General features: G+C 51.1%; 54 protein-coding genes (1 of these 54 running past the window's edge). 39 read left to right on the plus strand and 15 right to left on the minus strand.

Annotated elements, in window-relative coordinates:
• The 6 genes from KNP78_RS11650 to KNP78_RS11675 all read left to right on the plus strand — a co-directional run.
• Nucleotides 1-722 carry the 3' portion of a carbohydrate ABC transporter permease gene (locus tag KNP78_RS11650; protein ID WP_034781489.1) on the plus strand. Its footprint begins 166 nt before the window's first position, so 722 of the gene's 888 nt are visible here — the last part of the coding sequence; the start codon falls outside the window, past its left edge; the stop codon is at nt 720-722.
• A gap of 12 nt (nt 723-734) precedes the next feature.
• On the plus strand, nt 735-1,628 hold the full coding sequence (locus KNP78_RS11655) for a carbohydrate ABC transporter permease (RefSeq protein WP_251128540.1): 894 nt from the start codon (nt 735-737) through the stop codon (nt 1,626-1,628).
• 117 nt (nt 1,629-1,745) lie between these two features.
• Nucleotides 1,746-2,684, plus strand: a complete 939-nt coding sequence (locus tag KNP78_RS11660) for a DMT family transporter (RefSeq protein ID WP_214824461.1) — start codon at nt 1,746-1,748, stop codon at nt 2,682-2,684.
• A 15-nt stretch (nt 2,685-2,699) separates the two neighbouring features.
• Complete coding sequence (locus KNP78_RS11665) at nt 2,700-3,125, plus strand: DMT family transporter (RefSeq protein ID WP_021065339.1); 426 nt, start codon at nt 2,700-2,702, stop codon at nt 3,123-3,125.
• A 6-nt stretch (nt 3,126-3,131) separates the two neighbouring features.
• A complete protein-coding gene (locus KNP78_RS11670) occupies nt 3,132-3,800 on the plus strand; it encodes a Crp/Fnr family transcriptional regulator (RefSeq protein ID WP_214824464.1) in 669 nt (222 codons plus the stop codon).
• Nucleotides 3,801-3,812: 12 nt separating this feature from the next.
• Nucleotides 3,813-4,286: a DMT family transporter gene (locus KNP78_RS11675; RefSeq protein WP_034781495.1), complete on the plus strand. Its 474-nt coding sequence runs from the start codon at nt 3,813-3,815 to the stop codon at nt 4,284-4,286.
• Here KNP78_RS11675 and KNP78_RS11680 read toward each other — a convergent pair.
• Complete coding sequence (locus tag KNP78_RS11680; RefSeq protein WP_034781499.1) at nt 4,283-4,486, minus strand: hypothetical protein; 204 nt, start codon at nt 4,484-4,486, stop codon at nt 4,283-4,285. The two genes, KNP78_RS11675 and KNP78_RS11680, sit on opposite strands and share 4 nt — an antisense overlap.
• Nucleotides 4,487-4,564: 78 nt before the next feature.
• Here KNP78_RS11680 and KNP78_RS11685 point away from each other — a divergent pair, with 78 nt between their 5' ends.
• From KNP78_RS11685 to KNP78_RS11710, 6 genes are read left to right on the plus strand one after another with little or no spacing between them, the layout of a single operon-like run.
• Nucleotides 4,565-5,056, plus strand: a complete 492-nt coding sequence (locus tag KNP78_RS11685) for a hypothetical protein (RefSeq protein ID WP_214824465.1) — start codon at nt 4,565-4,567, stop codon at nt 5,054-5,056.
• Complete coding sequence (locus KNP78_RS11690; protein WP_131472842.1) at nt 5,056-5,538, plus strand: hypothetical protein; 483 nt, start codon at nt 5,056-5,058, stop codon at nt 5,536-5,538. Before KNP78_RS11685 ends, KNP78_RS11690 begins: the two co-directional genes overlap by 1 nt.
• Nucleotides 5,535-6,353, plus strand: coding sequence for an SMI1/KNR4 family protein (locus tag KNP78_RS11695; RefSeq protein WP_128123897.1), 819 nt, complete (start codon nt 5,535-5,537; stop codon nt 6,351-6,353). Before KNP78_RS11690 ends, KNP78_RS11695 begins: the two co-directional genes overlap by 4 nt.
• A 58-nt stretch (nt 6,354-6,411) precedes the next feature.
• Nucleotides 6,412-6,891 (plus strand): hypothetical protein, encoded by a 480-nt coding sequence (locus KNP78_RS11700; protein ID WP_034781511.1) that lies wholly within the window; start codon nt 6,412-6,414, stop codon nt 6,889-6,891.
• A gap of 15 nt (nt 6,892-6,906) precedes the next feature.
• Nucleotides 6,907-7,392 carry a hypothetical protein gene (locus KNP78_RS11705; protein WP_214754599.1) on the plus strand — a complete coding sequence of 162 codons (486 nt, stop codon included), beginning with the start codon at nt 6,907-6,909 and terminating at the stop codon, nt 7,390-7,392.
• 21 nt (nt 7,393-7,413) lie between these two features.
• Nucleotides 7,414-7,806 carry a hypothetical protein gene (locus KNP78_RS11710; protein ID WP_214754597.1) on the plus strand — a complete coding sequence of 131 codons (393 nt, stop codon included), beginning with the start codon at nt 7,414-7,416 and terminating at the stop codon, nt 7,804-7,806.
• Between the two features lie 252 nt (nt 7,807-8,058).
• Here KNP78_RS11710 and KNP78_RS11715 read toward each other — a convergent pair whose 3' ends face one another.
• The 4 genes from KNP78_RS11715 to KNP78_RS11730 all read right to left on the minus strand — a co-directional run bounded on the left by KNP78_RS11715 (nt 8,059) and on the right by KNP78_RS11730 (nt 11,888).
• Nucleotides 8,059-8,787: an ATP-binding cassette domain-containing protein gene (locus tag KNP78_RS11715; protein ID WP_214824467.1), complete on the minus strand. Its 729-nt coding sequence runs from the start codon at nt 8,785-8,787 to the stop codon at nt 8,059-8,061.
• 9 nt (nt 8,788-8,796) lie between these two features.
• Entirely contained in the window at nt 8,797-9,522 is a 726-nt protein-coding gene (locus KNP78_RS11720) for a hypothetical protein (protein WP_214824469.1), read from the minus strand.
• A gap of 137 nt (nt 9,523-9,659) precedes the next feature.
• Nucleotides 9,660-11,162: a phytoene desaturase family protein gene (locus KNP78_RS11725; protein ID WP_214824471.1), complete on the minus strand. Its 1,503-nt coding sequence runs from the start codon at nt 11,160-11,162 to the stop codon at nt 9,660-9,662.
• Nucleotides 11,163-11,285: 123 nt separating this feature from the next.
• Nucleotides 11,286-11,888, minus strand: a complete 603-nt coding sequence (locus KNP78_RS11730; RefSeq protein ID WP_214754591.1) for a TetR/AcrR family transcriptional regulator — start codon at nt 11,886-11,888, stop codon at nt 11,286-11,288.
• 171 nt (nt 11,889-12,059) lie between these two features.
• Between KNP78_RS11730 and KNP78_RS11735 the strand changes: the two genes are divergently transcribed.
• A complete protein-coding gene (locus KNP78_RS11735; RefSeq protein ID WP_214824473.1) occupies nt 12,060-12,788 on the plus strand; it encodes an ABC transporter ATP-binding protein in 729 nt (242 codons plus the stop codon).
• Complete coding sequence (locus KNP78_RS11740) at nt 12,781-13,794, plus strand: ABC transporter permease (RefSeq protein ID WP_214824475.1); 1,014 nt, start codon at nt 12,781-12,783, stop codon at nt 13,792-13,794. The genes KNP78_RS11735 and KNP78_RS11740 overlap by 8 nt, the downstream gene beginning before the upstream one ends.
• A 50-nt stretch (nt 13,795-13,844) precedes the next feature.
• Here KNP78_RS11740 and KNP78_RS11745 read toward each other — a convergent pair whose 3' ends face one another.
• On the minus strand, nt 13,845-14,450 hold the full coding sequence (locus KNP78_RS11745) for an SAM-dependent methyltransferase (RefSeq protein ID WP_214824477.1): 606 nt from the start codon (nt 14,448-14,450) through the stop codon (nt 13,845-13,847).
• Between the two features lie 288 nt (nt 14,451-14,738).
• Here KNP78_RS11745 and KNP78_RS11750 point away from each other — a divergent pair, with 288 nt between their 5' ends.
• Nucleotides 14,739-15,197 carry a hypothetical protein gene (locus tag KNP78_RS11750; RefSeq protein WP_034781530.1) on the plus strand — a complete coding sequence of 153 codons (459 nt, stop codon included), beginning with the start codon at nt 14,739-14,741 and terminating at the stop codon, nt 15,195-15,197.
• Between the two features lie 48 nt (nt 15,198-15,245).
• Here KNP78_RS11750 and KNP78_RS11755 read toward each other — a convergent pair whose 3' ends face one another.
• A complete protein-coding gene (locus KNP78_RS11755; RefSeq protein ID WP_034781533.1) occupies nt 15,246-16,739 on the minus strand; it encodes an MDR family MFS transporter in 1,494 nt (497 codons plus the stop codon).
• A 154-nt stretch (nt 16,740-16,893) separates the two neighbouring features.
• Here KNP78_RS11755 and KNP78_RS11760 point away from each other — a divergent pair, with 154 nt between their 5' ends.
• The 8 genes from KNP78_RS11760 to KNP78_RS11795 all read left to right on the plus strand — a co-directional run bounded on the left by KNP78_RS11760 (nt 16,894) and on the right by KNP78_RS11795 (nt 24,759).
• Nucleotides 16,894-17,766 carry a TetR/AcrR family transcriptional regulator gene (locus KNP78_RS11760; RefSeq protein WP_034781534.1) on the plus strand — a complete coding sequence of 291 codons (873 nt, stop codon included), beginning with the start codon at nt 16,894-16,896 and terminating at the stop codon, nt 17,764-17,766.
• A gap of 146 nt (nt 17,767-17,912) precedes the next feature.
• Nucleotides 17,913-18,926 carry a LacI family DNA-binding transcriptional regulator gene (locus KNP78_RS11765; protein WP_214754579.1) on the plus strand — a complete coding sequence of 338 codons (1,014 nt, stop codon included), beginning with the start codon at nt 17,913-17,915 and terminating at the stop codon, nt 18,924-18,926.
• A 196-nt stretch (nt 18,927-19,122) separates the two neighbouring features.
• Nucleotides 19,123-20,436 (plus strand): ABC transporter substrate-binding protein, encoded by a 1,314-nt coding sequence (locus KNP78_RS11770; RefSeq protein WP_034781540.1) that lies wholly within the window; start codon nt 19,123-19,125, stop codon nt 20,434-20,436.
• Nucleotides 20,437-20,498: 62 nt separating this feature from the next.
• Nucleotides 20,499-21,398: a carbohydrate ABC transporter permease gene (locus tag KNP78_RS11775; RefSeq protein ID WP_034781543.1), complete on the plus strand. Its 900-nt coding sequence runs from the start codon at nt 20,499-20,501 to the stop codon at nt 21,396-21,398.
• A 3-nt stretch (nt 21,399-21,401) separates the two neighbouring features.
• Nucleotides 21,402-22,328 carry a carbohydrate ABC transporter permease gene (locus KNP78_RS11780; RefSeq protein ID WP_214754577.1) on the plus strand — a complete coding sequence of 309 codons (927 nt, stop codon included), beginning with the start codon at nt 21,402-21,404 and terminating at the stop codon, nt 22,326-22,328.
• Between the two features lie 21 nt (nt 22,329-22,349).
• The gene (locus KNP78_RS11785) at nt 22,350-23,702 is read left to right on the plus strand and encodes a GH1 family beta-glucosidase (RefSeq protein ID WP_034781545.1); all 1,353 of its coding nucleotides are present in this window, start codon (nt 22,350-22,352) and stop codon (nt 23,700-23,702) included.
• Between the two features lie 92 nt (nt 23,703-23,794).
• Nucleotides 23,795-24,295: a hypothetical protein gene (locus tag KNP78_RS11790; RefSeq protein WP_214824480.1), complete on the plus strand. Its 501-nt coding sequence runs from the start codon at nt 23,795-23,797 to the stop codon at nt 24,293-24,295.
• 2 nt (nt 24,296-24,297) lie between these two features.
• Nucleotides 24,298-24,759 carry a WapI family immunity protein gene (locus tag KNP78_RS11795; protein WP_214824483.1) on the plus strand — a complete coding sequence of 154 codons (462 nt, stop codon included), beginning with the start codon at nt 24,298-24,300 and terminating at the stop codon, nt 24,757-24,759.
• 48 nt (nt 24,760-24,807) lie between these two features.
• Here KNP78_RS11795 and KNP78_RS11800 read toward each other — a convergent pair whose 3' ends face one another.
• From KNP78_RS11800 to KNP78_RS11825, 6 genes are all read right to left on the minus strand, one after another.
• Entirely contained in the window at nt 24,808-24,990 is a 183-nt protein-coding gene (locus tag KNP78_RS11800) for a hypothetical protein (RefSeq protein WP_034781551.1), read from the minus strand.
• A 339-nt stretch (nt 24,991-25,329) separates the two neighbouring features.
• Nucleotides 25,330-26,658 (minus strand): PTS sugar transporter subunit IIC, encoded by a 1,329-nt coding sequence (locus KNP78_RS11805; protein WP_034781555.1) that lies wholly within the window; start codon nt 26,656-26,658, stop codon nt 25,330-25,332.
• 11 nt (nt 26,659-26,669) lie between these two features.
• Nucleotides 26,670-28,076 carry a GH1 family beta-glucosidase gene (locus KNP78_RS11810; protein WP_214824486.1) on the minus strand — a complete coding sequence of 469 codons (1,407 nt, stop codon included), beginning with the start codon at nt 28,074-28,076 and terminating at the stop codon, nt 26,670-26,672.
• A 15-nt stretch (nt 28,077-28,091) separates the two neighbouring features.
• On the minus strand, nt 28,092-28,400 hold the full coding sequence (locus KNP78_RS11815) for a PTS sugar transporter subunit IIB (protein WP_021065302.1): 309 nt from the start codon (nt 28,398-28,400) through the stop codon (nt 28,092-28,094).
• The gene (locus tag KNP78_RS11820) at nt 28,397-28,744 is read right to left on the minus strand and encodes a PTS lactose/cellobiose transporter subunit IIA (protein ID WP_034781561.1); all 348 of its coding nucleotides are present in this window, start codon (nt 28,742-28,744) and stop codon (nt 28,397-28,399) included. The genes KNP78_RS11815 and KNP78_RS11820 overlap by 4 nt, the downstream gene beginning before the upstream one ends.
• A gap of 153 nt (nt 28,745-28,897) precedes the next feature.
• The gene (locus KNP78_RS11825; RefSeq protein ID WP_214824489.1) at nt 28,898-29,608 is read right to left on the minus strand and encodes a GntR family transcriptional regulator; all 711 of its coding nucleotides are present in this window, start codon (nt 29,606-29,608) and stop codon (nt 28,898-28,900) included.
• Between the two features lie 638 nt (nt 29,609-30,246).
• On the opposite strand from KNP78_RS11825, the gene KNP78_RS11830 reads away from it, so the two are divergent.
• From KNP78_RS11830 to KNP78_RS11860, 7 genes are all read left to right on the plus strand, one after another.
• On the plus strand, nt 30,247-30,675 hold the full coding sequence (locus tag KNP78_RS11830; protein WP_214824492.1) for a hypothetical protein: 429 nt from the start codon (nt 30,247-30,249) through the stop codon (nt 30,673-30,675).
• A gap of 1 nt (nt 30,676) precedes the next feature.
• Nucleotides 30,677-31,126 carry a hypothetical protein gene (locus KNP78_RS11835; protein ID WP_214824495.1) on the plus strand — a complete coding sequence of 150 codons (450 nt, stop codon included), beginning with the start codon at nt 30,677-30,679 and terminating at the stop codon, nt 31,124-31,126.
• On the plus strand, nt 31,110-31,580 hold the full coding sequence (locus KNP78_RS11840; protein WP_214824497.1) for a hypothetical protein: 471 nt from the start codon (nt 31,110-31,112) through the stop codon (nt 31,578-31,580). The genes KNP78_RS11835 and KNP78_RS11840 overlap by 17 nt, the downstream gene beginning before the upstream one ends.
• 245 nt (nt 31,581-31,825) lie before the next feature.
• Nucleotides 31,826-32,335 (plus strand): hypothetical protein, encoded by a 510-nt coding sequence (locus KNP78_RS11845; RefSeq protein ID WP_214824498.1) that lies wholly within the window; start codon nt 31,826-31,828, stop codon nt 32,333-32,335.
• Nucleotides 32,328-32,798 carry a hypothetical protein gene (locus KNP78_RS11850; RefSeq protein WP_214754562.1) on the plus strand — a complete coding sequence of 157 codons (471 nt, stop codon included), beginning with the start codon at nt 32,328-32,330 and terminating at the stop codon, nt 32,796-32,798. Before KNP78_RS11845 ends, KNP78_RS11850 begins: the two co-directional genes overlap by 8 nt.
• 35 nt (nt 32,799-32,833) lie before the next feature.
• The gene (locus KNP78_RS11855) at nt 32,834-33,379 is read left to right on the plus strand and encodes a P-loop nucleotide/nucleoside kinase family protein (RefSeq protein ID WP_214824500.1); all 546 of its coding nucleotides are present in this window, start codon (nt 32,834-32,836) and stop codon (nt 33,377-33,379) included.
• Complete coding sequence (locus KNP78_RS11860; protein WP_214824502.1) at nt 33,376-34,134, plus strand: endonuclease/exonuclease/phosphatase family protein; 759 nt, start codon at nt 33,376-33,378, stop codon at nt 34,132-34,134. The genes KNP78_RS11855 and KNP78_RS11860 overlap by 4 nt, the downstream gene beginning before the upstream one ends.
• Before the next feature lie 32 nt (nt 34,135-34,166).
• On the opposite strand, the gene KNP78_RS11865 is transcribed toward KNP78_RS11860, so the two are convergent.
• Entirely contained in the window at nt 34,167-34,502 is a 336-nt protein-coding gene (locus KNP78_RS11865) for a hypothetical protein (RefSeq protein WP_214824504.1), read from the minus strand.
• Nucleotides 34,503-34,914: 412 nt separating this feature from the next.
• Between KNP78_RS11865 and glmS the strand changes: the two genes are divergently transcribed.
• The 7 genes from glmS (at nt 34,915) to KNP78_RS11900 (ending at nt 42,984) form a co-directional block, all read left to right on the plus strand.
• On the plus strand, nt 34,915-36,711 hold the full coding sequence (gene glmS / locus KNP78_RS11870) for a glutamine--fructose-6-phosphate transaminase (isomerizing) (RefSeq protein WP_214824506.1): 1,797 nt from the start codon (nt 34,915-34,917) through the stop codon (nt 36,709-36,711).
• 144 nt (nt 36,712-36,855) lie between these two features.
• Nucleotides 36,856-37,347 (plus strand): DUF2798 domain-containing protein, encoded by a 492-nt coding sequence (locus tag KNP78_RS11875; protein WP_214824509.1) that lies wholly within the window; start codon nt 36,856-36,858, stop codon nt 37,345-37,347.
• 141 nt (nt 37,348-37,488) lie between these two features.
• On the plus strand, nt 37,489-37,758 hold the full coding sequence (locus KNP78_RS11880) for a PTS sugar transporter subunit IIB (protein WP_214824512.1): 270 nt from the start codon (nt 37,489-37,491) through the stop codon (nt 37,756-37,758).
• Entirely contained in the window at nt 37,742-39,775 is a 2,034-nt protein-coding gene (locus tag KNP78_RS11885; protein WP_214824514.1) for a BglG family transcription antiterminator, read from the plus strand. The genes KNP78_RS11880 and KNP78_RS11885 overlap by 17 nt, the downstream gene beginning before the upstream one ends.
• A 166-nt stretch (nt 39,776-39,941) precedes the next feature.
• A complete protein-coding gene (locus KNP78_RS11890) occupies nt 39,942-41,363 on the plus strand; it encodes a PTS mannitol transporter subunit IIBC (protein WP_034781590.1) in 1,422 nt (473 codons plus the stop codon).
• Between the two features lie 44 nt (nt 41,364-41,407).
• Entirely contained in the window at nt 41,408-41,839 is a 432-nt protein-coding gene (locus KNP78_RS11895; protein WP_052090290.1) for a PTS mannitol transporter subunit IIA, read from the plus strand.
• Nucleotides 41,839-42,984 carry a mannitol-1-phosphate 5-dehydrogenase gene (locus KNP78_RS11900; RefSeq protein ID WP_214824517.1) on the plus strand — a complete coding sequence of 382 codons (1,146 nt, stop codon included), beginning with the start codon at nt 41,839-41,841 and terminating at the stop codon, nt 42,982-42,984. The genes KNP78_RS11895 and KNP78_RS11900 overlap by 1 nt, the downstream gene beginning before the upstream one ends.
• Before the next feature lie 76 nt (nt 42,985-43,060).
• On the opposite strand, the gene KNP78_RS11905 is transcribed toward KNP78_RS11900, so the two are convergent.
• Nucleotides 43,061-45,418, minus strand: coding sequence for a bifunctional diguanylate cyclase/phosphodiesterase (locus KNP78_RS11905; RefSeq protein WP_251128541.1), 2,358 nt, complete (start codon nt 45,416-45,418; stop codon nt 43,061-43,063).
• Between the two features lie 163 nt (nt 45,419-45,581).
• Between KNP78_RS11905 and KNP78_RS11910 the strand changes: the two genes are divergently transcribed.
• Nucleotides 45,582-46,424: a CPBP family intramembrane glutamic endopeptidase gene (locus KNP78_RS11910; protein WP_214824520.1), complete on the plus strand. Its 843-nt coding sequence runs from the start codon at nt 45,582-45,584 to the stop codon at nt 46,422-46,424.
• A gap of 35 nt (nt 46,425-46,459) precedes the next feature.
• Nucleotides 46,460-46,984: a GNAT family N-acetyltransferase gene (locus KNP78_RS11915; RefSeq protein WP_214824529.1), complete on the plus strand. Its 525-nt coding sequence runs from the start codon at nt 46,460-46,462 to the stop codon at nt 46,982-46,984.
• The last annotated feature ends 97 nt before the right edge of the window (nt 46,985-47,081 follow it).

A 47,081-nucleotide genomic window follows, 5' to 3' on the forward strand; every position in this document is an offset into this window, starting at 1 on the left:
TCACCAACTACATTGAAATCTTCAAAGATGAAGTGTTCATCCAAGCGTTATTGAACACAATCGTTTATGTCGTTATTGGGGTACCGATTGTGATCGGTCTTTCGCTCGCGATTGCGATGGCAATCAATTTCGGGACTGGCAAAGTCTTCGAATGGTTCCGTGTCGTCTTTTATATGCCGTCAATCACGAACGTTGTAGCGGTCGCGGTCGTTTGGGGATTCTTGTTTAATCCGCAGTATGGTCTCTTCAATTTCCTGTTAAATACAATCGGACTTCCAGACGTCCCGTGGCTACAAGATCCGTTTATCGCTAAGTTATCGTTGATCATGCTTGCCGTATGGCGTGCGGTCGGGATCAATATGATTATTTTCTTGGCAGCTCTTCAAGGGATTCCACGCACGTACTATGAAGCGGCAGCGTTAGATGGGGCAAGTACGTTCCAGCAAATGTTCAAGATTACAATTCCGTTGCTCCGATATGCGATTTTCTTCGTAACGGTGACAACTTTGATTGGATGGATTCAGTTCTTCGAAGAACCGCTCATCATGACCGAGGGGGGACCACTCAATTCGACGACGTCACTCGCGTTGTTTATATACAACAACGGTTTCCAGCTTAGTAACTTCGGTTATGCGGCTGCCGGGTCGGTCGTGTTGTTCATTCTGATCATTACGGTGACACTCATTCAGTTCCGTCTTCAAAAGAACGAAAACAACTATTAAGGAGGGGCATTCATGATTCCAAATGAAAAACCGGTAGCCGTGAATGTGAAGCGGGAGAAATTCTCGCCACTTCCCGACTTAAACCATAAACGAAAAGCCAAACTCTCGCAGTTGCTGGTCGCGCTTGTTTTGACCGTCCTCGGTATCGCTTTTATGTTGCCGTTCTTCTGGATGGTGATCTCGTCCTTTAAGACGGATGCGGAAATCTTGTCGCTACCGCTGACGATCCTACCGGAAAATGTGACGTTCGAACATTACATCGATTTATTCGTGAATTTAAACTTTTTAACGTATTTGAAGAACACGTTGTTGATTGTACTCGCATCATTTTTCGGTTTATTGCTCACAGCAATGACCGGTTATGCGTTTGCGAAGCATAAGTTTAAGGGGAGTAACATCTTGTTCGTCGGTGTCTTGGCGACAATGATGATTCCAGGACAGGTTACGATGATTCCCGTTTATTTGATGCTCAATCAAATGGGTCTGACGAACACCATGATGGGGATTGTCCTCCCCGGTCTCGTTGGTGCGTTCGGGGTATTCTTGTTCCGTCAGTTCATGACGACGATTCCAGAGGAAATGCTGGAAGCGGCTCGCTTGGATGGAGCGAGTGAGTTTCGAATTTTCTTCTCAATCGTCTTGCCGATGTCAAAACCGATTTTGGCGGTACAAGGGATTTTGACTTTCATCGGTGCTTGGAACAGCTTCTTATGGCCGCTTATTATTGCCAATGATGAAGCTCTTTACACACTGTCAGTTGGATTAGCGCTTCTACAGGGGCAACATGGTGGAAACTACGCCTTACAGATGGCTGGGGCCACATTCATGGTTGTGCCGATTATCATTATCTTTATGATTTTCCAAAAGCATATCATCGAAGGATACAATATATCTGGAATGAAGTGAACCTTACGCCATGTAAGGTTCTTTTTTTATACTCAGGACATCGGTCCTTTATGCTAAAGTGTGTGAGGAGTAAGCTTAACACGTACACAGCATATAGAGAGAATCGAGGAAGAGAATATGTTAGCCATTTTTATTGGACTCGTCATCGGGATTTTGTTACCGATGCAGACGAGCGTGAACTCACGTCTGCGCACCATCGTCGGGTCACCGTTCGTCGCGTCGTTCCTGTCGTTCGCAATCGGGACGACCTTTTTAACACTTACGTTACTGCTCACCGGGCAGTCGTTCGGGATTGAATCATCCATTTTCCAAGGAGAACCGATTTGGATGTGGTCGGGTGGTTTGTTGGGGGTCATCTTTTTAACGGGGAACATCCTCTTGTTCCCGAGACTTGGGAGTGTCCAGACCGTCATCATGCCGATTTTCGGACAGATTTTGATGGGACTGTTGATTGACCACTTCGGTTGGTTCAATTCAACCGTCAACGTCCTCACACCGTGGCGCGTATTCGGCGCTTTGCTCGTGTTACTCGGCGTCGTCGGGACGGTCGCACTCACGGACTGGATCAATCGTCGTCGTGGCAAACTGGTCGCCTCGTCGCAGACCGGAACCGGCAATTTGAACGTCTGGCGCCTCGTCGGAATCGGGACCGGTATGATGAGTGCGACACAGACGGCCATCAACGGTTATTTGGGAACGGTGCTCGAATCGGCCTTGAAAGGGGCCCTCGTCTCGTTCGTCGTCGGGACGGTCACGTTACTGCTCATCTTGCTCGTCTTGCGGCCGAGCGTCGAATGGCGCGGGCTACGTGGTCAGCCGTGGTGGATTTGGCTCGGCGGTATCATCGGGGCACTGTTCATCGGCGGGAACGTCTTAATCGTGCCGATGGTCGGGACCGGCATCGCCGTCGTCATCGTCATTGTCGGCTTGCTGTGTGGGAGCCTGCTCATCGACCGCTTCGGTTGGTTTGGTGCTGCGAAGAACCCGGTCACTGGGATACAACTCGTTAGTTTACTCGTCATGGTCATCGGGATCATGCTAATCCGTTTGTCATAAGGGAGGAGAGACATCATGCGCGGAGTACTGTTCGCCATCAGTGGCGGCTTCTTTTTGACGCTACAGAGCGTCGCCAACGCTCGCATCAGTTCGAGTATCGGGACGTGGCAAGCTGCGACGTTGACGCAATTGACAGGTTTCCTTGTCGCGCTCGTCATCATGCTTCTCGTCCGCGACCGGACGTACGTCCACATGCGCCGCGTCGAGCCGCTTTATTTGTCAGGGGGCGCGTTCGCTGCGTTCATCTTGTTCAGCAATATGACGGCCGTGCATGAGCTCGGCGTCACGTTGACGATTTCATTGTTTCTCATCGCCCAGCTTGCCCTCGCGCTCGTCATCGACTGGCGCGGCTGGTTCGGGATGTTGCGCCGTGACTTGAATCGGACGCAACTGCTCGGGGTCGTCATGATGATTGTCGGGATTCTCGTATTGAAAGGATGACGCGTGATGGAACAGATTGACCGTTACATGAAGCGGTATGGGTTGGATGGGGTGCTCCCATCAGCGGTCCGACCTCAACTTAAGCTCGTCCGTTACGCGACGGGGGAGGCGATTTGCACCCAAGGCGCTAAGGCCGAGCAGCTCCACTTTCTCGTCAGTGGAAAGATTCGGGTGGCCCACACGTCGGCGGCTGGGAAACGGCTCGTCTTGTCGTTCAAATATCCGCTCGACTTGATTGGCGACATCGAATACGTCCGACGTACACCGTTCTTGAACACGGTCGAGGCAGTCACGCCGGTAGAGATGATTGTCGTCCGCTTCGAGGATCTCGCGCGTCACGCCCAAGACGATGTCACGTGGCTGCATTATTTGCTGGAAGGGATCACGAAGAAGTTCGAGATGAAGTCGCAGTCGATGAGTTTCAACTTGTTTTATCCGGTCGATGTACGGCTCGCGAGCTATCTGTTGTCGATGACACCGGAAGAGACGACGCTCGGGTCGACCGTCGATGAGTTGACCGATATTGCCGATTTGATTGGGACGAGCTATCGCCACGTCAACCGGACACTCAAACGTTTCGTCGAACAGGGATTGATTGAACGGGATCGTCGATCGATTGCCATCATTGATCGCGCCGGGCTGATTGCCGTTGCTGGGGAGAGTATTTATGAATGAGGAGGACACGTCATGGCACTTGGGATGATGCTCGCGGTCATGGGCGGCATGCTCGTCTGTGTGCAGAATACGTTTAACGCCAAAGTAAAAGAACGGGTCGGGGCGTGGGCGACGACGACGCTCGTGCTCGCCCTCGGCTTCCTGGCGTCACTGCTCGTCGGATTGATCAGTGAAGGAGCGGGTCTGTTCGCCGTCACGGGTATGGAGACGTGGTATTGGTTCAGCGGCATCATCGGGGTCGGTGTCGTCATGAGTGTGACGCAAGGCGTCCAACAGCTCGGGCCGAGTCATGCCATCTCGATTGTCATGGTGTCACAAATTCTATTCGCACTCCTCTGGGACACGCTCGGCTGGTTCGGGCTAGAAGCCATCCCGTTCACATGGAAGACGTTTGTCGGCATCGTGTTGATTGTCGGCGGGGTGCTGTTGTTCCAGTTGAGTGGGAAAAAAGAGATGGTTCACCAAAAAGCAAAGCAAGTCGTCTAAAACGATTTCCGACAAGTTGAACAAGTCTGCCCGTGTTCCTGCCGTTTGACGACGGTTTGGCAATGCGGGCATTTTGTCGTGATCGAGGCGCGTGGTTGGACGGGTGAACGGTCTCCGAACGATGACGGATAGATGGTATAGGAACGAGTCACAATGAAGCCGACGATGCCGAGTAGGATGGCTAAAATAAGAATATCCATCGAAATACCTCCTAATTATTGGTATGCTATTCGTATATACGGTGAACTGTCCGAATTGGTTTCAAGGAGGAACAGATTATGGTGACACGAGAAGAACGAATCGAGCAGTTATATATGCTTCCCAAAAAAGGTGCATTTAAATTGTTGTGGGCCGCCGCGGCAGGGTTAGGACTGGGGTGGTGGATCTATACTAATGCATCGTTGCCAGTGCTTGCGATGTTCGTCTTTTTGATGATGACGGCTGTCCCACTCAGTCGCGTAGCGTGGCAGAAGACGCGTGTATCCGTGACGTTCAATGAAAATCGCTCCTACCAACGATTGATTCGGGCGAAAGGCGTCATCGCGATTGCGATGTTATGGGTCATGCTCGGTTTGATGGGCGGGTATGTATCAGGATACTTCGCATTGCCGGTATTCAGTGGACTGTCAGCGATGTTGATTGCAGGCATGTTGGTGGTTGAGACATGGCTCGATACCCGCTTGCTTCGTATCGATCACGAGCATGTCACGGATAGCTTGATTGGCTTTACGAAACGGGAACGGATGAAACGGAAATGGGAGAAGGAATGATGGTCGAGCATAAAGATCGCTTGCTTCAATTGATGCGGTTTGAACAAGTCTCGATTCGTTTATTTGGTCTACTGGTCGCCATCATCATCTTGACCTTCTACTATCTGCATAGTCGTTACACCTTAACGAACATGCAGGTGTTCGCAGCCTTTTTAGTCATTTACGCATCACTGATTTTATGGGGTTGGTTGCGGATGAAGCTATTGCTCCGTTTTAGTTCGGATGAGCTGTATCGCCGATATGTTCGAATCAACTTTTTATTCATCTTTATGACGGTCATCGGGCTCGCTATATTTATTTGGGGTACAGTCATTCAAAATTTTCAACACGTCACGTATTCATTGCTTGGTACGCTCATCGTTGTACCTTTCCTATATTTCGAATGGTGGGTGAATGAGCGACTCAAAAAGATTGACCCAGAGCATGTGACGAATCAAGACATTCGCCAATACAGACGATTGAAGGAAGCAGGGGAACAATGATCATTTGGAATGACATACCGGACGATCCGAATCGGTTGCCCGCATTAACGGACGACGTATTAACTGAAGTGGAAGGGCGCCTCGGGGTGAAACTGCCGGACGATTATCTCGAGGCACTTCGTATCCAAAACGGGGGATATGTCGAACAGCGCGACTTACCGATTACATGGAATGGGCAAGATGACATTGCTCTCGTCGATTCAATTGCTGGAGTTGGTTTAAATAAAGGGCTGATTGAATCGAAGGCATTGTTGACGGAGTGGGGTGTCGAGGATGAACAATTGATTGCGTTCGCCGGTGACGGGCACTTTTTCCTCGCATTCGACTACCGTGCAGGCGCGACGCCGAAGATTGCCTATATCGATACGGATACGGAAGAGATTGATGTCTTGTTCGACTCATTCCGTCAATTCACGGAAGCGCTCACAACGGTGGATATGGGAGTATATGAAGAAATGACTCCAGAATCAGGTACTGAAATGAAACAAGGGGAGACGCTCCTGAAAGATGCGCGACGCCTACTCTATAGCGATCATCTAGAAGACAAAAGGATTGGTGCGGTTATTTGGTTCAATAGCTTGGATTCACTTGAAGCGGACGAACTCGTTCGTGAGCTATTGACATGGATGGATGACGAGACGTTGCGAGAGACGGCAACAAGCGTCATTCAAGAAGTCATTATTCGACGGAAGCCTTTAGATCAACAACTGTTCGAAGCATTTTTTGAGACGCTCCACAGGCAAGACGACGCCTATAGTAAACAACGCTACGAAGAGACGATGTACATTCTCGATAACGATATTCGAGTCGAGTGAAACGATTTGCCGTTTCCTCTCGTAAAAGAAGGTAACGAGATTTGATTAGGGGGATTGGATGGTTGACCATAACATAAGACTTGAACGCATGATGGAGAACGATCGAAAGCGACAAAAACAAATGTTGTACCCGACGATAGGAATCATCGCACTGTTCATCATCTATTTTTGGGCGACGGACGTCCTCTTACTGTTGCCGATCATCTTGGTTGGACAGCTGCCCGTGCTGTATAAAGGGTGGCATCGGATGAAGTTGCTGCTCACCTTCAACGACGACGCTCGCTACCAACAGAAAGTACGGTCCGAGTTCGGCTTGGCCGTCGGGAACATCGTGTTTCTTTTATTGTTGATTGCTAGCTCGATGCTCGGGTGGATCACGCTACTCACGCTCGTCATCGTCGTTATCGTCGGTCTGATCACGTTCTTGGCGCTTGGGATTCGCATCGACCGTGAGTTGAAAACGATTGACCCGGAGCATGTGACCGCGACGGAGCTCGGCAAGGCGCAACTCGAGCGCGAAAAACGAAAGTCATCATGATGGGAGTACCTAACTATGGTTAATAAAAATGAACGGCTGAAACAAATGGTCGAGAACGACCGAAAGGTGAACCGGACGGCGCTCTTGCTCACGTTCGCAATTTTAGGAATCGCCTTTTATTTCATCTTCACCCAAGACATCACCCTCGCGACGTTCGCCATCATCATCATGGCGACGCAGCTGCCAAGTCTCTATCGGGCATGGCATCGGATGAAGTTGCTGCTCACATTCAATGACGACGCGCGTTATCAAAAATTCGTGCGACTCGAGTTCGGGATTGTGCTCGCGAACGTCATCTTGCTTGGCGTTTTTATCGCCATCGCTTGGGCGATTGAAGGGTCACTCGTCCTCTTCGCAATCATGTTGCTCGCTTTATTCATCCCATTCATCTTCTTATCGGTGTGGGTGAACCGGAAAATCGAGCTGATTGACCCGGAGCACGTGACGAATCATGAGCTGCGGATGGCGCATCGCGACGCATCTAAAGATCGGTTCAAGTAAACCAAAGGGAAGTGCGGATGGATGAGACGAAGACTAGTCTTCTTTTTAATTGTCGGGCTACTATTTTTAAATGCATGTAATGAAAACGGTCGTGAACTTGTCGTCGGGACGTATGCAGATGAAAGCACAATCGTTTATTCTGGCGATACGCTCACGGACGAGGCGGAAATTGGGCGATTTCTCGAGTTGATTGAGACGAGTCCTTTGTCTGAAGCGAAAGTTACAGGTTTGCCCGACTACGTTATCACAGTGAACAATCGGTCTGAGTCGACGATGGAGGCAATGGTGAACGTTTGGGTTCTAGATGATGACAAGATACTCTTCACTCGTGGGATGGAAGGGACCGACGTATTTGAAATCGATTCGATATACACCGAAGATGTGAATGAAATCTTGAATCTAAATAATTTTTAAAAGGAGAGGACGAATACGATGGATCTACGAGTGTTGGACATGCTCTGGTCACTTGGTACCTTTGCTGTCATGCTAGGCGGAATCATTGTTGTATTGAAGCTGATTGTCGGAAAATCGAGTTCAGGCAACTAAAAGAAGCATCTGACGTCATGTCAGATGCTTCTTTTTATGAAAACATACCTACCAATATACCGCAGATGACCATACCAATCGTATAGAACTTGAAGCGGTGTCGTTCCCAAAATGAATCGGTCATCGTGTCACCGCCACATCATTCATCGTTCCTTCGACCATCGCGACGAACGCCTCGTCCGGGTCGGTCGTCCCTGAGGCGCGCAACCAGTCTTGGAAGTCACCTTCGTATAACACACGTCCCGCGTGGAGGAAGATGACATGTGCGTCAAATTGCGAAAGGTCGTGTAGTTGATGCGTCGAGATGAGGCACGTCCGTCCGTCTTGGACGAGACGGTGCAACCGCCGCATGATGTGGATCCGCGATGCCGGATCGACCCCGCTCGTCGGTTCGTCGAACAGATAGAGGGAGCGCTTGACCGAGGCGAGTAACGTCACGAACAACCATTTCCGCTCCCCGACAGACATTTTCCCGAGTTTCATCTTCCATAAGTGTTCGAACAGCTCTTGCTCTCGTGCGGTCGAGAGTCCGTTCACATACGACTCGAGTTTCTTAAAATCGGGACGTTTGGACAACCGTCCGATAAAGAAGGCGAGGTCTTTGCCGGTCAGTTCATTGTAGTATAAAATGTTTTGCGTCAAATAGAGCATGTCGGTCGAGGGGACGAGCGACAGCGACGTATGATCGACCGGGAGTGTCCCGGTCATGCAGTCGAATAGCGTCGTCTTCCCGGCACCGTTCAAGCCGATCAAGACGTTGATCTTATTAGGGTGAAGCGTGAACGAGACGTCGTCGAGCACAGGACGTTTCGCTTTCGGATAACGATACGACAACTGTTGAATGTGCATAAGTTCCTCCTAGCGTGTGACGAGTGAGATGAGATTGAACCGTTTCATGGCGATGAGTCCGATGACGACATAGCCGGTGAGCGAGAGCAAGGTGGCGACGAGATTGAACGAGACGTCGACTTGTGTGACGCCGTGGAGCAGAGCGAGCGACAGTTGATGGAGCGCGTAAAACGGATTGACGTACCCGAACCATTGATCCGACTGTTTGATGGCGAGCAGGAACAGCGGGTACGTGAGAATGTTCGCGAACTTCATCAGGCTCGAGACTTTCACCGGCAAGAGCGTGATGGCGATACTACCGACTGCTAACGGCAAACTGCCGAGCAGAAGGAGCAGCGGGGTCACGAGCAGGCCGAATGAAAACTGGTCGTGGACGAGCGTGACGATGACCGTGAAGATGACGAGACTGATGGCCGCGAACAGAAGCTGTGCCAAAATGATAGCCGTGACATATGTATATTTGTTCCCGGAAATCATGACGTACGTCTTCATGAGACGGTGCTCGCGCATGCGAGCGAGTTCGAGTGCGACGCCATTCAAATACGTCGCCAAGATGATGTACACCCAAAAGTATGACAAGTACGTGGAAAACTCAGCGGGCGTCATCGTGTCGATGTTAGAGGGACTGTACAAGAGCACGATCGCGAGCGGGATCCCCATCGTGAAGATGAACGGGACACGGTCGCTGACGACGACTTTCGCATACATAAAGAAAAAACTCGTGATTTGATGCATTGGCTTCCTCCCGATATGTTGTCAGTGTTTTATACCTTTATGCAGTATACGGAAAGGAATTGTAAAAAGTTTCAAGTTTGAAGCGAATGCAAAAAAGAGCTCCCATTCAATCGCTTGAATGAGAGCTCTTCCCTTATTCAGCTCGTGACGACGCCGTCACGTTTCGCAATCTTATCACTCACTTGCTGGCCGCTCAGTGTCACCATCGGCATGCCGCCGCCAGGATTGACCGTGCCGCCGACGAAGTAGAGGTTGTCGTACAATTCGCTCTGCTTCTTATGCTTGAAGCCGCCGTTCTGCTTCTTATCGGCGACGGTCCCATAAATCGCGCCTCGATCCGAGCCGTACGTCCGCTCGATATCATGCGGCGTCCAGACGTCGCGCGTCACTGTGTGTTCGCGCAACCCGTCCAAGCCCATCCGCTCGAGCTTATCGAGGACACGCTCTTCAAAGGCGGCGTAATCCTCTGGCGTGAACGGGTTGTCTTGGATGTACGGGATGTGCGGCAAAATTTTGATGTTCTCGTGCCCGGCCGGTGCCTGGGTCGGATCGGTCTTATTGACGTTCACCAAGTAAATCGTCGGGTCGTCCGGCAACTCGTGCTGCTCGAAGATTTTGTCCATCTGTTCATGCAAGTTCTCTGAGAAGAAGAAGTTGTGGTGACCGAGCGCCGGATACTCTTTGTTCACCCCGAGGTGGAGCACGAAACCGGAACTGGCCGGTTCATACTTTTCGACGAGCTTGTCGACGTACTGTTCATCCGCCTCAACCATCTTTTGATAGAACGGGATGACTTCCATGTTGGAGACGAAATAGTCGGCCGAGCGTAGCCCTCCGTCCTCGAGCTCGATGGCCGTCAGTTGACCGTTCAACGTATGGGCCCGGACGACGCCTTGACCGGTATGGAGCTTCACACCAATCTCTTCAGCGAGTTTCGTCAATCCTTCCGCTAGTTTATGCGTCCCGCCTTCGACGTACCAGCAGCCTTGCGCGTGCTGCATATAAATCATCATGTTGAGGACGGCCGGCGCGCTGTACGGGGATGAGCCGACATATTTCACGTAATACGACAGCATCGTCCGCAAATGCGGGTTGCTGATTCGTTTGGCAATCCCGTCGTACATCGTCGACGTCAAATCGAAGCCGAACAACGTCGAGAAGAGTCCGGTCTGTGCCACCGCTTCGCGCGGAGACTCGAACCCTTCCTTCAAATAACTCTTCTCCGTCGTCTTGTAGATGCGCTCGGCATATTTCAACAGTTCGCGATACTCACGCATGTCTTTCCGCGACAGCGTCGGGTTGGCGCGCTCCATCATATCCAAGTCGTGATACAAATCGAGCACCGTTCCGTCCGGGAAGAACGAGCGCCACTCGAGGTCGAGCCGTTTAGTTGGCACATAGTCTTCCATCCGCTTACCGCTGCCTGCGAACAGTTTCTCGAAAATCTGCGGCATTGTTAAAATTGAGGGGCCGAGATCGAAGCCGAACCCGTCCTGTTCAAGCCGATTCACTTTTCCACCGATGTGGTCGTTCTTTTCGTACAAGGAGACGTCATACCCTTTTTGAGCGAGCGAGATGGCCGCTGATATCCCTCCGAGACCTCCACCGATCACAATCACAGACTTGTTCACGTTTTGCATAGACGAGCCGCCCTTCTTTCGCCAGTTAATTTTTATGAACCAAAGACATTCTTCTCCGTATACATACCCATTTGAGAAGTATTTTATCCAAATATTAACGTACAGGAGGGAACGGTAAAAGTTTCAATGTGCACGGAGACCACCCGCGACGAGCGGCCCTTCGAACGTGATCGTATAGATGATACGGGCAATGTCCTCGGCCGTGTCGGGACGGTCGCTATAGAGCCATTCGTAAATGACACCCATATGGGCCGATGAGATGTAAGACACTAAATAATCGGCCGGCACGAGCGCCTTCGTCTCGTCGAACAAGACCGTCGGGGAACGATGGAACAGCGCCGCATGCATGTACGACCGGAGCCGGGCCTGGAACTGCGGGTCCCCGTTCGGTCTGAGGAGCGGTTTCATCAAGATTTTATTGTCTTCGATGAAACGGATGAACGGGACGAGCAGTTGATAGGATGATTCGCCGCGCTCTTCACCGAAGACGTGAGGGAGGTTTTTGACGAGTTTAAGTTCGGCCTCATGGAAAATCGCTTCAATCGACTTCTCCATCAAGTCGAACTTATCCACATAGTGACTGTAGAACGTCCCGCGATTGATGCCCGCCCGTTCGGTGATCGCTTTCACGGTGACCGCCTCGAACCCATGCTCGTCAATCAATTCGAGGAAGGCGCTTTTAATCAATTGTTTCGTTCGTGTGATGCGTAAATCTTCATGTCCCATCTGAATATTCTCCTTTATCCAACACTTGAGTGAAAACTGTCTGATAACCGACACGATGGCCGATATTGCCGATTGTTGGGCTGTCGACTGAGGTCTATACTGAACCTATAAACCAACACGGTGTCTATTAATTCAGTGTACTCGAACAAGGCATCGAAAAGGAGAATGAATATGGATATTCAACTGAACGACATCAGTAAATCGTTCGGTGACCAATTGGCCATCGACCATGTCGGCTTTACCATCAACTCAGGCGACATTTGTTGCTTGCTCGGCCCGTCCGGTTCGGGGAAGACGACGCTCATTCGGCTGATGATCGGTGCCTTGGCCGCGGACAAAGGTTCGATTCGCATCGGCGAAACAAAGATGCCGAACATGGGCATGCTCCACAATATCGGTTTCATGCCCCAGAACGACGGATTGTATGACGACTTGTCGGCCGAGGCGAACTTGGAGTTTTTTGGCTCGATCTATAAACTCGGTAAAACGAAGCTCCAACAACGCATCACGGAAGTGCTCACGCTCGTCGATTTGACGGACGACCGCAAAAAGCTCGTCCGTAACTTCTCGGGCGGGATGAAAAAACGGCTCTCGCTTGCGATTGCCATCCTCCATCAACCCGACGTCTTATTTTTAGACGAGCCGACGGTCGGGATTGACCCGATCTTGCGCCGGCAGATTTGGGATCAGTTTCAAGCGATTCGGGCGAACGGGACGACGATTATCGTCTCGACGCACGTCATGGATGAGGTACTCGAGTGTGACCGGGCCGCGCTCATCTATAACGGCCGTTTGATCGCTTACGATACCGTCCCGCATCTGTTGGATCAGACGGAGAACGGTCGTGTCGAGGAATTGTTCCTCATCGCCGGTCGAGAAGGAGGGATGGATCATGCGTAACTTGGCGAAACGCGTCATTTTTCAGACGCTCAACGATAAACGGAGTGTCGCCTTGATTTTGATCGCACCACTCTTGATTTTGACGCTCGTTTACTTCCTCCTCGGTGACTCGGATTACGTGCCGGTCGTCGTGCTTGATGAGAACGCACAAACGCAACTCGTCGAGGCGTTCGAAGCCGAGACACTCGACGTCCGGTTGGACACGGTCGACGACCCGTTCGGATACTTGGAAGACAATAAGGGCGTCGATGCGATCTTTGAAGCGACGCAGGAAGGGACGACAATCACGCTCCGAGAACCGTCGACGAAGTCGTCGAAGGCGGTGCGAGAGATTCAAACGGCGCTGTCGGCGTTGAATCCGGCGGCTGATATCGAGATGAACTATGTATACGGGGAAGAAGGCCAATCGACGTTCGACTCGTTCGGCTACGTGTTCTTGTCACTGTTCTCGTTCTTCTTCGTCTTCATTCTATCGGCGATGGCGCTCGTCAAAGAACGGAGCGGCGGCACGCTCGAACGGCTCCTGATGACACCAATCAAACGTGGCCAGGTCATTCTAGGGTATACGCTCGGCTATGGCGTGTTCGCGGTCGTCCAGTCCGTCTTCATCGTCCTCTATACGATTTACGTGCTCGGGCTGACATCGCTCGGCAATATCGGCTGGGTGTTTCTCGTGATGATTCTAATGGCCGGAACGGCCGTCTTGTTCGGCGCGACGATCTCGGTGTTCGCCCGCTCAGAACTCCAGGTCGTCCAGATGATCCCGTTCACGATCATCCCGCAAGTATTTTTCTCAGGGTTAATCCCGCTCGACTTGATTCCATACGGCCTCGGCAACTTGAGCTATGTCATGCCGATCTTTTACGGGGCGACGGCGATTAAAGAAGTGATGGTGTACGGTAGTGGATTTGCCGGCATTTGGGGCTACGTGCTCGGTTTGATCGTTTACGCCGGTGTGCTCTACTTGTTGAATATGCGTGCACTTGGAAAGTATCGGGGGCATTGATGTCACAACGACAAAACCGACTCGTGGTTAGCGAGTCGGTTTTCGTTTGTTTATAGGGTGCTTGCTTTTTGACCGATGTATTGCAAGACCGCCGATTCGCCATTATGGAGCGCGCCTTCATATCGTTCCACGGTCCCGTCGAAAAAGTGAATCGTCTTGAATGAGTTCATTAGTGTGGAGAAGTCAGCGGGCGTATAAAGCAGTTCTTTTTGTTTCGGACCGCCCGTCCCGTAATCGAGTTGCGCCTCACTGTAGACTTCCGTCACAAAATAACCACCTGGTTTTAAGGCCCGCTTGACGCCGTCCAAGACGGACTTTTTCACGTTGTCGGGGAAATGTCCGTAAATACAGAGAATCGCGTCATAGGTGTCTATCGGCCAATCCGCAACGGCCAAATCGACGAGACGAGTATGAAGGGTGACCCCGCGACGTTCCGCTAACCGGTTTGCTTTGTCGAGACCGACTTGCGAATAGTCCCACATGTCCACATTGACTCCTTGTTCCGCGAGCCAAACCGCGTTTCGACCTTCCCCTTCGGCAATCGCGAGCACGCGCATCCCTCGTTTGAGCAGATGTGCCTGTTGCTTCACAAAGGCATTCGGGGCTTCCCCATATACATACTCATCCGTATTGAACCGTTTGTCCCAAGTTGACATGCTCTGTTCCTCCTTAACGGACGTAGAGCTTATACGTCCTCAAGTTTGTTCTTTCAGTTTACATGAAAAAAGCATCCGGGCAGATGCCCCGAATGCTTGTTAACGTTTAAGTAGTAAAGCGACGCCCGTCACGAGAAGTGCGAGTCCGCTAAACAATCGTATTTGGTTGCAAGTCACTATCCTTCACCCCTACATTCAATATCTTCCTCTAATCAGAATAATCTAAATCCTTAAAAAAGGGAACAAAAACCAGTTTCCTTACGTAAGATAGAAGTGAGGTGATTACGAATGGAGAAACAAGCACGGATCCGGACGATTCAACTGTATCAAAAAAGATGGATGCCCTTGCACGTATCGGTCGTCATCGCGGTCGGTCTCTCATTTGCGCTATTGGTCATGAATGAGTTTCAAACAGGTTATGGAATCGCCTTCTTAGCGGCGCTCGTTGTGTTGATCTATCTGGAATGGCGCGAGAGCCGATTTATGCAACGGTTGACGGACGAACGGACCGTTCAGAAGTTCATTCGCCGCACGTATGTCGGTCGCAACGCCGTCTCGTTGTTCGGGGCGATTGGATTCTACTTCTTATTTAAGAACGACATGCAGTCAAACTTGCTCTTATGGCTCGTCATTTTCTTTGGTGCGATTGCTGCCCAGGCAGCCACGACGATACACTACGAGCGGAAGATTCGACAGATTGACCCGGAGCATCCGAGTCGGAATGATTTGAGTTTTACAAAAGGATAACCGAGAAAATAAGCCGCCCTGTTCGCACAGGACGGCTTGTTGTATTCATTAATTCGCTTTTTTGAGTTCTGATTTTTCTTCCTTGAAGTCGAGCTTGCGTACATCGACCCGTTTCACGAAGAAGGCGAGAACGAGCGCGAGTAGGTTCATTCCGAGTGCCACATAGAACGAATACTGGATGCCTGACAGAAGCGCTTGTTGTGTCAACGCGCCCATCGCACTCTCGGTGAGTGTCGCTGGGTCGACGCCGGTCATGAGCGACTCGGCTTCTGTTTTCGTCACCGAGTTCATGATTGTGACGAGGACTGCTGTCCCAATCGCACCGGATACTTGTTGGGCCGTGTTGTTGATGGCCGTTCCGTGCGGGTTGAGGCTTGTCGGCAACTGGTTGAGACCGTTAGTCATGATCGGCATCATGACCATTGACATCCCGAACATGCGAAGCGTGTACGTCGTCACGATGTACGTGTACGTCGAATCGAGTTGGACGTTGGCGAGCATGTACGTTGAGATCGCTGTAATCGTGAGACCCGTGATCGAGAGCAACTTCGGTCCGAACTTATCGAACAGTTTCCCTGTGATTGGGGACATGATCCCCATGATGATCGCACCCGGTAACAACATGAGCCCAGAGTCGAGCGGCGAGATGCCACGGACACTCTGTACGTAGGCCGGTGTCAAAATCATTCCGGAGAACATGGCGACGGCGTTGACAATCGCGATGATTGAAGCGAGCGCGAACATCGGGTATTTGTATGCTCGTAAGTCGAGGAGCGGCTTCTCCATGTTGAGCTGACGGATGACGAAGGCAATCAAAGCGACGAACCCGACAATCATCGTCGTCAAGACGATTGGGTTATCCCAGCCATCTGAACTCGCTGAGCTGACACCGTACAAGACGCCACCGAACCCGAGCGTCGATAAGACGAGTGACAAGTAATCGAGCGATTGCTCTTTATTTTGGACCATGACGTTCTCGGCTTTCCAGACGGCGAGACCGAGACCGATGATGGCGAGCGGGAGAATCATCTCGAACAAGACGCGCCAGTCGTAGTATTCGACGATGTAGCCCGAGAGTGTCGGACCGATCGCTGGTGCTGAAATCATGACGAGACCGAAAATTCCCATCGCCGTTCCGCGTTTTTCACGCGGGAAACTGACGAGCATGACGTTCATCAAGAGCGGTCCCATCGTCGACGCCCCGACCGCTTGAATCATCCGACCGGCGAGTAAGACACCGAAGTTCGGAGAGAAAGCGGCGATGGCCGTCCCGAGAGCGAAAATCGCCATCGACGTGATGAAGAGACCACGGTTCGAGAACCGGGTGATCAAGTAGGCCGATGCCGGGACGAGCACGCCTGTGACGAGCATAAATCCTGTCGCGAGCCATTGGACGGTCGAGTAGTCAGCAATCTCCAAATCGACCATGATCGATGGGAGCGCGACGTTAAGTAAAGAGTTGTTGAGGAAGGCGATGAACGCCCCGACAAAGAGGACCGCGAGCATGAGATACGGCGGTTTCTTTTGGAATTCTGGTTTCATACGAGTTGCTCCTTTATGTTCTGAATAGTTATATACTAGTAAGTGTTGATGTAGTGATTTTATACCCGCCGTACAAATAAATCAACCATTTTGTACTGTCGGTTCAAAATGGTATACTTAAGCCAGAAACCACACAGAACGGAGCAATCAATATATGAAGGATAAGAAACGAAAAGTTGCTGACGTCGCAATGGCTTTGTTCATTGAGAACGGAGTGCAGCAGACGTCGGTCCAAGAAATCATCGAACGGGCCAACATCTCAAAAGGCACGTTCTATAACTACTTCGCCTCGAAGACGGACTGTGTCGCCAACATTCTCGAGAACTTGCGCTATGACGCTGGACAACGCCGGATTGAGATGCAGATGGGACGTGACATGCGCGACAAGGACGTCTTTATCGAGCAGATTTCGATTCTCATTCAATTGAACGAGGAGCGGAACCTCCACGCCTTGTTCGAGTCGATTATGTCAGCGAATGAGCCTGAATTGAAAAAGCTCGTCCTACAACACCGCGTCTATGAGATCGAGTGGCTCGCCATGCGCCTGACGGAAATTATCGGGGAAGAGATTCGCCCGTATTCGGTCGAGTTAACAGTGCTCTTCAACGGGATGTTGCAACATATCCTGTTCACACTCCGCATCACGAACACAGCCTACTCGATTCAGCGATTGATTCGTAATTTGTACGCCTACGTCGAGTTGATGGCGGCGCGTATGGTCGACACCGGAGAACATATCTTGAACCCGGTCACTGTCGATCAAATGCGGGGGACGACGGATAAGAACCTCGTCACGAAAGATGAGTTGATTGGGATGGCAGCGCGCATCCATGAGCACGTGAAGATGACCGAGGAACAAGCCGATTTGTTCGAAGCAATCACGTACGAGCTCCATCAAGACCGGCTCCGGAAAATCGTCCTTGAACAGTTGCTGAAACCGTTCCAACGTTTGTTCAAAGGTGAGACGGGAGAGACGGAAGTTCAAAAGTTCACGAACCTCGTTTGGTTATACACGCGGACACACTAACGACAAAAAGTGATTTTATCCGTTAATATAGAAGAAACACGGTACGAAAATAAATCTCAAAATATTCCACGAAAAAGAATTGATTCCTACAAATTCATGCGCTACAATCAAATTACCGAAAGCGCTTTCGGGAAGAGGAGAATGACATGGGCACGATTTATGATTTAGCTAAAAAAACCGGCTTTTCGATTACGACGGTCTCCAAAGCGTTGAACAACTATAAGGACGTCAGCGAAAAGACGAGAGCCAAAATATTACAAGCAGCGGCTGAGATGGACTATCTGCCGAACGCACACGCCCAGTCGTTATCGACGAAAAAATCGTGGGCGATCGGGGTCATGTTCTCAGAAGCGAACGAAGTCGGAATGAAACATCCATTTTTTAACGGCATCATTGAAAGTTTCCGTCACGCGACCGAGGAACACGGCTACGATTTAATCTTCGCCTCTCGAAACCTCCGCAACCGTGACATGAGTTATCTCGAACATTTCAAACATCGAGCAGTCGACGGTATCGTCGTTATTTGTTCGGACCGGATGGACGAGCAAGTGCAAGAGCTCATGCAAAGCGATATCCCAATCGTCGTGGTCGATATGGACAGCGCCAACTGTAGCGTCGTCTATTCGGACAACACGGAAGGTGCCCGCATGGCTGTGAACTACTTGTACGAGTTAGGACATCGCCATATCGCGCATATCGCCGGAGATTCGTCGATTGACGCTGGTGCGGCCCGGGTGAAAGGGTATGAGCTTGCGATGCACGCACTCGACTTACCGATTCAACCAGGTTACTTGGTCAACGCCGGGTTCTTCTCGGTCGAAGAAGGCAAGCAGGCGATGGAGAAGTTATTACAACTGCCGGCACCGCCGACAGCAGTCTTCGTCGCAGGCGATCAAATGGCCATCGGAGCAATCGAAGCCGTCCATGAACACGGTCTCCGGGTCCCGGAAGACATCTCGATTATCGGCTATGACGACATCGAGATGATCAAATACATCACACCGAAGCTGACGACGATTCGTCAAGATACGGACGAAATCGGAGAAGCGGCGGCCGAGCTGCTCATCGAGCAGATGACAGCCAAAGAACGACGGACTGAACGTCGTGTCATCCCAGTTCGGTTGATTGAACGTGCGTCTTGCGCACCGGTCAAAAAGTAAACAAGTCACGATGATCTTTCGAAGTCGCTCTGTTCGCTTCAGCGGAATGGAGAGAAGAGAGCGATTTCGAAAATCATTCACCCTAAATCGAAACCGCTTTCGATATTTTATTTCAATATTTTCGAAAGCGCTTTCGACAAATTATTACCTCTTCATGTAAACGCTTTCTAAAACACTTAAAAGGATGGGTTCACACATGCGTAAAAAATTAGTCAGCTTACTCTCAATCGGAGCACTATCAGTCGGCGTCTTGGGCGCTTGCTCAAACGATGAAGGAACTTCAGGTTCTGAGTCTGGTTCAAAAGATGACGTCCTCAAAGTTTGGTCGTTCACGGACGAATTGAAAGAGCCAATCAAAACATACGAAGAGAAGAACGGCGTCAAAGTTGAATTGACAATCGTTCCAATCGCCGACTATCCGACAAAACTCAAGCCAGCACTCGAAAGCGGTGTTGGGGCACCGGATGTCTTCACAGGCGAGATCGCGTTCCTCAAGCAATGGGTTGACGCAGGCTACTGGGAAAACCTTTCTGATGAGCCGTACAACGTCAATGAAATCTCAGACGACTACATCCCATACGTCTTCGACCTCGGGAAAGACCAAGACGGCAACGTGCGCGCCCTCTCGTGGCAAACGACACCAGGTGGCGTCTACTACAAACGTAGCTTAGCGAAAGAAGTCCTCGGCACAGACGATCCGACTGAAATCGGCAACATGATGAGCTCGATGGACGGCGTCTTCGAAGTCGCTGAGAAAATGAAGCAAAAAGGTTACAAGATGTTCCCAGACGAAGGCGCGATTCGTTGGTTCTCACAAGGCGCGAACCCAGAAGCATGGGTAAACGACAAGAACGAACTCGTGTTGACAGAAGACAAGATCAACTACATGGACTACGCGAAAGAACTTCGTGAGAAACAATACACGGCACTCGCTCCAGAATGGTCACCATCTTGGTTCGAAGGCATGTCGAAGCCGATCAAAGTTAAAGAAGGCGGCAAAGAAACGGAAACAGAAGTGTTCTCTTACGTCCTTCCAACATGGGGTCTTCACAGCGTCTTGAAAGACAGCGCGAAAGACACAGCCGGTGACTGGGCAGTCACGAACGGTCCAAGCCCGTACTTCTGGGGCGGCACATGGCTCGGTGTTTACGAAGGATCGAAAAACAAAGAAGCTGCTTACGATTTCGTGAAGCTCATGACACAAGACGAAGAGTTCTTGACTGGCTGGGCTGAAGAGACAGGCGACGTCCTCGCTTACAAACCAGTTACCGACAAAATCAAAGACGACTTCAGCGATGAGTTCCTCGGCGGACAGAACAACTACGAGTTCTTCCTTGACCAAGCGGATGAAATCACACCAGGAATCGTCACGAAATATGACCAACAGCTCGACACGCTCTACGGCGCTTCAGTCCTTCAATATGTAGAAGGTAAGAAGTCGAAAGAAGAAGCGATTGAAGAGTTCAAGAAACAAGCGAAAAACGCTTACCCAGACATTACAGTTGACTGAGGCCAGCTAACCCGTGGGGGGACTTCCCCCCTTAAGGGTTGCTAGGGAAGGAGTAACACGACGTGAAAAAACTAGACCGCTATGGCTATGCCTTTATTGCCCCGTTTTGGGTCGTCTTTTTGACATTCAGTATTTATCCGGTCTTCTTGACCCTGTACTACAGTTTCACCAACTATACCGGCAGCCAAGGAGAAGAGGTCGTCGGCTTTGCGAACTACGCGCGCCTGTTGACTGACACGTACTTCATCGAGGCGTTCGTCAATACGATCAAGATTTGGGGAGTAAACTTTGCCTTACAGATCGGTCTTGCACTGCTTTTGGCACTCCTGTTCTCAGATCTTCGTCTAAAACTGAAGGGCCTCGCGTTCTTCCGTTCGTTCTTCTATCTGCCTAACTTGATCACGATCAGTTCGGTCGCGCTCTTGTTCGGAATCTTGCTCGACTGGCAGCACGGTTCACTCAACATGATCCTCTTGAAACTTGGGATCATCTCTGACCCGATCAACTGGTTATCGCAACCGGTGACGGCACAACTGTCCGTCTCACTCATTTTGACATGGATGTGGTTCGGTCACTCGTTCATCATCGTCATGGCCGGTGTGTCGGGAATTTCAAAAGACTTTTTCGAAGCAGCCCATATCGATGGCGCGAACCGTTGGCAAATGTTCACGTATGTCACACTGCCACTACTCAAACCGATTCTCTTGTACATCATGATCACGTCACTCATCGGTGGACTCCAATTGTTCGATCTTCCGCTCCTCTTGACGGACGGAATTGGTGCACCGGATGGATCACTGAACACGATGGTCCTTTACTTGTACAACCAAGCATTCAAGTATAACAACTACGGCTATGCGTCAGCGGTCGCTTACGGCTTGTTCTTGATCACGCTCGTCTTCTCGGCGGTCGTCTTCAAAGGCATGTTCCGCAAAGAACGCGCTGCGCAGAAGGGAGCATAAGCAATGGAACAAAATGCAGAATCACGGCGTATGCTCGCCGACAGCGAAGTGCAGCCGCCACGCGAGGAAACACCCCGCCAAGTGGATCCACCGAAGCAAAAGCAAAAGAAAAAATGGCTCAGCCGTGGTGTCATCTACACGGGTTTGATCGTCTTGACGATCGTCTGTTTCATCCCGTTCCTCATGATGCTCGTCAACGCGACACGGACGAACGGAGAAATCATGTCTGGTTTCTCCCTTCTCCCGGGGACGGCACTCGTCGAGAACTATGCGATTTTGAGTGACTACATCAACATCTGGAACGGCTTCAAGAACAGCTTGATCATCGCTGTGCTCGTCACATTGCTCTCTGGTTACTTCTCGGCGATGACAGCGTTCGGTTTCGCTTTCTACGATTTCAAAGGGAAAAATGTGATGTTCATCTTCATGCTTGTCATGATGATGGTACCGGGACAACTCGGACTCATCGGTTTCTACGAGATTTCGAAAACGCTCGGCATTCTCGACTCGTTCATCCCGCTCATCATCCCGTCGATTGCGAGTCCGTTCGTCGTCTTCTTCATCCGGCAGTACACCCAGGCCACGCTTCACGTCAGTATGATTGAAGCGGCCCGGATCGATGGCGCGAGCGAGCTTCGCATCTTCCATACGATTGCACTCCCGATGATGATGCCGGCCGTCGCCACGATGTCGATCTTCACGTTCATCGGCTCATGGAACAACTACTTGATGCCGCTCGTGCTCTTGTTCTCACCAGAGAAGTACACGTTGCCGGTCCTCATGGGCTTCTTGAAGGGTTCGCAAGTCGCCGAGAACCTCGGTGCCCTTTACCTCGGTATCGCCATCTCGGTCGTGCCGATTATGATCGCCTTCTTGTTCATGTCGAAATACATCGTCAGCAGTATCTCGGCTGGTGCGGTCAAAGAATAATAGAGAAAAGAGGAACACACTATGCAATTCAATAAAGACTTCGTCTTCGGGACCGCGACTTCGTCGTATCAGATTGAAGGCGCGCATAACGAAGACGGGCGCACCCCGTCGATTTGGGACATGTTCTGCGACATCGACGGACGCGTGTTCGAGAAGCATAACGGTGACGTCGCGTGCGATCACTACCACCGCTTCGAGGAAGACATCCAGCACATCAAACGGCTCGGTGTCGACACGTACCGCTTCTCAATCGCATGGCCGCGTATCTTCCCGGCGAAAGGTGAGTTCAATCCAGCTGGGATGGCGTTCTACAAGACGCTCGCGACACGCCTCCGTGAGGAAGGCATCAAGCCGGCCGTCACGCTCTACCACTGGGATCTCCCGATGTGGGCACATGAAGAAGGTGGCTGGGTGAACCGCGACTCGGTCGACTGGTTCCTCGACTACGCCAAAGTATGTTTCGATGAGCTCGACGGCATCGTCGACTCATGGATCACGCACAACGAGCCATGGTGTGCCGGCTTCCTCGGCTATCACGTCGGTGTCCACGCTCCAGGACATCGCGACATGAACGAAGCGGTTCGCGCCGTGCACCATATGCTCCTCTCGCACGGAAAAGCGGTCGAACTGTTGAAACAAGAGTTGAAGTCGACGACACCAATCGGCATCACGCTCAACTTGTCACCGGTTTACGCCAAGACGGACTCGGTGAACGACCGACTCGCACAAAACAACTCGGACGGTTACTCGAATCGCTGGTTCCTCGATCCAGTGTTCAAAGGTCAGTATCCGGTCGACATGATGAACTTGTTCGCGAAATATGTTCATACGTACGACTTCATCAAACCAGGTGACATGGAGACGATCTCGACAGAGTGCGACTTCTTCGGCATCAACTTCTACAGCCGCGGACTCGTTGAGTTCAGCGCGGCGAACGACTTCATGACGGTGGCTGCGTACTCCGATTACGACAAGACGGGCATGGGCTGGGATATCGCCCCGAACGAATTCAAAGACCTGATCCGTCGCTTACGTAACGAGTACACAGACCTTCCAATCATCATCACAGAGAACGGCGCGGCTTACGACGACGTGCTTGAGAACGGCGAAGTCCATGACGATAAACGCATCGACTACGTCAAAAAGCACCTCACAGCCGTATCCGACTTGAACGACGAAGGCATGAACATCGCCGGATATTATCTCTGGTCGCTCATGGACAACTTCGAATGGAGCTTCGGTTATGAGAAACGCTTCGGCATCCTCTACATCGACTTCGACACGCAAGAGCGCGTCTGGAAAGACAGCGCGAAATGGTACGCCGGCGTCATCGGTGACCATAAAGCCAAACACGCGGATAGCGTCGAGGCGTAAGATGGATCCATCCCTGCCGCTACAGGGATGGATTTTTTGTGTGGAACCGATTCAAGCGGGGAACGTATGAAGTAGGGAGAGGAGGACGGACGATGGCGTCACACCATAGAACGAATCAAGAGCGGGAACAGGGTAAGACGACCACGCTTATGATGATGTCGTTGCTGTGCTGGTTTATGTACGGGTTGCTCTATGGGTTGGTCTATTCAAATGTCCTCGTGATCTTTTTTGTGTTGTTCTCTTCTTTTTTAGGCGTGAGAGGACTGATGGAACGGAATAAACGGATTGAACGGGAACGGGAAATTCGTGATCTCGGTGTGGAGATTGATTCGGAAGAAGGGGAGATGTTGATGAAACGCGAGTATGCAACGTATGAAGTGACAGGTTATGACGACAAAGGAAAGATCAAGTTCATCCACTTGAAGGAAGGCGAATTCGTCTTGCCGGTCGAGATCAAAGGCGACGATTTGACGAAAATCAAGAAGATGATGGAGCTCAACCCAGGCGTGACGGTCATCGTTCATGCAGCTGTCGATCAGAAACGGATGCGGTTGCAGGAGATTGACGGCTATTCGCTCAGGAAGGACGGTTGACGATGGCGCTCACGAAGTTGGCGTCGCGTGACGAAACGATTGATGTGACGATCGAGAGCTATGCGTATGCCTATCCTGACGCCGACAACATCCATGATGCGGCGTGGCATCGGAATTGGGTCGGGTTTCATGCACCGGACCATCGGATCACGTTCGATGACATTATGCTCGACAGTCTGCTTGTCGCTCACTACATACCGGTATTCGAGTCGTTCGTAGCGGGTGACATGCAAGAAGTCGAGTTCGAACCGACAGAACCGTATATCCGCTTGACGGTGACGAGGAGAGACGGCGATGGGGAGGAGGTGGACGTGCGAGGCCATCTGGAGCACCCGCTCGGGGACGAGACGGAAGAACTTGATATTAACTTTGAAACCTCTGTAGCGAACGTGGAACGCTTCCTAAAAGGCTTGCGAGACATCGCTGCTGAATTTCCAATCCGGGAACGTGAGAGTGATTTGTAATAAGACGAAACAGATGAAAAAAACGCCGTGACAGTAAGTGTCATGGCGTTACGAATCGAGTTGTGATTTATTGGCCCGATACTTGCCTAACGAGTAGGCGGCACATAGAAGAAAAATCATATGTAGCCCGATGCCAATCAACATCGCGTACGGGACGATGGATTTGAACCCAAGCCCGAAGGCGAGCGCTGCGCTCGATAAGATCATGAAGCTAGGGGTGTAGTTTTTCATATCCAGTTACTCCTTATCTATTTGTTAGTAACTATCTTAGGTAGAAGAAGAGAAATCAAGAGTAGGGCCACCGATAGCCCGTAAGCTATAGACAAGATAGTTCTCGTGTCTTCTCTTGATAACTGAAATCCGACAATCATAGCCATCGCTAGAGCGAACGTAGGCAAAATAGCGATAGCAAACGCGATCCAGTGCAGGTTCTTTCTCGTCATAGAAATTCTTCCTCATTCCTAAGTCGTGTCGACTGAGTAGACAATGTCTGATAACCACCTAAATTATTACTTGTTTCCCCAAATATAACAGCCCTTCTCATCGCTGAGAAGGGCTGTCGTTTTTTGCTTAGGCTGACGCTTTGTCTGCGTCTTCTTGTGCTTTCAACTCTTCACCATACGACACGCGGTCTTGCATACGGACGAACGGGAGGTAGACGGCTACGGCCATAGCGATGGTTACAATCTGTAAGAGCGCTGCACGCCATCCGCCGATCAAGAAACCAGAGATGACCGGTGGTGTCGTCCAAGGCACTTGAAGCGCGTTGAACGGGTCGACCCAGCCCCAAAGGATTGAGAAGTACACCATGAACGAAGCAATCGCTGGAACGATGACGAATGGTACGAACATGATCGGGTTGAACACGATCGGCATCCCGAAGATGACCGGCTCGTTGATGTTGAAGAGACTTGGTGCGAGTGAGAGCTTACCGAGTTGCTTCAAGTGAGCCGAACGGGCGACGATGAGTGTCGCGATGATGAATCCGATTGTGATTCCTGATCCACCGAGCTTCGTGAACACGTCGAGGAACTGGATTGTAACGATTTTCGCGTTCTCACCGGCAACGAGTGTTTCACCTGAATCAAGGATTGCTTGGTTTTGAAGCGCGTTCGCTGTAAGGAGTGGTCCCATGATACCCATGATGATGGCAGCTCCGTGAATTCCACACCACCACATGACTGACATGAGCACCATGATGATAACGGCTCCGGCAAGTGTGTCGGTCAAGTTTTGAAGTGGTGCTTGAAGCACGTCATAGACGACTTCAGTGAACGTACGATCTGCAACCGCTTGGAAAGTCGCAAACGTCGCGACCGCAAGTGTGATAATCGCAAGACCAGGGACAAGTGCTGAGAATGAGTTCGATACGCCCGGTGGAACACCGTCAGGCATTTTGATGCTGATGCCGCGTTTGATGAACTGCGAATAAATAAATCCAACGACCAATCCGACGACGATGGCAGCGAGGACACCTTGTCCGCCTGTCCATACTTTCGGGATGACTCCGCCGACTGTTTCTCCACCTTCAGAGAGGACAGACGCTTGCGTGATGATCAAGAACGAGATGATTCCGAGAATACCAGCTGGTACGCCTTCGATCTTTTCATTTTTCACGTACGAGTAAGCGATTCCGAATACACCGATCAAGGCGAGAATGTCAAACGTCGCACCGACGACTTGCGTGAGCGGGAGCGTCCAATCGGCTCCGAACAGACCTGACATGAATTCGGCCCAGCCTGGAATCGGGAGCGCGAGGATGAGCAAGAACAATGACCCGATGATCGTCATCGGCATCGTCAGGATGAACCCGTCCTTAATTGCAAGGACGGGCTTGGCGTTCGCGAAACGAACGAACCCTGGCGTGAATTTTTCAAATACGGTTTCTAAGCGGCTCATGGGGAACCTCCTTATAGGTTTTCAGCGCGAGTAGCGATAATGTCTTTGTACCAGTAGAACGATTTTTTCTTCTTACGAGCAAGTCCGTTGGCGTGGTCCACGTAGATGAAGCCATATTGCTTCTTATATCCGTTGAGCCAGCTGAGGAGATCGATGGCCGACCAAGCGTAGTAACCTGCAACGTTGACACCTTGTTCGACAGCGTGTTTCACGGCGCGGATATGACCTTCGATGTATTCGATTCGAGCGTCGTCGACGATTTCTCCGTCCACGATCGGGTCGACATCACCGAGACCGTTCTCTGTGATGTAGATTTTCACATCGCCGTAACGATCTTTGAGCATGTGCATGCCGTCAAGGAACGCTTCCGGTGAGATTTCCCAAGCCCATTTCGTGTAGACCTTGTCATCCATCATGACCGTCTTATAGACGCCATCGAATGAAGGGTTACCCGGACGGCCTGTCGAGTTCTCGCGGCCACCGGCCATGACGAGCACCGAGTCATTTTTCATGACGCGTTGCGGGCTGTAGTAGTTGAGGCCGATGAAGTCGTTCATCGAAGCCGTGCGCTTCAAGAGGTCGAGCTCTTCGTCTGTCATTTCAGGGAGAAGGCCTTGCTCCTCGAGTCCTTTCACGACGTATGCTGGATATTCACCTTTCAAGATCGGGTCATAGAACCAGTGCGTCGAGTAGGCATTCGCGTGCATTTCAGCGAATTTGTTCTCTTCGGCGTCATCGATGCTGAAGGCCGGGTTGAACACGTGTGTGATTCCGATTTCGCCTTCATATCCGTTTTGTTTGAACAACTCGACGGCACGAGCGTGAGCGACGAAGACGTGGTGTGTCGTTTGGAAGTATCCTTTGACGTCGCCTTCGATACCGGGCGGGTGTGCCCCAGTCAAGTAGCCGAGCGAGCAGAAGATGACCGCTTCGTTGAATGTGATCCAGTGACGGACACGGTCGCCGAACGATTGGAAGCAAGTATCGGCAAAACGGACGAATGCGTCAACCGTCTCTGGGTTTTTCCAGCCGCCTTTTTCTTCAAGCGCTTGCGGGAGGTCCCAATGGTAGAGTGTCACGAACGGGACGATGTTGTGCTTCAAGCACTCATCGATCAAGTTGTTGTAAAACTCGAGTCCTTTTTCGTTCACTTCACCTGTGCCGTTCGGGAAGACGCGCGGCCATGAGATTGAGAAGCGATATGATTCGAGTCCCATCTCCGCCATGAGCGCGATGTCTTCTTTATAACGGTGGTAATGGTCGACTGCGACGTCGCCGTTTGTATCTTCAAATGTTTTCCCAGGAATTTTCGAGAAGACGTCCCAGTTCGAGAGTCCTTTCCCGTCCTCGTTCCATGCGCCCTCGACTTGGTAAGAAGCCGAGGCAGCGCCGAACAAGAAATTGTTTGGCATTTTCAAAGTGGTCACCTCAGTTTATTTATTCGCGAGTTTCAATGCGTGGTCTAATACTTTCGTTCCGTTCATCATGCCGTAGTCGACAGTGTTGATGACGTCGATTGGAACGCCCTTCGGCTCACAGATTTGTTTGCCTTTCGCGAGCAAGTATTTGACTTGTGGTCCGAGAAGCGCGACGTCGAGGTTATCCACGTACGTTTCCATTTCTGATTCTGGGTAAGCAGCGATTTCAGCCTCAAGGCCTCGTTCAGCGGCAACCGCTTTCATTTTTTCTACTAACATACTTGTTGACATACCTGCTGCACAGAAGAGTCCGATTTTCATCATTTTTGATCCATTCCTTTCAATTGGTTGATTTCGTTTTGCATGTTCATCATATAGCCGAGCATCTCTTTAACGAGGATCGTGTTCATCAAGTGATCTTGTGCGTGCACCATGAGAACGCCGACCGTAGCCGTTTTCCCTTGTGCCTCGAGTGTGACGAATTTCGTCTGGATAGCGTGTGCTTCTTTCAATGTCGCGTCACCAGCTTTTACTGCCTCAGCCGCTTCATCTGCTTTGCCTTCTTGCATCAACAGCATCGCGTGATGGTAGCTCGCTTTGGCGTCGCCTGAGAGAGCGATTAAACCGAAGATGTCTTCGGGAGTAATTTCGATTGTTTCAGAAACCATAGTATCTCTCCTTTTTTGTATGGATAACCAAAATTCATAGGTACAAATTCTACAAGTTGATAGTAGCACGATACCGCTTACATGTAAACCCTTTCTTTTCGTCCGAAATGTGAACATGAAAAAACGCACACGAGAACAATCTCTCGAATGCGTTTAGGACTTGATGTTAGAGACTTTGAGCATCTTAACATGGCGGAAATGATGTGTCGAGCGCGATACGTCGAAGATTTGACCGTTCGTCAAATAGACGGTGTTGTCGACGAGAAGGGCCGGATCGTTCTCTTTCAGCCCGAGCAGTGCCGCGTCTTCCGCGTTCAAAAAGTCGGCGTAAATGACACGGTCGGCAAAACCGATGGCGAGCTTCTGGTCGTTGCGGAAGTAGTTGTAGATCGACTTCTCGGTGATGTTCCGGTCGAGATAGACGACGAGGTCTTTTCGGAAATACGAGTCCTCGACCGAGAACGGATGGTCATCGACGAGCCGGAGACGTTTGACGTAGTAGACGGGCGTCCCGACGTTGCACTTCATCCGTTCGGCCACTTCATCGTTCGCTGTCGTCAATTCGAAATCAAGGACTTGCGTCTCGACTTTCCGTCCACTGAAGTCGCTCGTGAGACCTTGCAACTTCTCGAGGTTCACGTAATCGCTCATATAATGGTCACGGACGAAGACGCCGCTCCCTTGGACTTGATAGACGTACCCTTTGTTGACGAGAATCTCGATCGCTTTTCGAACCGTGTTGCGGCTGACGCCATACTTGTTGGCGTACTCGTCCTCGGTGAGGAGCTTGTTCGTATGTTGATAGACGTGATTCATAATGTCCGTCTCAATCTGTTCGGCGACTTGTTTATACTTTGGAGCCATCAGGGTCTGCACCTTTCACATGAAAATTTGTAGGTATGAATACGCTATCAGTATATCAGAAATTGAATCAGGGTGGCGGACAATCCTTCGGCAATTGTTGAAAAACGTCGAACGATTCATTGCGAGAATATTTGGAAAATATGAAACAATTAGAGGATAGGGCACGTATCAGTAAGGTAAGGATTGTAATGAAAGGGTGTGCCTTAAGTGAAAGAGACACGTTGGTATATGGAGGAGGACACATGGGGGAAGTCACCTCTTCGCATAAGCTATGCTTCCCTTGCGTTCGCATTTATGGCGCTCGCTATATCCTTCTTCGGAAGTTATTTATGGTTGACCATTCCGCTTGTCGTGATTGGAATCGCCATGATTGTGTTGGATGTGAAAAAGTATCGAATGCGGCGTGCGCATATAAGCGAACAAGATTTAGTGCGCTTACTTAAGTGGGATTTCGCATATGATTTGGTGAACTCGACGATTCTCATTTCAATAACCGTAGCGCTCCTCTTCTTGCAATATGACAGTTTGACGATATTCATTGTACTGCTCCTATGGGTAGTGTTCGGTCGATCATTCCAGAAGCAGTTAAGTGAACGTCTCCCATTGTTAGAGCAATCAGAGAAGGAACGACACAAGCGATGAATGAGCGGATGACACAAGAGAGGGCATGGAACCGACTTTTTGATCAATGGATTTTTGGTCTTTTTGGAACATTTTTCGTCCTGATGCTACCGATTGATTTGTGGATGGATGACCTCAAGTGGGGCGCCCTGTACATCGCGTTTACACTCATTCCACTCAATATTTTATATATGAAACGTTATCGTATGCGCCTAACATTCCACCCAGAATTGAAGGGATTGTATAGACGCCAACTTGCGCGAGACGGCGTGAACAGTGTCGCTTTTTTTCTCGCGTTAAATCATCAACTTTTGTTCACGGCAAACGTGACTTATGTGTGGGTCACGGCCTTCATCGGAGGGGCCGTACTATGGACGTGGAACGTTGAAATGCAAACGAAACGTCATGATATAGAGTATAAACATTTAGACAAGGAGGCGATCTAAGATGGAACGAGATGTGAAATGGATTCAACAGATGCGGCGATATAGTGTTCCGGTGTTGATACTATATGTCACAGCCGTCATCGTCGCCCTCTTGCTGGAGAAAATGTGGCTCATTCCCATCATGGGTTCGGTCTCTTTCATAATCATCGCGACAGGCTATAAAGAAATGCGCATCATGTGGAGGATGACGGAGCATCCTAAGGCTCATCGAATCCTTATTCTCCAATACGTGTTTGAACTGATGGACGCGTTTTTGTTGACGACACTCATGGTGACGCTGCTGACAGCGGAAGATCTCGGTCTCTTGATCGGTCTCTTTTTTGGGATATGGGGAGCCTTGAGTCCGATTCGGCAGAAGTGGTTTGTCAAAAAACTCAAACAGGTCGAACCAGAAATGCCGACGTATGAGGAAGTGATTGAAGGGAAGGTCCCAAATGGATCGTCAATTTGATATCTCGTTAGAACGTGCCAAACAATTCGAACGGCTCTTTGGCTGGCCGATACTATTCATTTTCTTGATCTCGTTAGTCGTTATGTTATGGACACAGGCGACGTGGGTCATCCCAGTCATGTTAGTCGTATCTATGGGAATGGCCTATAAAGGATACATGGAATATCGAGTCGTACGTCATTTTGCCGAACATCAAGCTGTCGTGCAGGTGTTACGTTACCGACTCATTGACTGCTGGATTAGAGCCGCTTCATTATTTGCGCTGTTCATTCCGCTGTACGTAAACGAGGGTGCCTTTATTTTAACTGGCGGCGTAGTCGCCCTTTGGAATTTAACAGGATCTTATCGGGAGAAAAAATGGAAACAACGAATCGAGCTGCATCAACCGCAGTTGCTAACCTATTCAGATATATTGGAAAAAGAGAAAGACTCATGGGATTATCGCCAAAAATAAAATTACAAATCAATACGATTTTAAAAAAGTAGAAGTGTGGTGACGAAAGGTTTACGATGCTAGCCATACTTTTGACGAGTGAATCGACGGGCTCACAATCTTTCTATATGTTCCTCGCTTCTTAACTTACTTTTCCGGCGGTCAAGTATTTGATAAAACGGTTCGAGTGTGTCATTTAGCAAAAAAAAACGGCGTGTGATCCGACGATGCCGGCATATGATCAAGTAATCGAAAGGATGAGTTGAATGGAGTTATCACCACAATCAAAACAACAAATTGATACGATTCTGCGATTTGAAAAGTGGACCGGTTGGGGTTTTGGCATTCTGGCTGTTTCTGCAATCGTTGGGATGCTCGTTTACGCATCGTACTGGGAGATGCCCGATTCGTTTTTTCTAGTGTTCTTAGTAGCGATTTTCGCTATGTTGATTAGCATCGAAACGACTCGATTCCTCATGTGGCTCCGGTTCGTGAAAAACGAAAAAGCACGAAAGCTGCTTACGCTGCGGTACACGGTTTATTTGATTGGGTTTAGCGCAATCGGATACTACGGGGTCGTCGTATTTTATGAGACGACACAACCACAAACGTTCCAGACATTCTTGTTGTCGCAAGCCTTTTTCTGGGGAGCTGCCTTTTTGGGAAGATGGCTCGACCGTATCATCCAAAAGCACGACGGTCATTATTTAACGGGAGAGGATTTAAAACTGATTCGGGAAGCCCGTGAGATCGAGAAGGAACGAAAACATGGATAAGCGCAGCCAAATGCGAGAATTGACGGCGTTCGATCAGAGAAAGCATTCCACACAAGTGTTCTTGTCAGCGGTGTTGGCCGCACTTCTATTTTTCTCATTAGAGTATAATTGGCTCTCACCAATGACAGTCATATTTCTCAGTGTCGCAGCGGGTCTTCCTGATTTTCGTAAGATGTGGCAACGCGAGAACATCAAAAAGCAGTTTTTGAAGTCGGATGCAGCAAAGCGCCTCATCCATCTCAACTCCATCTTTGGACTCGTGACGCTACCATTATTCCTAGTGTGGGTTTATGCATTGCTCACGGATTTGATTACACTCCAAACGTTCGCTTTGATTGGGCTAGGAGCATACGTGCTCGCTATTCTTGAGCATCGTCTGTACGAGCGTCACATGGCTCAGCTCGACGATCACTACGTCACGGAAGCCGAATTGAGAGAAGAGCAAAAGTGGGGGAGCGCTTAGGCGCTTCCTTTTACATGTTGAAGGGGGAACAATTGATGAAGCGGAAGGTATGGATCATTTCAGGTCCGGCTGGTGTCGGAAAGTCGACGACGGCGAGACGGCTCGCTCAAGACATGGAGAAGAGTGCATATGTGTCTGGTGACGACATCAGTCATATGACGGTGTCCGGTCGTGAAAGGCCATGGGAATCGGAGCGGGCGAACGACCTGGTATGGAAGAACATCGTATCTTTAACCAATAATTTTCTTGAGGCAAGCTATGACGTCGTCGTGGATTGGGTCGCGTTTTGGAAAGATGTGAAGCGCTACACGGCGCACTGGATTGAACAAGGTATTGAAGTGCGCTACGTCATCTTATGGGCGGAGCAAGACGTTCACGTCCAACGTGATCAACACCGGCCGAGCGATGCGCAGATGGGGGAGCGGGTCATCATATTGCGGAATGAGTTTCTAAGCTCGGGTGCACCGGACCGTTACTATTTAGACAACACGGTCGGTGAGTGGAGTGAGACGATTCAACAGCTTCAAGAAAGCGAACAATTCGTGCTGACAAATTTGCAACAAAGTGGAGCCAGTACATGAGGATTGCGACGTTCAACCTCTGGAACAATCCGACATTATGGTCGGAGCGGATCGAGTCCATCTGTGCCACAGTGAAGATGATTGACGCCGATGTGCTGGCGCTTCAAGAAGTCAAAACGCATGTGGAAGGGGAGCAAGGCATCAGTGTGGCCGAGCAAATCGCCCACGAAACGGGCTATCCGTTTTGCGTATTTCTCGCCTATCCGGACTCACCCGATGAAGGGCTCGCTGTCTTAAGTAATATTCCGCTCGATACGAATGATGCGATTTGGCACCACGAGTTAGAAGAAGCGAACTACTGTGCGATGCGGGTGACGTTTCAAGCAGGAGGTCACGCGTTCGGATTGACGAACGTCCATTTGAATTGGAGGTCGCCGGTCATTCGGGAAGCACAAGTGCAGGCGGTCCGCGATTGGATTGGTGAGGGAGAACGTTACGAGCTGCTATGTGGTGACTTCAATGACAATCCGCAGTCGGAGATTTATCGTGATTTGACCGCACATCGTTGGATCGATGTCGCCACATGTGATCGTGGTGGGGATGAGCCGACGCTGGATTATGGACACAATCCGTATTTGAAGCAGGATTCTTTGCAGAAACAACCAGCACGCTATGATTGGATGTTATTGCGTCACGACGAAGGGGAGGTCCCGCTCATCTCGAGCGTGGACGTGTTTGGGAAGACGTCCGATTCGATCACCGACGTGCTGCCGAGTGATCATTATGGGGTCCTACTCGACATCGACATCTCTTAAAAAAGGGGGAACGCTTAGGCGCTCCCCTTTTTTCATTTAAACGTACGGATGACGAAGTAGAGGCAGATGAGGAACGGAATCAAGAAGAAACTCCCAATCCACTCGCCTTGTCCGAATAGAAGCCAAGCGAAGAGCTGAAACGATAAGACACCGCCGGCAGCAAGTCCGGCAAAGCGATACGCTTTCGGGCGAAGCGACGGGTCATCCCACCATTCTTTAAAGAACGGGAAGCTGAACAAGAGCGCGAGCGCCAAGAAAAAGGCGGCCGGAAACACGAGAAAGTCCCCAACTTCACTCTGTCCTTCGATTTGCAGCCATTTCGATGCGGTCGATAAGATGATGCCGATGACGAGAAAGACGATGTTCATAGCCATTCCTCCACTCCATCTAATAGATACTTCCATCATGACCGAACCAGCTCGACGAGACAAGCCTGTTGAAAAAAGTAGCTTTTTAGTGAAAGTGGTGACTTTTACATGAACAGTAAAAAAGTATTGAAGCGCGTTGTGACAAAATCGCTATTCGTTTACATCTAGAACCGCTAGCATGAAAGGGTATCTGGAGAAACGGCCAGCTATGAAGGAAAAGCGCCAGAACTCTAAGGAGTTGACGAGGTGGGGGTAATCGATGTTTCGGCGGATGCCTCCTAGTCGCCTGTCACGACTAAAAGTGTTCTTTTAAAACGTTCGGGTGACCGGACGGACAATGAGGAACACGTTGACAGCACTCTAAAAAGCCCGTTTCCTTTTTCGAGAAATCGAATCGATGAGGAGAATTGTTATGTGTGGAATTGTAGGAATGATTGGTCAAGTCGGAACGAAAGAGATTTTATTAAAAGGGTTGGAGAAGCTCGAGTATCGGGGCTACGACTCAGCCGGAATCGCGCTCGTCGGTGATGATGTCCATGTATTCAAAGAAGTCGGTCGCATCGCCGCACTTCGTGACATCGTACCGGTCGAAGCGGAAGGCGCCATCGGCATCGGCCACACACGTTGGGCGACACACGGCGTGCCGAGCGTCCCGAACGCCCACCCGCACCAAAGCACGACGGGCCGCTTCACGCTCGTCCACAACGGTGTCATCGAGAACGACGAGCAGATCAAGGCGACGCTCGACGTCCCGTTCCTCTCGGAGACGGACACGGAAGTCATCGTCCAGTTGATGGAGAAGAACTTCGTCGTGCTAAATGACGTTGAGGCGGCGTTCCGCAAGACGTTGGCTGAGCTCCACGGCTCATACGCGATCGCGATGATCGACTCGGAGGATCAAGAGCGCCTCTACATCGGCAAGAACAAGTCACCACTCCTCGTCGGACTCGGCGACGGCACGTTCAACGTCGTGGCGTCTGACGCGATGGCGATGCTCCAAGTGACGGACCAGTACCTCGAGCTCCACGACGGCGAGATCGTCATCTTGACGCGCGAATCGGCGACGATCAAGACACTCGACGGCGAGGTCCTCGAACGTGCCCCGTACACGGCCGAGATCGATGCGTCAGACATCGAGAAGGGGACGTACGCGCACTACATGTTGAAAGAGATGGACGAGCAACCGGCCGTCATCCGCAACATCATCCAGCACTACCAGAACGACGCCGGTGACATCGAGCTCACGGAAGGCGTGCGCTCGCTCGTCTCGGAAGCGGACCGCATCTATATCGTCGCCTGTGGCACGAGTTATAACGCTGGGCTCGTTGGAAAAGACATCCTTGAGCGAATTGCCGGCATTCCGACCGAGGTCCACGTCTCGTCAGAGTTCGGCTACAATATGCCGCTCTTAAGTTCACGTCCGCTCTTCGTCTTCTTGTCACAGTCTGGAGAGACGGCTGACAGCCGGGCCGTCCTCGTCGAAGTGAAGAAGCGCGGCTACAAGGCGCTCACGATGACGAACGTGTCAGGGTCGACGCTCTCACGTGAAGCGAACGAGACGATGCTCCTCCACGCCGGCCCGGAGATCGCGGTCGCGTCGACGAAAGCATACACGGCCCAAATCGCCGTGCTCGCGATTCTCGCCTACGACATCGCCCGCGCGAACGGGAAAGAGTTGCCGTTCGAATTGATGCCGGAACTCGCGCGCGTCGCGACGATCATGGACTCGATCATGTCACAAAAAGAGCTGTTCGAAGATTTGTCGGACCGCTACTTGAAGACGACACCGAAGACGTTCTTCATCGGACGCGGACTCGATGCGTCGGTCTGTCTCGAAGGCGCGCTCAAAGTAAAAGAAATCTCGTATATCCAAGCAGAAGGCTACCCGGGCGGAGAGCTCAAACACGGTTCGATCGCCTTGATTGAAGATGGCACACCGGTCATCGCGCTCATCTCGCAACCGAAGACGAACTTGAACATTCGCGGCAACGTCAAAGAAGTCGTCGCCCGTGGTGCGAACGCGTGTATCATCTCGATGCAAGGCGTCGAGCATGAGAACGATGAGTTCATCTTGCCGCACGTCGAACCGATTCTCGCCCCGCTCATCACGGTGTTACCGGTTCAACTCATGGCGTATTACGCCGCGCTCGCACGTGGCTGTGACGTCGATAAACCGCGTAACTTGGCGAAATCGGTGACGGTTGAATAATTTCAAAAAATAATGCTTACGAAGCAGGCCTCCAACTTGCTACACTATGAAAATCAGTTTGTAGAGATATCGGTCATAGACCGAAAATATATGTCGCAAGATACGTCTACCCTCTGAAATCATATGTTGTATGGAGGCTTACTTATGTACCAAGAAGACCGATTACCTCAAAGTCCAAAAGAAGGCGTCTTGTTCATGCTGATCATTTCGATTTTGTCCGTGAACACGATCGCGCCGATCATCGTCGGGATGGAACGCGGCTTTAGTGTCGCCCATTATATCGACACGCTCAAAATCATCCCGTTCGCCTGGATCGCGCTCATGATCTTGATTCGCTTCATCGTCAAACCGGCAGCCGGGATGCTATTCAAACGATTTGCCGGAGAAATGGATGGCTTTAACGCCCGTATCTTATTGAACATCGTGTTGAACGTCTCGCTGATCTCATTGTTCATGACGATCATCGGACCGTGGATCGGGATGGGGGAGATCAATTTTGATACGTTGCAACACTTCTTCCCGACGTGGTTCCGCAATTTCGGTATCGCGTTCTGGGTCGAGTTGTTGTTCGCCCAACCGATTGCCCGTGCCGTCATGAAGTCGATTCATGCACGGAATCGCTTGAAGACCGCCTAACTTTAGACACAGCATCTTTCCGATTGAGGAAAGGTGCTTTTTACTGCTTGCCGATATCTTTGCCAACAAGCAAAATAGTAGGTGGAGTAAGCGGTTGCATCGTATGGTTAGATAAAGATAAGCGATGAAAGAAGGTCTGACATGAACGTATATATTGCCTGTCCATGCGGGTTCGTCACGAGCGCGATGGCGGCGAAGCTGTTTGCCGAAGCGTGTTCGGGAAAATTGTCGTGTGTGATTCAACACGGCACGTATCGGGACATCCCGGAAGACGTGGATTGGATTATCTATCAAGCCGGGACTGAGACGGTCGATCATCCGACCGCGCACGTTCGCTCGGTCAGACACATGTTATCGCTCACGGAATATCGACAACTCGTCGAGGAATGGGTGAATGGATATGAAACATGAGTGGAGCGCCCGAGAGCGCTCGATTTTACTACATCTATTGGCAACGGAGACATCAACACCGCTCGCGGAGATCGCGCAAGCGGTCAATTTGTCTGAGCGGACGATTCAACGGGAGCGTCAACTGCTCGAGGGCATCTTGCGCGAGTTCGAGTTGGAACTCGCTTGGCAGCGCGGGCACGGCCTCAGTCTCATCGGGCGTTCCGACGCGAAACAGCAACTACGGGAAGACTTGATTTTGTCGGCCGAGGCGATTCCGACGGCCGAGGACCGCATCTTCGAACTCGCCTGGCGGCTTCTATTTGAAAAAGACACGCTCAAGCTGCAGGCGGTCGCGAAACAGATGCACGTCTCTCCGAGCACGCTCACACAAGACTTGGAGAAACTCGATCGTTGGTTCGATGAGTATCACCTTGAAGTCGAGCGGAAAAAAGGGGTTGGCGCGCGGGTGCTCGGCCTCGAAGCCGAGAAGCGGAAGCTGATGATCAATGCGCTGCTCGCTCATTGGGACACGCTCGCGTTCTATCGCTTCGTGCGTGGGGAGGATGACTACATCCCGACCTTTTTGAAGACCGTCCCGTGTGACGTTATGCTCGAGGCGCTTCGTGACGGTTATGACTATCTAAAGGAACATCCGTATGAGCGGATGGACGATCGGACCATCATGCGGGTGACGTTCGCCTATGGCGTGCAACAAGCCCGTCTGGACGCCGGCTTCTTCCTCGAGATGTATACGAAAGGCCGTTCGGACGATTACTTGAAGGTCGCGTCTGATATGGAGACGGCCCTCGGGACGCCGTTCTCGATGGCGGAGCGGGTCTGGTTCGCTGAAGAAGCGAACCGGCTCCGGTCGTTGAAGGAACAGATGAAAGAAGATGAGGAAGAACGCTGGGTCATGCAGATCCGCGTCCATAAGCTCATCCATCACGTTTCACTGATTCACGGGTTCGCCTTCACGGACGATGCCGCGCTCGAAAAAGGACTGCTGGCCCATATCTTATCGAGTATGCACACCCAAGCCCTTCCGGATACGGATACGGTTCGTCCGCACATCGACCGTGACTATCCGCATTTACGTTCGGCGATTCAACAGGCGGCCGATATCGTCTTCGGGACAAACACGTTCACGGAAGAAGAGACGGTGTTTTGGGCGATGCATTTCGCCGCCGCGCTCGTCAAACCGGTTCGGCGCCGGGAATATCGAGCCCTTGTCGTCTGTTCGGCCGGTCTCGGCTCCTCGAAGATGCTCGTCAACCGGGTCAAACAAGAGTTTCCAGAGATGCAGGACGTCGTCAACTCGTCGTTGTTCGGGCTCGAACAGCATCGACTCGACGACTATGACGTTATCTTGTCGACCGTGCCGTTGCCGCCGTTATCAGTGCCGACGCTCATCGTCAACCCGCTGTTGACGAACGAAGAAGTGCAACGCGTCCGCCACTTGCTGTTATCGCTCCCACAGTCGTTCCAAACGAAAGAGAAGAGCCACTCGACGATGCTCGACTTCAATGAACTCGGTGCCCTCGTCGAGACGTTCGAACGGATGGACCGGCAGTTCGATCTCGTCACGCTCGATAATAGCGACCGACTTGAAGACATCTTGCTCGATATCGGGACGCATCTAGAAGAACGCGGACTTGTCCAAAGCGGCATCCAGTTATCGGCCCAACTGCTCCGGCGTCATGAAGTGGCGGGGCTTGGGATCCCGGGCACGAAACTGGCCTTGTTCCATGGGCGTCACGCCTCGATTGAACGAGCGAGTGTATTCGCTTTCGACTTGAATCAATCGATCCCGCTCCTCATGATGGACCAATCGACCGAACCGGTATCGCGTCTGCTCGTCCTGCTCGCACCGGAAGAGGCAGCGGACGTCGAACTCCAGTTCCTCAGTGCCGTCAGCGGATCATTGATTGAGAGCGAACAACATATGAACTTATACAGTAACGGTTCAAAGAAAGAACTGCGTCTCTTGCTTCATGAATGTATGAAGAAAATGATTCAAGACACGCTGCACGAGAAATGACCCGCCGTGGTCATTTTTTTATTTGGCACAGAATGTTGCCAAAATATGAACTGGATTGAATTGAGAAAGCGCTTACGCTGAGACTACAATACGAGTGTAGAGCACAAACCGGTTAGCTACACTACAACAATCTACCTTTCACAATAATCGACTGGAGGTTTTATACATGGCGAATGCGCAAGCTGGCTCGGGCGGGGTTCGAGTCAAAGTACAACGGTTCGGGAGTTTCCTGAGCGGAATGGTCATGCCAAACATCGGCGCCTTCATCGCCTGGGGGATCATCACCGCCCTCTTCATTCCAACGGGCTGGTGGCCGAATGAAAAATTAGCAGAACTCGTCGGTCCGACGATCACGTATCTGTTACCGCTCTTGATCGGGTTCACCGGCGGTAAGTTGATTCATGACGTACGAGGCGGAGTCGTCGGGGTACTCGCCACGATGGGGGTCATCGTCGGGACGGACATTCCGATGTTCCTCGGTGCGATGATCATGGGTCCACTCGGTGGATATGTCATTAAACAATTTGACCGCCTCATCGAAGGCAAAGTCAAAGCTGGATTTGAAATGCTCGTCAACAACTTCTCGGTCGGTATCATCGGTGGTCTTCTCATGATCGGTGGCTTCGAAGTGTTCGGTCCAATCATGAGCGGCCTTGATAAAGTCATGGCAGCCGGTGTCGACTGGATCGTCGGCGCGAAACTGTTGCCGATCGCCAGTCTATTCATCGAACCAGCGAAAATCTTGTTCTTGAACAACGCCATCAACCACGGGATCTTGAGCCCGCTTGGTGTCGATCAAGTGGCGGACGCCGGGAAATCGGTCTTGTTCTTACTTGAGGCAAACCCGGGACCAGGTCTTGGTTTACTGCTCGCTTACATGGTGTTCGCTAAAGGTGCGGCCAAACGGACGGCACCAGGGGCAGCGATCATTCACTTCCTCGGTGGGATTCACGAGATTTACTTCCCATACGTCTTGATGAAACCAATCTTGATCCTTGCGATGATCGCAGGGGGCGCAACAGGGGTCTTCACATTCGTCTTATTCGATGTCGGTCTCGTCGCACCAGCGTCACCAGGTAGTATCTTTGCAATCCTTGCGATGGCGTCACGCGGTTCATACCTCGGACTTGTGACAGGGATTCTCTTGTCGGCAGCGGTCACGTTCGCCGTGGCCAGCGTCATCTTGAAATCAAGTGCGGCCGAAGAAGTGTCACTCGAAGAAGCGACACAAAACGTCAGCGCGATGAAAGGCAAACAGTCGTATGCGTCAGCTCTCGTTCACGACCGTCTCGATAAAGTCGATCACATCATCTTCGCTTGTGACGCCGGGATGGGTTCGAGCGCGATGGGTGCCTCGGTACTTCGCAATAAAGTGAACAAGGCGAATTTGCCAATCAAAGTCACGAACACGTCAATCAGTCAATTGCCGAAAGACGCTCAATTCATCATCACCCATGAGGATTTGACGGACCGGGCCGAGGCACAAGTGCCGGATGCGATTCACCGTTCGGTCACGAACTTCTTGAACGCAGACTACTACGATCAATTGATTGAAGAAATCAAAGCAGAACGCAGCAAAATCTCATAACACAACAGACAGAGACAAAGGCTTAAGGTATAGGAGGAACTAAAATGCCATTCATTCAGACAGAGATGATTCGACTCAACCAATCGTTCAACACGTCGGCCGAAGCGATCGACGCAGCCGGTGAAGTGTTAGAAGCAGCCGGATGCGTGTCTCCGGCTTACGTCCAAGCGATGCATGCACGTCAAGCGCTATCAAGCGTTTATATCGGGAACCAAGTCGCGATTCCGCACGGGACTGAGGAAGCGAAATCCGCCGTTCAAAAGACGGGGATTTCCATCCTTCAAGTGCCGGCCGGCGTCGATTTCGGTGGCCAGACGGCGAAACTCGTCATCGGGATTGCTGGTGTGGATGATGAACATTTGGAACTCCTGTCCCAAATCGCAGTCATCTGTTCAGATGAGGATAATGTCGAGCGTCTTGTACAGGCGAAGACGAAAGAAGAGATTTTGTCGTTATTCATGGAAGAGGTGGCGTAATGAAAGCCGTACATTTCGGAGCAGGGAATATCGGACGTGGGTTTATCGGATTGTTGCTTAATCAGAGCGGCTACGAGGTCACGTTCGTCGATATCAATGATACCGTCATCCAGGCGTTAGAAGACAAACGGTTCTATGAAGTCGGATTTGCCGAAGAAGGCGTCGACAACGTCGTCGTCGATCGGGTCCGCGGCGTCAACAGTTTGACCGACCCGGAACGCGTCATCGCCCTCATCGCCGAGGCCGATCTCGTCACGACCGCGGTCGGACCGACGCTGCTACCGAGAGTCGCCCCCCTCATCAGCGAAGGGCTCCGTGACCGAGAGACGTCGGCACCGGTTTATGTGATTGCTTGCGAGAACATGATCGGTGGTAGCGCATCACTTCATCAAGCGATCGAAGCATCAGGTGGTATCGGGACGGCCAATGCTTCGTTCCCGAATGCGGCCGTCGACCGGATCGTCCCGTTGCAGCAACACGCGGACCCGCTGTTCGTCGAGGTCGAGACGTTTTACGAATGGGTCATCGAGACGAAAGGATTGGCCGAGCGGCCCCCGCTTCAAGGTGTGACGTGGGTCGACGAGATTGGGCCATACATCGAGCGGAAGCTGTTCACGGTCAATACCGGTCACGCCATCGCGTCGTACATCGGTTCCTTGTTCGGGAAAGCGACGATCGACGAAGCGCTGAAAGACCGCCGTGTCCGTCAAGTCGTACAAGGTGCCTTGTATGAGACCGGTTGGCTTCTCCTCGAGAAGTACGGGTTCGAGGCGAAAGAACATAGCCAATACATTCAAAAGATCATCAAGCGGTTCGAGAATCCGAAGTTGAAAGATGAAGTCTCACGCGTCGCCCGCTCACCGATTCGGAAGCTCGGACCGAGTGACCGGCTCGTCAAACCGGCCCGTGAACTCATCGACAACGGCATCGAACCGAACGAACTGGCCTACGGGATCGCAGCTGCCTTAACCTATTACAACCCTGATGATTCAGAATCTTCTGAACTTTATGTGTCCATCGAAGAAGATGGCATCGTCTCGACGGTGGAAAAATATCTTCAATTGCATGAGGACGATACGTTGACGAAGCTGATCCTCGAACAATATCACTTGATTCGCGAACAAGAAAAAGCGCAAGTCTCGTAAATCAAATCTCCTATGCCCGAGCGGCATGGGAGATTTTTCGCATACAAAAAGACTGCAGCGCAGGGCTGCAGTCTCCTCAAGCTCGGGTTTTCCCGAACTCAATATAAGTGGTGACCGATTTGACGTGCTTCACGACGTCCTTCTCACGAAGGGGACGACTGAAGTAATAACCTTGAACGTAATCACACTGTTCGTTCAGCAACCATTCGAGTTGATCTGACGTCTCGACGCCTTCCATGAGCACTTTCATATTAAGGTTATGGCCGAGCTGGATCATCGAACGGACGATGGCTTCCTGGTTCCGGTCCGTGAACAAGTTGACGATGAACGACCGGTCGATCTTCAACACTTGGACCGGGAGCTCCCGCAATTGACGGAACGACGAGTAGCCGGTCCCGAAATCGTCGAGCGAGATCAAGATGCCGAACTGATGGAGCTGGGCAAGTTTCTCCCGTGTCGACGCCTCGTATGACAGCATCGACGACTCCGTCACTTCCAATTCGAGGAACATCGGGTCCATCCCGGTCTCATCCAAGATGGCTTGGAGTGACTCGACGAAATCTTCACGTGCGAATTGGAGCGGCGAGACGTTGACCGAAAGGGTGAATGGTTTCACACCAGACTTCTTCCAGCGCACCCAGGCTCGGCAAGACTCACGCATGACCCAACTGCCAATCGGATGGATGAGGCCCGTGTTTTCTGCGATTGGAATGAAGTCGGTCGGTGACACGTGACCGAGCTCGCGGTTGTTCCAACGAAGCAGCGCCTCAACGCCTTCGAGCCGGTTTTGCGTCAGCGACACTTTCGGCTGATACACGAGTGTGAACTCGTTCCGGTCGAGCGCATGCGTGAGCGCCTTCTCGATCTCGACGGTACGAAGGATTTGGTGCTTCGACTCGTCTTCGAACTCTTTAATTTGATTCTTTCCGGTCCGTTTCGATTCGTGGACGGCGAGGCGGGCGTATTGAACGAGCTCCTCGGCCGATGTCGTGTCTTTCGGATAATGGCTAACTCCGGCACTCATCGTCAGTTCGACGGTCGTGCCGTCGATATCGAACGGCTGAGAGATGGCTTTGATGCATTTCTCTGCCTTCTGTTTGGCAAGCGTACTCCGCTTGTCGAACAACAAGATGATGAACTCGGATGACCCGACGCGTGTCAATATGTCGTCCGGGTGAATCGTCACTTGCAGGCGTTCGGCGATTTGCATCGTCAATTCGTCCGAACCATGATGACCGAGCATGTCGCTCAAGAACCGCCAACGATCGATGTCGATGTAGAGACAAGCGACCGGGTCCTCGATTTGAATATGTTCGGCGAGAATACGTTCGAGCTTGTGCCGGTTCGGCAAATCCGTGAGCGTGTCGTGATACGCCATATGTTCGACGAGACGCTGTGAGGCGATTGTTTCTGAGACGTCACGGAGGAACCAAAGCATCTGGTCCATCGTTTCGCCTTTGAGTGGGTAACTCGTCACTTCGATCGTTCGGTCATCGATGTCGACGCGCCGTGGTTCATAAAACGGTTGATTGATCGTGAGCGACGGATGATAGTCTTGGAAAAAAGCATCTTCCTCGATTTCGTCAAACAAGCGATAGAAGGCCGTGTTCGCATATTGGATCATTCCATCTTTCGTCGTCGTGACGACGGCATCCGTCGTCGACTCAAGAATCGTCGCTTGAATGAACTCTCGTTTGCGAAGGTGACGATCGAGCGTGAGTGACAGGAAGAAAATTGCGAACAAGAGAATTGTGATTGCCGTGACGAGCCAAGCGAGTAACGACGGTTCGATCGCATTGGCGAACGGAGAATCCGTCTCGACGAACGTGAACGACGCGGCTAGCATCCCGACGAAGTGCATGCCGAAGATGGCGATGCCCATCAGCAACGAGAAAAATACTTTCAATTCGAGATCGATCTTTTGCTTGGCGTACTTCGAGAAGAAACCAATCCAGAGGGCGACGAGAGAGGCGCCAATCGCAATCAGAATCGATAACGCCGCAAGCCATGGATTATACGAAGTCACTACACCTTGCAGGGCGGCCATGCCGACATAATGCATGCTCGCGATACTGCCGCCCATCACAACCCCGGCACCGATCAAAGCGGGGCGGGTCGTGCGACGCGAGACGATCAAGAAGCCGAAAATACAGCCGGCCATGGCGATGATGACGGAAAATAGGACGAGCGGGATCGAATACGTGACCGGTCGCAACGCCTCATGCGCGAGCATGGCGATAAAATGCATCGACCAGATCCCGAGACCGAGCGTCGCACCTCCAGCTAAGATCCACACGTTCTGGACGGAACGGTTCGCTGAATTGACACGCCGTGCCAGCTCGATGGCGGCGTATGCAGAAACGGCGGCGATAATATAAGAGAGAATCACAAGAAAAACATTATGACTCATCGAGTGTTCGACTACTGGTTCCATGTGTACCTCGCTAAAGAATGTATTTTTTATAGTAATTCTAATTATACCCCGCAAAACAAAAGCCCACCTATCATTTTGCTTCACTTGTTGAAAATATTTTTTGCGTGAAATAGGGAAGCCAGGCAGAAAGCGGGTAAACTACGTGTAGAAGGAGGGGGACGCGTTGATTCCGACCAAAAAAGAAATCATTCTGTTTCTCCTCATCGCGTTCGGGTTCTCATGGCTGGCGTGGTGGGGGCTGTATATGTGGACCGGATTACCGATCCAGGTGATTGTCGTGATTGGGGCATTCGGTCCAAGCCTGGCGGGGAGCTATATGGCGTTCCGAGAGAATGGCTGGTTAGGAGTGAAGACGCTTTGGAAGCGAGGGTTCGAGTGGAAGATGCCCGTTCGCTATTACGCGTTTGGCCTCTTGTTCCTGCCTGTGTTGTTTTTGATTGCCTATTGGTGGTCCGATGCCGATGGCGCGTCGTTACTCGAACGTCCATGGCTCGTTGTTCCCTATTTCCTCTACATGTTGTTCCTTGGGGGAACAATCCAAGAAGAGTACGGGTGGCGCGGATATTTGCTCGATGCGTTTCAACTGAAAGTCACGCCCGTCAAGGCGAGCCTGTTCGTCGGCGTCATCTGGGCGGGCTGGCATATTCCGCTCTTCTTCATGGCGGGGACGGGGCAGTCATTGATCCCGTTTTGGGCGTATGGCTCGGCAATTCTGGCGTTCACGTTTATCATTTCGTGGCTCTATAACGTCACGACGATGAACTTATGGTCTGTGTTCTTATTGCACACGATGTTCAACGTCTCGTTCACGCTCGTTCCGTTAATTGAACCGGGCGCGTTTCCGATTGGATTTCTTCACTTGACGCTGTTACTCCTTACGACCGCGATCATCCTCGTCTGGCAGACACACGGTCATCTCGGTTATGATCACCTCGAGCAACTCGAAGCGGTCGAAGGATCGCATCAAGCGAACGTTACACCCAATCGGGACGCGGGTAAAGACTAGCACGTACAATTCAGGACTAGAGGGAAGTGGAGACATTGAACTTTCGCCCGCTTGACCGCGAAGACGTCAAACCGCTCCAACGACTGTTCATGGAGAGTCTGAGTGACTTGATTCGGCGAGAACAGTTTGAGGATGCCGATCTATTGGATGAAGAAGTAGAGCGATTGAACACGACCGTTCAGGACAGTTTCGAGGACGAGTCCGTTCAAATTTTCGTTGTCGTAAAAGACGACGTCATCGTGGGTACAGCGGCGATTTTACCTCCCAATGACATCATTACTGCCCATATCGACGTCGAACCGAACACGCCAGAAGTCGGTTGCATGTACGTGTCGCCTACGTCCCAACGTCAAGGGGTAGGTCACTTCTTGATTGAGAACATCAAACGACAATTGTCAGCGAACGGACAGACGGCGTTTTACTTGGATGCTGGCTTCCCGACGTCTCAAGCCTATTGGGAAAAGCGGCTCGGGCCGCCGACGTTGACGCTTGACCATTACTGGGGACCTGGCGCACCGCATAAGATTTGGCGTTGCACGACTACAGAAAAAGAGACCTGATTCGCATATGATATGCTCCCCAATAGGTAGACAGATGAAATAACAAATCTGTTTATCTGATTGGGGAGTGTTTTTTTATGGTGAGAAGTCGGCATTC

It is taken from the genome of Exiguobacterium sp. s28 (assembly GCF_018618135.1).
In the GTDB taxonomy this organism is placed as follows: domain Bacteria; phylum Bacillota; class Bacilli; order Exiguobacteriales; family Exiguobacteriaceae; genus Exiguobacterium; species Exiguobacterium mexicanum_A.

Excerpts from the sequence above, each read along its gene's own strand:
- KNP78_RS11780 (WP_214754577.1), top strand. The coding sequence starts at position 21,402 with ATGGAACAAAATGCAGAATCACGGCGTATGCTCGCCGACAGCGAAGTG.
- KNP78_RS11890 (WP_034781590.1), top strand. The coding sequence starts at position 39,942 with ATGGCGAATGCGCAAGCTGGCTCGGGCGGGGTTCGAGTCAAAGTACAA.
- KNP78_RS11695 (WP_128123897.1), top strand. The coding sequence starts at position 5,535 with ATGATCATTTGGAATGACATACCGGACGATCCGAATCGGTTGCCCGCA.
- KNP78_RS11735 (WP_214824473.1), top strand. The coding sequence starts at position 12,060 with ATGGATATTCAACTGAACGACATCAGTAAATCGTTCGGTGACCAATTG.
- KNP78_RS11790 (WP_214824480.1), top strand. The coding sequence starts at position 23,795 with ATGGCGTCACACCATAGAACGAATCAAGAGCGGGAACAGGGTAAGACG.
- KNP78_RS11700 (WP_034781511.1), top strand. The coding sequence starts at position 6,412 with ATGGTTGACCATAACATAAGACTTGAACGCATGATGGAGAACGATCGA.
- KNP78_RS11830 (WP_214824492.1), top strand. The coding sequence starts at position 30,247 with ATGAATGAGCGGATGACACAAGAGAGGGCATGGAACCGACTTTTTGAT.
- KNP78_RS11840 (WP_214824497.1), top strand. The coding sequence starts at position 31,110 with ATGGATCGTCAATTTGATATCTCGTTAGAACGTGCCAAACAATTCGAA.
- KNP78_RS11745 (WP_214824477.1), bottom strand. The coding sequence starts at position 14,450 with ATGTCAACTTGGGACAAACGGTTCAATACGGATGAGTATGTATATGGG.
- KNP78_RS11860 (WP_214824502.1), top strand. The coding sequence starts at position 33,376 with ATGAGGATTGCGACGTTCAACCTCTGGAACAATCCGACATTATGGTCG.
- KNP78_RS11705 (WP_214754599.1), top strand. The coding sequence starts at position 6,907 with ATGGTTAATAAAAATGAACGGCTGAAACAAATGGTCGAGAACGACCGA.
- KNP78_RS11755 (WP_034781533.1), bottom strand. The coding sequence starts at position 16,739 with ATGAAACCAGAATTCCAAAAGAAACCGCCGTATCTCATGCTCGCGGTC.
- glmS (WP_214824506.1), top strand. The coding sequence starts at position 34,915 with ATGTGTGGAATTGTAGGAATGATTGGTCAAGTCGGAACGAAAGAGATT.
- KNP78_RS11770 (WP_034781540.1), top strand. The coding sequence starts at position 19,123 with ATGCGTAAAAAATTAGTCAGCTTACTCTCAATCGGAGCACTATCAGTC.
- KNP78_RS11715 (WP_214824467.1), bottom strand. The coding sequence starts at position 8,787 with ATGCACATTCAACAGTTGTCGTATCGTTATCCGAAAGCGAAACGTCCT.
- KNP78_RS11670 (WP_214824464.1), top strand. The coding sequence starts at position 3,132 with ATGGAACAGATTGACCGTTACATGAAGCGGTATGGGTTGGATGGGGTG.
- KNP78_RS11665 (WP_021065339.1), top strand. The coding sequence starts at position 2,700 with ATGCGCGGAGTACTGTTCGCCATCAGTGGCGGCTTCTTTTTGACGCTA.
- KNP78_RS11820 (WP_034781561.1), bottom strand. The coding sequence starts at position 28,744 with ATGGTTTCTGAAACAATCGAAATTACTCCCGAAGACATCTTCGGTTTA.
- KNP78_RS11880 (WP_214824512.1), top strand. The coding sequence starts at position 37,489 with ATGAACGTATATATTGCCTGTCCATGCGGGTTCGTCACGAGCGCGATG.
- KNP78_RS11900 (WP_214824517.1), top strand. The coding sequence starts at position 41,839 with ATGAAAGCCGTACATTTCGGAGCAGGGAATATCGGACGTGGGTTTATC.
- KNP78_RS11655 (WP_251128540.1), top strand. The coding sequence starts at position 735 with ATGATTCCAAATGAAAAACCGGTAGCCGTGAATGTGAAGCGGGAGAAA.
- KNP78_RS11845 (WP_214824498.1), top strand. The coding sequence starts at position 31,826 with ATGGAGTTATCACCACAATCAAAACAACAAATTGATACGATTCTGCGA.
- KNP78_RS11660 (WP_214824461.1), top strand. The coding sequence starts at position 1,746 with ATGTTAGCCATTTTTATTGGACTCGTCATCGGGATTTTGTTACCGATG.
- KNP78_RS11730 (WP_214754591.1), bottom strand. The coding sequence starts at position 11,888 with ATGGGACATGAAGATTTACGCATCACACGAACGAAACAATTGATTAAA.
- KNP78_RS11805 (WP_034781555.1), bottom strand. The coding sequence starts at position 26,658 with ATGAGCCGCTTAGAAACCGTATTTGAAAAATTCACGCCAGGGTTCGTT.
- KNP78_RS11720 (WP_214824469.1), bottom strand. The coding sequence starts at position 9,522 with ATGCATCAAATCACGAGTTTTTTCTTTATGTATGCGAAAGTCGTCGTC.
- KNP78_RS11825 (WP_214824489.1), bottom strand. The coding sequence starts at position 29,608 with ATGGCTCCAAAGTATAAACAAGTCGCCGAACAGATTGAGACGGACATT.
- KNP78_RS11905 (WP_251128541.1), bottom strand. The coding sequence starts at position 45,418 with ATGGAACCAGTAGTCGAACACTCGATGAGTCATAATGTTTTTCTTGTG.
- KNP78_RS11740 (WP_214824475.1), top strand. The coding sequence starts at position 12,781 with ATGCGTAACTTGGCGAAACGCGTCATTTTTCAGACGCTCAACGATAAA.
- KNP78_RS11800 (WP_034781551.1), bottom strand. The coding sequence starts at position 24,990 with ATGAAAAACTACACCCCTAGCTTCATGATCTTATCGAGCGCAGCGCTC.
- KNP78_RS11855 (WP_214824500.1), top strand. The coding sequence starts at position 32,834 with ATGAAGCGGAAGGTATGGATCATTTCAGGTCCGGCTGGTGTCGGAAAG.
- KNP78_RS11680 (WP_034781499.1), bottom strand. The coding sequence starts at position 4,486 with ATGGATATTCTTATTTTAGCCATCCTACTCGGCATCGTCGGCTTCATT.
- KNP78_RS11685 (WP_214824465.1), top strand. The coding sequence starts at position 4,565 with ATGGTGACACGAGAAGAACGAATCGAGCAGTTATATATGCTTCCCAAA.
- KNP78_RS11750 (WP_034781530.1), top strand. The coding sequence starts at position 14,739 with ATGGAGAAACAAGCACGGATCCGGACGATTCAACTGTATCAAAAAAGA.
- KNP78_RS11835 (WP_214824495.1), top strand. The coding sequence starts at position 30,677 with ATGGAACGAGATGTGAAATGGATTCAACAGATGCGGCGATATAGTGTT.
- KNP78_RS11760 (WP_034781534.1), top strand. The coding sequence starts at position 16,894 with ATGAAGGATAAGAAACGAAAAGTTGCTGACGTCGCAATGGCTTTGTTC.
- KNP78_RS11885 (WP_214824514.1), top strand. The coding sequence starts at position 37,742 with ATGGATATGAAACATGAGTGGAGCGCCCGAGAGCGCTCGATTTTACTA.
- KNP78_RS11865 (WP_214824504.1), bottom strand. The coding sequence starts at position 34,502 with ATGAACATCGTCTTTCTCGTCATCGGCATCATCTTATCGACCGCATCG.
- KNP78_RS11895 (WP_052090290.1), top strand. The coding sequence starts at position 41,408 with ATGCCATTCATTCAGACAGAGATGATTCGACTCAACCAATCGTTCAAC.
- KNP78_RS11765 (WP_214754579.1), top strand. The coding sequence starts at position 17,913 with ATGGGCACGATTTATGATTTAGCTAAAAAAACCGGCTTTTCGATTACG.
- KNP78_RS11795 (WP_214824483.1), top strand. The coding sequence starts at position 24,298 with ATGGCGCTCACGAAGTTGGCGTCGCGTGACGAAACGATTGATGTGACG.
- KNP78_RS11710 (WP_214754597.1), top strand. The coding sequence starts at position 7,414 with ATGAGACGAAGACTAGTCTTCTTTTTAATTGTCGGGCTACTATTTTTA.
- KNP78_RS11725 (WP_214824471.1), bottom strand. The coding sequence starts at position 11,162 with ATGCAAAACGTGAACAAGTCTGTGATTGTGATCGGTGGAGGTCTCGGA.
- KNP78_RS11850 (WP_214754562.1), top strand. The coding sequence starts at position 32,328 with ATGGATAAGCGCAGCCAAATGCGAGAATTGACGGCGTTCGATCAGAGA.
- KNP78_RS11785 (WP_034781545.1), top strand. The coding sequence starts at position 22,350 with ATGCAATTCAATAAAGACTTCGTCTTCGGGACCGCGACTTCGTCGTAT.
- KNP78_RS11690 (WP_131472842.1), top strand. The coding sequence starts at position 5,056 with ATGGTCGAGCATAAAGATCGCTTGCTTCAATTGATGCGGTTTGAACAA.
- KNP78_RS11875 (WP_214824509.1), top strand. The coding sequence starts at position 36,856 with ATGTACCAAGAAGACCGATTACCTCAAAGTCCAAAAGAAGGCGTCTTG.
- KNP78_RS11815 (WP_021065302.1), bottom strand. The coding sequence starts at position 28,400 with ATGATGAAAATCGGACTCTTCTGTGCAGCAGGTATGTCAACAAGTATG.
- KNP78_RS11675 (WP_034781495.1), top strand. The coding sequence starts at position 3,813 with ATGGCACTTGGGATGATGCTCGCGGTCATGGGCGGCATGCTCGTCTGT.